At 57.9% G+C, this 56,751-nt stretch carries 57 protein-coding genes and 1 riboswitch (1 of these 58 only partly in view); of the genes, 31 read left to right on the top strand and 26 right to left on the bottom strand.

Going from position 1 to position 56,751, the window contains the following annotated elements; translation table 11 throughout:
• From DXY33_RS04800 to lysA, 6 genes are all read right to left on the bottom strand, one after another.
• On the bottom strand, positions 1-540 hold the 5' portion of the coding sequence (locus DXY33_RS04800) for a rhodanese-related sulfurtransferase (protein WP_115131975.1). 459 nt of this gene lie to the left of the window's left edge; the window shows 540 of its 999 coding nt (coding positions 1-540); its start codon is at positions 538-540; its stop codon lies beyond the left edge, outside the window.
• Between the two features lie 66 nt (positions 541-606).
• Positions 607-777: a hypothetical protein gene (locus DXY33_RS12230; protein WP_170950941.1), complete on the bottom strand. Its 171-nt coding sequence runs from the start codon at positions 775-777 to the stop codon at positions 607-609.
• Between the two features lie 274 nt (positions 778-1,051).
• Positions 1,052-2,047: a biotin synthase BioB gene (bioB, locus tag DXY33_RS04795; RefSeq protein ID WP_115131974.1), complete on the bottom strand. Its 996-nt coding sequence runs from the start codon at positions 2,045-2,047 to the stop codon at positions 1,052-1,054.
• Positions 2,044-2,826, bottom strand: a complete 783-nt coding sequence (locus DXY33_RS04790; protein WP_115131973.1) for an isoprenyl transferase — start codon at positions 2,824-2,826, stop codon at positions 2,044-2,046. Before DXY33_RS04790 ends, bioB begins: the two co-directional genes overlap by 4 nt.
• Positions 2,823-3,653, bottom strand: a complete 831-nt coding sequence (cdaA, locus tag DXY33_RS04785) for a diadenylate cyclase CdaA (RefSeq protein ID WP_115131972.1) — start codon at positions 3,651-3,653, stop codon at positions 2,823-2,825. The genes DXY33_RS04790 and cdaA overlap by 4 nt, the downstream gene beginning before the upstream one ends.
• A 22-nt stretch (positions 3,654-3,675) precedes the next feature.
• The gene (gene lysA / locus DXY33_RS04780; protein WP_115131971.1) at positions 3,676-5,055 is read right to left on the bottom strand and encodes a diaminopimelate decarboxylase; all 1,380 of its coding nucleotides are present in this window, start codon (positions 5,053-5,055) and stop codon (positions 3,676-3,678) included.
• 3 nt (positions 5,056-5,058) lie between these two features.
• Here lysA and rimI point away from each other — a divergent pair, with 3 nt between their 5' ends.
• The 5 genes from rimI (at position 5,059) to DXY33_RS04755 (ending at position 10,867) form a co-directional block, all read left to right on the top strand.
• The gene (gene rimI / locus DXY33_RS04775; RefSeq protein ID WP_115132229.1) at positions 5,059-5,574 is read left to right on the top strand and encodes a ribosomal protein S18-alanine N-acetyltransferase; all 516 of its coding nucleotides are present in this window, start codon (positions 5,059-5,061) and stop codon (positions 5,572-5,574) included.
• Between the two features lie 176 nt (positions 5,575-5,750).
• Positions 5,751-8,291 carry an ATP-dependent Clp protease ATP-binding subunit gene (locus tag DXY33_RS04770; protein ID WP_115131970.1) on the top strand — a complete coding sequence of 847 codons (2,541 nt, stop codon included), beginning with the start codon at positions 5,751-5,753 and terminating at the stop codon, positions 8,289-8,291.
• A complete protein-coding gene (locus tag DXY33_RS04765; RefSeq protein ID WP_115131969.1) occupies positions 8,291-9,391 on the top strand; it encodes an iron-containing alcohol dehydrogenase family protein in 1,101 nt (366 codons plus the stop codon). The genes DXY33_RS04770 and DXY33_RS04765 overlap by 1 nt, the downstream gene beginning before the upstream one ends.
• Entirely contained in the window at positions 9,388-10,254 is an 867-nt protein-coding gene (locus DXY33_RS04760; protein WP_115131968.1) for an alpha/beta fold hydrolase, read from the top strand. Before DXY33_RS04765 ends, DXY33_RS04760 begins: the two co-directional genes overlap by 4 nt.
• Positions 10,247-10,867 carry a DUF2993 domain-containing protein gene (locus DXY33_RS04755; RefSeq protein ID WP_115131967.1) on the top strand — a complete coding sequence of 207 codons (621 nt, stop codon included), beginning with the start codon at positions 10,247-10,249 and terminating at the stop codon, positions 10,865-10,867. Before DXY33_RS04760 ends, DXY33_RS04755 begins: the two co-directional genes overlap by 8 nt.
• A 6-nt stretch (positions 10,868-10,873) precedes the next feature.
• Here the strand turns inward: DXY33_RS04755 and DXY33_RS04750 are convergent, their stop codons facing one another.
• Entirely contained in the window at positions 10,874-11,740 is an 867-nt protein-coding gene (locus tag DXY33_RS04750; protein ID WP_115131966.1) for a phosphatidate cytidylyltransferase, read from the bottom strand.
• A gap of 84 nt (positions 11,741-11,824) precedes the next feature.
• A complete protein-coding gene (locus DXY33_RS04745; protein ID WP_115132228.1) occupies positions 11,825-13,228 on the bottom strand; it encodes an aminotransferase class I/II-fold pyridoxal phosphate-dependent enzyme in 1,404 nt (467 codons plus the stop codon).
• Between the two features lie 50 nt (positions 13,229-13,278).
• Between DXY33_RS04745 and DXY33_RS04740 the strand changes: the two genes are divergently transcribed.
• The 6 genes from DXY33_RS04740 (at position 13,279) to DXY33_RS04715 (ending at position 19,067) form a co-directional block, all read left to right on the top strand.
• Positions 13,279-14,928, top strand: a complete 1,650-nt coding sequence (locus DXY33_RS04740) for an AarF/ABC1/UbiB kinase family protein (protein WP_115131965.1) — start codon at positions 13,279-13,281, stop codon at positions 14,926-14,928.
• A gap of 71 nt (positions 14,929-14,999) precedes the next feature.
• Positions 15,000-15,419, top strand: coding sequence for a hypothetical protein (locus DXY33_RS04735; protein ID WP_006850033.1), 420 nt, complete (start codon positions 15,000-15,002; stop codon positions 15,417-15,419).
• A gap of 121 nt (positions 15,420-15,540) precedes the next feature.
• Complete coding sequence (locus DXY33_RS04730) at positions 15,541-16,269, top strand: response regulator transcription factor (RefSeq protein WP_115132227.1); 729 nt, start codon at positions 15,541-15,543, stop codon at positions 16,267-16,269.
• Between the two features lie 7 nt (positions 16,270-16,276).
• Positions 16,277-17,407 (top strand): cell wall metabolism sensor histidine kinase WalK, encoded by a 1,131-nt coding sequence (locus tag DXY33_RS04725; RefSeq protein WP_115131964.1) that lies wholly within the window; start codon positions 16,277-16,279, stop codon positions 17,405-17,407.
• Positions 17,404-18,156: a pseudouridine synthase gene (locus tag DXY33_RS04720; RefSeq protein WP_115131963.1), complete on the top strand. Its 753-nt coding sequence runs from the start codon at positions 17,404-17,406 to the stop codon at positions 18,154-18,156. Before DXY33_RS04725 ends, DXY33_RS04720 begins: the two co-directional genes overlap by 4 nt.
• Positions 18,132-19,067, top strand: coding sequence for a helix-turn-helix domain-containing protein (locus tag DXY33_RS04715; RefSeq protein ID WP_244275864.1), 936 nt, complete (start codon positions 18,132-18,134; stop codon positions 19,065-19,067). Before DXY33_RS04720 ends, DXY33_RS04715 begins: the two co-directional genes overlap by 25 nt.
• On the opposite strand, the gene malQ is transcribed toward DXY33_RS04715, so the two are convergent.
• Positions 19,001-20,569: a 4-alpha-glucanotransferase gene (gene malQ, locus DXY33_RS04710; protein WP_115131961.1), complete on the bottom strand. Its 1,569-nt coding sequence runs from the start codon at positions 20,567-20,569 to the stop codon at positions 19,001-19,003. The two genes, DXY33_RS04715 and malQ, sit on opposite strands and share 67 nt — an antisense overlap.
• A 32-nt stretch (positions 20,570-20,601) precedes the next feature.
• Positions 20,602-21,630, bottom strand: a complete 1,029-nt coding sequence (locus DXY33_RS04705; protein WP_115131960.1) for an NAD(P)-dependent oxidoreductase — start codon at positions 21,628-21,630, stop codon at positions 20,602-20,604.
• A 79-nt stretch (positions 21,631-21,709) separates the two neighbouring features.
• Between DXY33_RS04705 and DXY33_RS04700 the strand changes: the two genes are divergently transcribed.
• Positions 21,710-22,642: an LCP family protein gene (locus DXY33_RS04700; RefSeq protein ID WP_115131959.1), complete on the top strand. Its 933-nt coding sequence runs from the start codon at positions 21,710-21,712 to the stop codon at positions 22,640-22,642.
• Here DXY33_RS04700 and DXY33_RS04695 read toward each other — a convergent pair.
• Complete coding sequence (locus DXY33_RS04695) at positions 22,639-23,139, bottom strand: hypothetical protein (protein WP_115131958.1); 501 nt, start codon at positions 23,137-23,139, stop codon at positions 22,639-22,641. The genes DXY33_RS04700 and DXY33_RS04695 overlap by 4 nt on opposite strands.
• Positions 23,140-23,195: 56 nt before the next feature.
• Here DXY33_RS04695 and DXY33_RS04690 point away from each other — a divergent pair, with 56 nt between their 5' ends.
• The 5 genes from DXY33_RS04690 (at position 23,196) to DXY33_RS12225 (ending at position 26,275) form a co-directional block, all read left to right on the top strand.
• Complete coding sequence (locus DXY33_RS04690; protein WP_115131957.1) at positions 23,196-24,191, top strand: ribose-phosphate pyrophosphokinase; 996 nt, start codon at positions 23,196-23,198, stop codon at positions 24,189-24,191.
• A 147-nt stretch (positions 24,192-24,338) separates the two neighbouring features.
• Positions 24,339-25,442, top strand: a complete 1,104-nt coding sequence (locus tag DXY33_RS04685; protein WP_371634657.1) for a glycoside hydrolase family 10 protein — start codon at positions 24,339-24,341, stop codon at positions 25,440-25,442.
• Between the two features lie 38 nt (positions 25,443-25,480).
• The gene (locus DXY33_RS04680; RefSeq protein ID WP_115131955.1) at positions 25,481-25,672 is read left to right on the top strand and encodes a hypothetical protein; all 192 of its coding nucleotides are present in this window, start codon (positions 25,481-25,483) and stop codon (positions 25,670-25,672) included.
• Between the two features lie 188 nt (positions 25,673-25,860).
• On the top strand, positions 25,861-26,094 hold the full coding sequence (locus DXY33_RS04675) for a hypothetical protein (RefSeq protein WP_115131954.1): 234 nt from the start codon (positions 25,861-25,863) through the stop codon (positions 26,092-26,094).
• A 16-nt stretch (positions 26,095-26,110) separates the two neighbouring features.
• Positions 26,111-26,275, top strand: coding sequence for a hypothetical protein (locus DXY33_RS12225; protein WP_170950947.1), 165 nt, complete (start codon positions 26,111-26,113; stop codon positions 26,273-26,275).
• 14 nt (positions 26,276-26,289) lie between these two features.
• Here DXY33_RS12225 and DXY33_RS04670 read toward each other — a convergent pair whose 3' ends face one another.
• Entirely contained in the window at positions 26,290-27,084 is a 795-nt protein-coding gene (locus DXY33_RS04670; RefSeq protein ID WP_115131953.1) for a metal ABC transporter permease, read from the bottom strand.
• A complete protein-coding gene (locus DXY33_RS04665) occupies positions 27,077-27,766 on the bottom strand; it encodes a metal ABC transporter ATP-binding protein (RefSeq protein ID WP_115131952.1) in 690 nt (229 codons plus the stop codon). Before DXY33_RS04665 ends, DXY33_RS04670 begins: the two co-directional genes overlap by 8 nt.
• Positions 27,767-27,871: 105 nt before the next feature.
• On the opposite strand from DXY33_RS04665, the gene DXY33_RS04660 reads away from it, so the two are divergent.
• Together DXY33_RS04660 and DXY33_RS04655 are read left to right on the top strand one after the other, a co-directional pair.
• Complete coding sequence (locus DXY33_RS04660; protein ID WP_115132226.1) at positions 27,872-28,789, top strand: metal ABC transporter substrate-binding protein; 918 nt, start codon at positions 27,872-27,874, stop codon at positions 28,787-28,789.
• Positions 28,790-28,830: 41 nt separating this feature from the next.
• A complete protein-coding gene (locus DXY33_RS04655; protein ID WP_115131951.1) occupies positions 28,831-29,781 on the top strand; it encodes a hypothetical protein in 951 nt (316 codons plus the stop codon).
• Between the two features lie 82 nt (positions 29,782-29,863).
• Here DXY33_RS04655 and DXY33_RS04650 read toward each other — a convergent pair whose 3' ends face one another.
• From DXY33_RS04650 to DXY33_RS04640, 3 genes are read right to left on the bottom strand one after another with little or no spacing between them, the layout of a single operon-like run.
• Entirely contained in the window at positions 29,864-31,186 is a 1,323-nt protein-coding gene (locus tag DXY33_RS04650) for a hypothetical protein (RefSeq protein WP_115131950.1), read from the bottom strand.
• Positions 31,183-31,836: a TIGR03943 family protein gene (locus DXY33_RS04645; protein WP_115132225.1), complete on the bottom strand. Its 654-nt coding sequence runs from the start codon at positions 31,834-31,836 to the stop codon at positions 31,183-31,185. Before DXY33_RS04645 ends, DXY33_RS04650 begins: the two co-directional genes overlap by 4 nt.
• A gap of 13 nt (positions 31,837-31,849) precedes the next feature.
• A complete protein-coding gene (locus DXY33_RS04640; protein WP_115131949.1) occupies positions 31,850-32,806 on the bottom strand; it encodes a permease in 957 nt (318 codons plus the stop codon).
• 120 nt (positions 32,807-32,926) lie between these two features.
• Here DXY33_RS04640 and DXY33_RS04635 point away from each other — a divergent pair, with 120 nt between their 5' ends.
• The 8 genes from DXY33_RS04635 (at position 32,927) to DXY33_RS04600 (ending at position 41,159) form a co-directional block, all read left to right on the top strand.
• Complete coding sequence (locus DXY33_RS04635; protein WP_115131948.1) at positions 32,927-36,586, top strand: hydantoinase B/oxoprolinase family protein; 3,660 nt, start codon at positions 32,927-32,929, stop codon at positions 36,584-36,586.
• A gap of 24 nt (positions 36,587-36,610) precedes the next feature.
• Complete coding sequence (locus DXY33_RS04630; protein ID WP_244275863.1) at positions 36,611-36,895, top strand: hypothetical protein; 285 nt, start codon at positions 36,611-36,613, stop codon at positions 36,893-36,895.
• Between the two features lie 106 nt (positions 36,896-37,001).
• Complete coding sequence (locus DXY33_RS04625; protein WP_114987989.1) at positions 37,002-37,307, top strand: hypothetical protein; 306 nt, start codon at positions 37,002-37,004, stop codon at positions 37,305-37,307.
• An 81-nt stretch (positions 37,308-37,388) separates the two neighbouring features.
• On the top strand, positions 37,389-38,093 hold the full coding sequence (locus DXY33_RS04620; RefSeq protein WP_115131946.1) for a 16S rRNA (uracil(1498)-N(3))-methyltransferase: 705 nt from the start codon (positions 37,389-37,391) through the stop codon (positions 38,091-38,093).
• Between the two features lie 34 nt (positions 38,094-38,127).
• Positions 38,128-38,436, top strand: coding sequence for a hypothetical protein (locus DXY33_RS04615; RefSeq protein WP_114987787.1), 309 nt, complete (start codon positions 38,128-38,130; stop codon positions 38,434-38,436).
• Positions 38,433-38,684, top strand: a complete 252-nt coding sequence (locus DXY33_RS04610; protein WP_115131945.1) for a hypothetical protein — start codon at positions 38,433-38,435, stop codon at positions 38,682-38,684. The genes DXY33_RS04615 and DXY33_RS04610 overlap by 4 nt, the downstream gene beginning before the upstream one ends.
• 27 nt (positions 38,685-38,711) lie before the next feature.
• Positions 38,712-38,861, top strand: a riboswitch (cobalamin riboswitch).
• A gap of 7 nt (positions 38,862-38,868) precedes the next feature.
• Positions 38,869-39,501, top strand: a complete 633-nt coding sequence (locus DXY33_RS04605; RefSeq protein ID WP_115131944.1) for a HupE/UreJ family protein — start codon at positions 38,869-38,871, stop codon at positions 39,499-39,501.
• A gap of 71 nt (positions 39,502-39,572) precedes the next feature.
• Positions 39,573-41,159, top strand: coding sequence for an iron uptake porin (locus DXY33_RS04600; protein ID WP_115131943.1), 1,587 nt, complete (start codon positions 39,573-39,575; stop codon positions 41,157-41,159).
• Between the two features lie 186 nt (positions 41,160-41,345).
• Here DXY33_RS04600 and DXY33_RS04595 read toward each other — a convergent pair whose 3' ends face one another.
• The 4 genes from DXY33_RS04595 to rpmG form a co-directional block, all read right to left on the bottom strand.
• A complete protein-coding gene (locus DXY33_RS04595) occupies positions 41,346-42,383 on the bottom strand; it encodes a chlorophyll a/b binding light-harvesting protein (RefSeq protein ID WP_115131942.1) in 1,038 nt (345 codons plus the stop codon).
• A gap of 572 nt (positions 42,384-42,955) precedes the next feature.
• A complete protein-coding gene (locus DXY33_RS04590) occupies positions 42,956-43,654 on the bottom strand; it encodes a histidine phosphatase family protein (protein WP_115131941.1) in 699 nt (232 codons plus the stop codon).
• A gap of 20 nt (positions 43,655-43,674) precedes the next feature.
• Complete coding sequence (locus tag DXY33_RS11975; RefSeq protein ID WP_136975422.1) at positions 43,675-43,887, bottom strand: hypothetical protein; 213 nt, start codon at positions 43,885-43,887, stop codon at positions 43,675-43,677.
• Between the two features lie 1,169 nt (positions 43,888-45,056).
• Positions 45,057-45,257: a 50S ribosomal protein L33 gene (gene rpmG, locus DXY33_RS04580; protein WP_115131939.1), complete on the bottom strand. Its 201-nt coding sequence runs from the start codon at positions 45,255-45,257 to the stop codon at positions 45,057-45,059.
• A 2,602-nt stretch (positions 45,258-47,859) separates the two neighbouring features.
• Between rpmG and DXY33_RS04570 the strand changes: the two genes are divergently transcribed.
• Positions 47,860-48,408: a Crp/Fnr family transcriptional regulator gene (locus DXY33_RS04570; protein WP_114987779.1), complete on the top strand. Its 549-nt coding sequence runs from the start codon at positions 47,860-47,862 to the stop codon at positions 48,406-48,408.
• A gap of 869 nt (positions 48,409-49,277) precedes the next feature.
• Positions 49,278-49,787: a flavodoxin FldA gene (gene fldA, locus DXY33_RS04565; RefSeq protein WP_115132224.1), complete on the top strand. Its 510-nt coding sequence runs from the start codon at positions 49,278-49,280 to the stop codon at positions 49,785-49,787.
• 46 nt (positions 49,788-49,833) lie between these two features.
• Here fldA and DXY33_RS04560 read toward each other — a convergent pair whose 3' ends face one another.
• The 5 genes from DXY33_RS04560 to DXY33_RS04535 form a co-directional block, all read right to left on the bottom strand.
• Positions 49,834-50,784, bottom strand: coding sequence for an NAD(P)/FAD-dependent oxidoreductase (locus DXY33_RS04560; RefSeq protein ID WP_170950945.1), 951 nt, complete (start codon positions 50,782-50,784; stop codon positions 49,834-49,836).
• 5 nt (positions 50,785-50,789) lie between these two features.
• Positions 50,790-51,557, bottom strand: coding sequence for an alpha/beta fold hydrolase (locus DXY33_RS04555; RefSeq protein ID WP_115131936.1), 768 nt, complete (start codon positions 51,555-51,557; stop codon positions 50,790-50,792).
• A 331-nt stretch (positions 51,558-51,888) separates the two neighbouring features.
• Positions 51,889-52,182: a 2Fe-2S iron-sulfur cluster-binding protein gene (locus tag DXY33_RS04545; RefSeq protein WP_170950944.1), complete on the bottom strand. Its 294-nt coding sequence runs from the start codon at positions 52,180-52,182 to the stop codon at positions 51,889-51,891.
• Positions 52,183-52,638: 456 nt separating this feature from the next.
• Positions 52,639-53,223: a ferritin gene (locus DXY33_RS04540; protein ID WP_115131933.1), complete on the bottom strand. Its 585-nt coding sequence runs from the start codon at positions 53,221-53,223 to the stop codon at positions 52,639-52,641.
• Positions 53,224-53,367: 144 nt separating this feature from the next.
• The gene (locus DXY33_RS04535) at positions 53,368-54,372 is read right to left on the bottom strand and encodes an extracellular solute-binding protein (protein WP_115131932.1); all 1,005 of its coding nucleotides are present in this window, start codon (positions 54,370-54,372) and stop codon (positions 53,368-53,370) included.
• Positions 54,373-54,487: 115 nt separating this feature from the next.
• On the opposite strand from DXY33_RS04535, the gene DXY33_RS04530 reads away from it, so the two are divergent.
• Positions 54,488-55,156 carry a Fe2+-dependent dioxygenase gene (locus DXY33_RS04530; RefSeq protein WP_115131931.1) on the top strand — a complete coding sequence of 223 codons (669 nt, stop codon included), beginning with the start codon at positions 54,488-54,490 and terminating at the stop codon, positions 55,154-55,156.
• Between the two features lie 80 nt (positions 55,157-55,236).
• Positions 55,237-55,461, top strand: a complete 225-nt coding sequence (locus DXY33_RS04525) for a hypothetical protein (RefSeq protein ID WP_115131930.1) — start codon at positions 55,237-55,239, stop codon at positions 55,459-55,461.
• Positions 55,462-55,552: 91 nt separating this feature from the next.
• On the opposite strand, the gene DXY33_RS04520 is transcribed toward DXY33_RS04525, so the two are convergent.
• The coding region (locus tag DXY33_RS04520; RefSeq protein ID WP_115131929.1) for an iron uptake porin at positions 55,553-56,751 on the bottom strand (1,199 nt) is incomplete at its 5' end.

Raw genomic sequence — 56,751 nt, 5'->3', positions numbered from 1 at the left:
TGCCCATTGCGGGAAGTCGCGGAAGCTCTCGGTGCTGGGGTCGATGGCCCCCTCGAAGCTGCCGATCGCCGTTTCGTAGCTGTTGCGTGTGTCGATCACCAGGGTGTCGGGATCATCCACCAGGGCATTCCAGTGTTCGGGTTCCACATAGGTGCCCACGTTGGCGCTGGGATCCACGCTGGCCACGCCGATGGTCACGATCTCCTTTTTGCGGCGGGCCTTGAAACGGCGGAACACCGGTTTTTCGGCCCAGCTGCGCTTCACCTCGAGCCGTGCGTAGTGGTCCTCGCCCAGATCCAACGAGGCGCGTAGGTGATCCAGCAGCGCATCAACTCCGTGCTGTGGTCCGCTGATCGTGCCGTTCACCCCTTCATGGGCCACCAACACAGATCCGAGCACGCTGCCTTCGTGAGCCAGGCTCGGCAAACGGGTCAGCAATGCCTCCCGACGCTCGTCATCCAGCGGCGTGAAGGCATAGAACGCCGCCACCAGGAGTCGGCTGTCCTTGGCCAGCACAGGCTCCAGGTTGCTTGGATCCACGCTGTTACGGGTTCAAGAGTCCTCCAGCCTGCATCAGGCCGGGGCGTGCCACCTCGTTGTTAGTTGTCAGGCTTTCCTGCTGATCCGCACCGAAGCCGGCTTCAAGGGACAGGCCAGGGCATGGAAGGGCTTGTGGCCTCCTTCAAAGATCAGGCTTCCCATCGGTTGAGCGTTGGCGCTGTCGATCTTCATGGCTGAGCCACAGACCAGCACGGTGTAGCTCAACCGGGATGTCACCCACAATGAGTGTTTTGTGCAGTGTTTCCGGTTGGTGACAGTCGGGATGGTTCGCGCAGAACCTGTCCGGCCCGATCTCAATAGCGGTGATGGTGGTGACGCTGCTTGTCGTCCTTGATCGCTTCCAGGATCACCGAGAGAACAAACAGACCGAGCAGCGAGGGGATGACGATGGGATCAATCACGGCGCCTCATCGAAGGGCTGTTTCCGGTCTAGCCCTGCGCCCCCTCAGCCTGTATGCCAGTGGGCTGATCGTTACATGGGTGCAGCTGATCAGCGGGGCGAGCAGCTGGCTGGAGCCGCCGCGCCCTCTTGCCAGTTGGCGGTCACCCCCGCATCGGCGAGCAGTTGGCGGTCGGCCTCCACGTCCGGGTTGCCGGTGGTGAGCAGAACATCGCCGTAGAAGATCGAATCGGCCCCCGCCTGCAGGCAGAGGATCTGCGCTTCCCGGCTCATCGATTCACGGCCGGCGCTCAACCGCACCCGGGCATGGGGCATCAGGATCCTTGCGGTCGCCACCATCCGCACCAGCTCCAGCGGTTCGAAGGGAGCCTGCTCTTCCAAGGGGGTGCCTTCCACCGCCACCAGGCCGTTCACCGGAACGCTTTCGGGATGGGGGTTCATGCTGGCCAGCACCTGCAGCATGGAGGCGCGGTCCCGCAGGGTCTCACCCATGCCGATGATGCCGCCGCAGCAGAGGGTGACGCCGGCCTTGCGCACCCGTTGCAGGGTTTCCAACCGATCCTGATAGGTGCGGGTGGAAATGATCCTGTCGTAGTGCTCGGGGCTGGTGTCGAGGTTGTGGTTGTAGGCCGTGAGGCCGGCTTGGGCCAAGCGTTCCGCCTGCTGGTCGGTGAGCATCCCCGCGGTCACGCAGGCTTCCATCCCCATGCCGCGCACCCCCCGCACCATGTCGAGCATCGCCTCAAAGGGAGCGCCATCGCGGATCTCGCGCCAGGCCCAGCCCATGCAGAAACGATCAGCACCGGCTTCCTTGGCGGCCCGGGCCCGCTGAAGCACCGGCTCCACCTGCATCTGGGCTTCAAAGGCCGTCACGTCACTGCTGTTGTGGATCGACTGAGAGCAGTAGGCACAGTCTTCTTCGCAGCCCCCCGTTTTCACGCTCAGCAATGAGGCCAGCTGCACCCGGTAGCCCGGGTTGGCTTCTCGATGCACGGTTTGGGCCTGCCAGAGCAGCTCCATCAAGGGAAGTTCCAGCAGGGTTTGGATCTCCTCGGTGGTCCAGTCGTGGCGGATGCTGAGGGTCATGGGCGGATCGGATCAAGACCGCCGAAGCGGCGGTGGCGACGTTGGAAATCGAGCAGGGCGGCTTTCAGTGCATCGGAATTGAAGTCAGGCCAGAGCACATCGGTGACGTGAATCTCGGCGTAGGCCAGTTGCCAGAGCAGGAAATTGCTGATCCGGTGTTCGCCGCTGGTGCGGATCAACAGATCGGGATCCTGTTCGCCAGCCGTGAACAGTTCGGCGGCGATGCTGTTCTCGTCGATGCTGTCGGGGTCCAGCTCCCCGGCAGCAGCGCGTTGGGCCAGCCGCTGAGCGGCTTGCACCAGCTCCCGTCGACCGCCGTAGTTGGTGCAGACGTTGAAGTGAATGCCGTTGTTGCCAGCCGTCCGGGCCGTGGCATCGGCAATCAGCTCCTGCAGTTTCTGGGGCAGGGCCTTCAGATCGCCGAGAAAGCGAATCCGCACCTGTTCGGCCTCGAGCGCCTGCAGTTCGGACTGCAGCACCCGTTCGAACAGGGTCATGAGGAAGTTCACTTCCTCCCCTGGGCGCGACCAGTTCTCCGTGGAGAAGGCGTAGGCCGTGAGGGCTTGGATCCCCCAGTCACTGCACAGTCGCAGGGTGGCTTTCAGCGCTTCAACCCCAGCCCGATGCCCCATCACGCGGGGCAAACCGCGGGATTTCGCCCAGCGACCATTGCCATCCATGATCAGGGCCACGTGCTGCGGGAGCCGACCCGGGTCGAGGTCCGCAGGCAGAAGCGAACGATCGGCCGTGTCAGTGCTGGTGGCCGGAGGGCGGCTCAAGACAGCGATTCGGACGGAGCGCTACCCACCGTACGCCGTGCTGGAGGCATCGATTCTGCGGTGCTGAACAGCTCCCTGAGCAGTTCCTGGAGGCGTGAACTGGTGATCGGTCGTTCCAGCTTGCCCTGGTTCGCCAGAGACAGCGTGCCGGTTTCTTCCGACACAACGATGCAGATGCAGCGATCGAAGCGCTCGGTGATCCCGAGGGCCGCCAGATGGCGGGTGCCGAAACGGCTCACGCTGTCCCTCGACAGGGGAAGAATCACCCCCGCCGACTCGATGCGATTGCCCCGCACCAGCACGGCACCGTCGTGGAGGGGGGTGTCGGCGGCGAACAGGTTGAGCATCAGCTCTCGACTCAGCACAGCACCAATGGGGATGCCGGGATTGAGAAAGTCCTCAGGCCTCAGGTCGCTGCCCAGGTCCACCACAATCAGGGCCCCACGCCGCAACTGCGACAGCCGGCCTGCTGCCTCGGTGATCTGGCTGACGGTGCCTGCCGAAGCGCTGAACTCTTTCTGGGGATTGCCCAGCAACACGGCCAGCCGGCCGGTCCCCAGCAGTTCCATCAGGCGCCGCAGCTCCCCTTGCCAAAGGATGGCCAGGGAGAGCGAACAGGCCATGACGAGCGCGTCCACCAGCTTTGTGGTGAGGGGCAGGTTGGCGAAGCGCTGGACGAACCAGGCCATCGCCACCAGAAACAACCATCCCCGGAGCAGCCACAGGGTGCGCTGCTCGTTGACGCGGGAAAAAAGCAGAAAGCCGATGGAAGAGGCAAAGAGAACGTCGAGCACAAGGCGCGGATCCACCACCGCCAACACGTTCACTCCGCCCTTCTCATCACTGCTGTCAACGTAACGCGTTGAATCGTTCTGGCAAAACGTCGTAGCGCAGCAGGTCATCCGGCTGCTCCCGCTTCTGCACCAGTTCAGCTGCCCCGTCGTGCACCAGAACGGCAGCGGGCCTCGGGATCCGGTTGTAGTTCGAACTCATCGAGGCGTTGTAGGCACCGGTGGCAAACACGGTGACGATGTCACCGCTCTCGGTGGTGGGCAGGGGCAGGTCCTTCAGCAGCACATCGCCGGATTCGCAGTGCTTGCCCACCAGGTTCACGCTTTCGTCTGGCTTGGCCAGGGGGCGATCGGCCAGGCAGCAGGTGTAGAGCGACTGGTAGGTGATCGGGCGAGGGTTGTCGCTCATGCCACCGTCGATGGCCACGTAGGTGCGCACGTTCGGGATCGTTTTGCGCGAGCCCACCGAGTACAGGGTGACGCCGGCGGTCGCCACCAGGGAACGGCCCGGTTCGCACATCAACCGCGGCAGCTCGAGGCCCCGTTCCTGGCAAGCGGTGGTGACGGCTTCGGCCACCACCTGGATCCACTGCTCAATGCTCGGGGGGTCGTCCGACTCCACGTAGCGGATGCCCAGGCCGCCGCCCACGTTTAGGTCGCTAACGGGATGGCCCAGGTCACGGGCCAGTTTCAGCTTGTCGGCCATCACCGCCGCCAGATCCCGGTGGGGCTCGAGTTCAAAAATCTGGGATCCGATGTGGGCGTGCAGCCCGGTGAGTTGGGCCCAGGGCTGTCCCACCAGGCTGCGCAGCACGGGTTCCACCTGGTCGGGATCGAAGCCGAACTTGCTGTCCAAGTGACCGGTGCGGATGTATTCGTGCGTGTGGCACTCGATGCCTGGGGTGAAGCGCAGCATCAGGCGAGCCGGTTCGGCTCCAGCGGGCACTAGTTCGGCGAGGCGATCGAGATCGTGCTGGTTGTCCACAACGATCGCTACCTTGTTGGCGTACGCGAGCAGCAGCTCCTCGTCGGATTTGTTGTTGCCGTGCAGCACCATCCGCTCTCCGGGCATTCCCCCACGCAGTGCGGTCAGCAGTTCACCGGCTGACACCGCATCCAGACCGAGCCCCTCGGAGGCCGCCAGGCTGCTCATCACCAGAGAGCTGTTGGCTTTGGAGGCGTAGATCGGCAGGGATGGCCCGGCGTAATGCTTCTCCAGGGCCTGGCGGTAGGCCCGGCACGTGGCCCGAACGGTGGCTTCGTCCAGCACATACAACGGTGTGCCGTAACGCTCTGCCAGATCGCTGAGACGACACCCGCCCACAACAAGACGGTCGGTGTCGTCGAGTTCTGTGGTGATTGGGGTCAGGTTTCGATTGGGGCTCTCCGCATCCCGATTGGCCTCGAAGGGCCGTTGACTGGTGATGGTTTGGGTCACGGAGTGGCGGCGTCGAAGGGCAATCTAGGAATCGACCCTGCAGGGGGCGGACCGACTGCGCAGATCCTGCGTCTTGACCCGTCCTGGCAGCAAGCCTGTCTGGAACTGGATCAACGGGCGCTCAACGGCCTCTGGACCGCAGAGCAATGGCGGCGTGAGCTGGACGACCCCCGGCGCCTCTGCATCGGTCTTGTGCAGGCCGATGCCCTATTGGGGGTGGCCTGCGGCTGGATGGTGGCCGATGAACTGCACATCACGGCGGTGGCTGTGGATCCCGACAGGCGCCGCAGCGGCCATGGAGATGTGCTTTTGAAAGCACTGTTGCAACGGGCACGACAGCACGGTGCCGTGCACGCCACCCTCGAGGTGGCCAGCGACAACGTTGCCGCTCTGGCGCTTTACGCCAAAGCCGGTTTCCGCACCGCAGGCACCCGTTCCGGGTACTACTCCGATGGTCGCGACGCCCTCATTCAGTGGTGTCGCATCCCATCAGCGCCGTCGCCCACGTCGGCGACTTGAAGTTGTTCGGTTTCCCGTCCCTGGGAGACAAAAAAAGCGGTGAATCTTGTGGGATTCATTGTTATTTTTTGTGCGCTTCAGACCAGTCTCAGACTGGAGAGTGACCGAACAAACCGAACACTCGCAGCAGTCCCTCAACCCTGATAGCTTAGTCACATCACTGCATTGGCCCAGCGATGTTTGAACGCTTCACCGAGAAGGCCATCAAGGTGATCATGCTGGCCCAGGAAGAGGCCCGCAGACTTGGTCACAACTTCGTTGGTACCGAACAGATCCTCCTCGGCCTGATTGGCGAGGGAACGGGGGTTGCCGCCAAGGTGCTCAAGTCCATGGGGGTCAACCTCAAGGATGCCCGGGTTGAAGTTGAGAAAATCATCGGCCGTGGATCCGGCTTTGTCGCTGTTGAGATCCCCTTCACGCCCCGCGCCAAGCGCGTCCTGGAGCTATCTCTGGAAGAGGCCCGTCAGCTCGGTCACAACTACATCGGCACAGAGCACCTGCTGCTCGGTCTGATCCGTGAGGGTGAAGGTGTTGCTGCCCGTGTGCTGGAGAACCTTGGCGTCGACCTGGCCAAGGTGCGCACCCAGGTGATCCGCATGCTCGGTGAAACCGCTGAAGTCTCCGCCGGCGGCGGTGGCGGCGGTGCCAAGGGATCCACCAAAACCCCCACCCTCGACGAGTTCGGCAACAACCTCACCCAGCTCGCCACCGAAGCCAAGCTCGACCCGGTGGTGGGTCGTCACAACGAAATCGATCGCGTCATCCAGATCCTGGGTCGCCGCACCAAGAACAATCCCGTTCTGATCGGCGAGCCCGGTGTCGGTAAGACCGCCATCGCTGAAGGTCTGGCCCAGCGCATTCAGCAGGGAGACATCCCCGACATCCTTGAAGACAAGCGTGTCCTGACTCTGGATATCGGTCTGCTGGTGGCCGGCACCAAGTACCGAGGTGAGTTCGAAGAGCGCCTCAAGAAGATCATGGAGGAGATCAAGGCGGCCGGAAACGTGATCCTCGTGATCGACGAGGTGCACACCCTGATCGGTGCCGGTGCTGCTGAGGGGGCGATCGACGCTGCCAACATCCTCAAGCCGGCCCTCGCCCGAGGTGAGCTGCAGTGCATCGGTGCCACCACCCTCGACGAGTACCGCAAGCACATCGAACGGGACGCCGCCCTGGAGCGCCGTTTCCAGCCGGTGAATGTGGGCGAGCCGTCCATCGACGACACCATCGAAATCCTGCGTGGCCTGCGCGAGCGTTACGAGCAGCACCACCGCCTCAAGATCACCGACGATGCCCTTGTGGCAGCTGCAACCCTCGGAGATCGCTACATCTCGGATCGCTTCCTGCCCGACAAGGCCATCGACCTGATCGATGAAGCCGGTTCCCGCGTGCGTCTGCTCAATTCGAAGCTGCCCCCCGCGGCCAAGGAAGTGGACAAGGAACTGCGTTCCGTCCAGAAGGAAAAGGAAGATGCCGTTCGCGATCAGGACTTCACCAAGGCCGGTGAACTGCGCGAGAAGGAAGTGGAACTGCGGGAGCAGATCCGTTCTCTGCTTCAGGCCAACAAGGACGAGGTCAAGGCTGACGCAACCTCCGAATCCGGCGAACCAGTTGCAACTGAAGCGCCTGCTTCAGACAGCTCACCGATGGTGAACGAGGAGGACATCGCCCAGATCGTCGCCTCCTGGACCGGTGTTCCGGTGCAGAAGCTCACCGAAAGCGAGTCGGTCAAGCTGCTCAACATGGAGGAAACCCTCCACAAGCGCCTGATCGGTCAGGACGAAGCCGTCAAGGCGGTGTCCAAGGCCATCCGCCGTGCTCGGGTCGGTTTGAAGAACCCCAACCGCCCGATCGCCAGCTTCATTTTCTCCGGCCCCACCGGTGTGGGTAAAACCGAGCTAACCAAAGCTCTGGCCACCTACTTCTTCGGCAGCGAAGAGGCGATGATCCGCCTCGACATGTCGGAATTCATGGAGCGCCACACGGTCAGCAAGCTGATCGGCTCGCCTCCGGGCTATGTGGGCTTCAACGAAGGCGGTCAGCTCACCGAGGCGGTGCGTCGCCGGCCTTACACCGTGGTGCTCTTCGACGAAATCGAAAAGGCGCACCCCGATGTGTTCAACCTGCTGCTGCAGCTTCTGGAAGACGGCCGTCTGACCGATTCCAAGGGCCGCACGGTCGACTTCAAGAACACCCTGATCATCATGACCTCGAACATTGGTTCGAAGGTGATCGAGAAGGGTGGCGGCGGCCTCGGCTTCGAGTTCTCCGGTGAAAGCGCTGAGGAGTCTCAGTACACCCGGATCCGTTCCCTGGTGAATGAGGAGCTCAAGCAGTACTTCCGGCCTGAATTCCTCAACCGTCTCGACGAAATCATCGTCTTCCGCCAGCTCAACCGCGACGAGGTCAAGGAGATCGCCGAGATCATGCTCAAGGAGGTCTTTGGCCGCATGGGCGAGAAGGGCATCACCCTCACCGTGTCCGATGCCTTCAAGGAGCGCCTGGTGGAGGAGGGCTACAACCCTGCCTATGGCGCACGTCCGCTGCGTCGCGCTGTCATGCGTCTTCTCGAGGATTCCCTCGCCGAAGAGGTGCTGTCTGGTCGGATCAAGGACGGCGACCACGCCGAAGTTGATGTCGATGAGAACAAGAAGGTGGTGGTCCGTCACAAAGGTCAGGTGGACACGGCACCGCAACTCGCCGGTGCCAGCGTCTGATGGTTCGATCCATCTCGTCCCACTCCATTGCCCCCGCCAGCGTCTTGCGGGGGGATGGAGCCTGGGATGAGGCCTTGCCTCAGATCAAATCTCTCTGTTCACGTCCGCTGGTGCTGGGTCGCAGTGACTCCACTGCCGATCAGCGACAGCGTTTGGTGTCGGATCTCTTGGCTCATGGGCTCCAACCTCTTCAGGCTCAGCTTCAGTTTGACTGCTGTGAGCAGGATCTCAAGAGGGTGGCTGCTGTAGCCCAGGGCAGTGACGCCGTTCTGGCTGCCGGGGGCGGAAAAGTGCTGGACGCCGGCAAGTTGCTGGCCCATCGCCTTTCCCTGCCCTGCATCACCGTTCCACTCAGCGCCTCCACCTGCGCCGGTTGGACGGCTCTGTCCAACATCTATTCCCCACAGGGTGCTTTCGAAGGGGATGTGGCCCTTGATCGCTGTCCTGATCTTCTTGTCTTCGATCACGGCCTGGTGCGCCAGGCCCCACCCCGCACGCTGGCCAGTGGTGTCGCTGATGCCCTGGCCAAGTGGTACGAAGCCTCGGTGAGCAGCCGCGACAGCAGCGATGGTCTGGTGCAGCAGGCCGTGCAGATGGCACGGGTGCTGCGCGATCAATTGCTGATCGACAGCCTTACGGCGCTGAAGGATCCAGACAGTGAAGCCTGGGTGCGAACCGCCGAAGCCTGTGCTCTCACTGCTGGCGTGATGGGGGGACTGGGCGGTGCCCGTTGCCGCACTGTTGCTGCCCATGCCGTTCACAACGGCCTCACCCAGCTGAAGGCCTGTCACCACGTTCTGCACGGCGAGAAGGTGGGCTTCGGAATTCTTGTGCAGCTTCGCCTGGAGGAACGTCTGGGCGGCAACCGGCTGGCAGGCCAGGCCCACCGCCAGCTGTTGCCGTTGCTGCGGCAGCTTGGTCTGCCCGTCAGCCTTGATGATCTGGGTCTGGCGCAGGCCAGCCTCAGTGAGTTGCAGGAGGTGTGTCGCTTCGCCTGCCGCGAGGGTTCCGATCTGCATCATTTGCCCTTCGCTGTTACGCCTGGTGCTTTGCTGGAGGCCCTTGTGGGCGCTGCCGAACTCAGCCCCAGCAGCCTTTGAAGACGCTTCTGAATCAATTGCGGCCGGCTCTGCTTGACCCGCAGGCCGAGTCCCTGGCCGCTGAGGTGCAGTGGTGGATGTTGCCGGGTCTGGGTGTGGATGATCCGTTCCCGGTGGCGGTGCTCGGCCAGGGCGCTCCGTTGTTGCTGCTGCATGGTTTCGACAGCAGTTTTCTCGAATACCGTCGCCTGGCTCCCCTCCTGGCCGATCGCTTTCAACTGTTCATCCCCGACCTGTTCGGTTTTGGTTTTTCGCCGCGTCCCCGGGGCCTGACCTACGGGCCAGAAGCTGTGTTGCGGCATCTCGATGCCCTGATCGAGCGGCTTCCCACAGACGCTCCCCTGAGCCTGATCGGGGCCTCCATGGGAGGGGCCGTGGCCGTGGAGCTGGCCCGGCGTCATCCCGAGCGTGTGGCTTCTCTGCTGCTGCTGGCTCCTGCCGGTCTCACGGGGCGTCCGATGCCTGTTCCGCCCCTGTTGGATCGTTTTGGTGCCTGGTTCCTGGGGCGTCCTGGCGTGCGGCGTGGTCTTTGTCGCCAGGCTTTCGCTGATCCCGATGCGGATGTGGGTGCTCCGGAAGAGCAAATCGCCTCGTTGCACCTGCAATGCCCCGGCTGGGCGGAGGCCTTGGCGGCCTTCGCACGCAGTGGTGGTTTCGCCGGATGTGGGGATCCCTTGCCCTCCCAATCACTGCAAGTGATCTGGGGTGACAACGATCGGATTCTGCGTGCTTCGCAGAAGCAGGCGCTTCAGGCTTTGCTGGATCAGCCGGTGGAGACCTTACCCTCCTGCGGCCATCTCCCCCATATCGATCAGCCCCGAAAGGTGGCTGAGCGGTGTCAGGCGCTGTTGAACCATGGCTGATCCTGTTCTCAATGTGCTGGCTGGGGCCCTGCGCCTCTGGATTCGCAGCCAGTGCGACAGCATCGGCAGCCTCGAACTGGCCCTGAACGGCTCCAGCTGGTCGTTGCTGCGGGGGCGTCTGGATGGTGTGACCCTCACGGCGAGGGATGCCTGTTTCCAGGGGCTGCCCTTGCAGCATGTTGAGTTGCGCAGCGGTCCGATTGCGGTGGACATGAAGCTGCTCAGTCCCGGTCAGATGCTGGCCCTGAAGCAGCCGTTCCAGGTGGCGGGCGAGGTGAGTTTCAACGGCCGTCAGCTCAACAGCGCGTTGCTGGCCGAACCCTGGCGCTGGCTCGGGGACTGGATGGCTGAACAGCTGATGGGGCTCAGCCCGTTGGGGGCGCTGCGCATTGACGTGGATCTGCTGGAGTTGCAGGTGCCCGTCGCGGCCCATCAAGACCCCGTTCGCCGTCGCTTCCGCCTTCATGGGGAGCAGGGAACACTGTGCTTCCGGCCGGAGACCGCCGATGAACCGCGCATCTTGCTGCCGATGGACCCCGCCATTCGAATCGAGCAGGTGCAGCTGGCGGGTGGCCAGCTGGCCCTCAAAGGCCAGGCCAGCGTCACCCCATAGCGCTGCTTATGGGGCCAACAGTGGTTGGCATAAAGCGATCGCGTAAAAAACCACCGCTGGGGTGAACAGATAGCTGTCGATCCGGTCCAGGATCCCGCCATGGCCGGGCAGCACGTCACCGGAGTCCTTCACGCCTGCATCGCGTTTCATCATCGATTCCGTCAGGTCTCCCACCAGGGCGAACAGAGCGATCAGCGCCCCCAGCAGCAGGCCCGGCAGGCCATGCAGCGCCCAGCCCATCAGCTGGCCGCAGATCAGGCCAATCAGCATGGCCGAGATGAATCCCCCGATCGCCCCCTCGATGGTTTTCCCTGGGGAGATCGGTGAGAGGGGCCGTCGCCCGTAACGCCGTCCCACGGCCCAGGAGCCGATGTCGGTGGCCACGATCATCAGGCAGGCCGACAGGGTGATCTCCAGACCGTTCTCCAAACCGCGCAGACTCAGCCAGTGGCTGGGCAAAAACCCGAGGTAGAACAGCCCGAAAATCGATGCCGCAATGTCGGCGATGGAACCCGTTATCGGTTGCAGCAGCAGCCAACCGCAGATGGCAGCTCCAGAGAGGGGCAGAACAGCGTGGGCCACATCCGCCGGCAGCCCGCCCTGGATCGCCCACTGGGTGGTGAACAGCAGCAGTTGGCAGGCCACCAGGGTGGTTTTGGTGGCGGGGCGAATTCCCTTGAATTGCGCCATCCGGAAGAACTCCAGCAGGCCAAGGTGCACCATTCCCCCCAGCGCGGCGGTGAACCACCAGCCCCCCAGGCTCACGACAAGCAGGCCAAAGCCACCCACACCGAGGCCACTGATCAACCGCTTGCGCAGGGCTGCTCGGGCCGCTGGTGCTTGGCTCTGATCGAGGACAACCTCACGGATCACGCTGATTGGAGGCGTCCTGGATTCACAGTATCAATCGCTGTTGGTCGTGATCTCGAGGCTTGAGGCCACCTCTGCCGTCCCAGCTCAGCCCCCGCTCACCACAGACAGTGCGTCGGGGATCTGGTCTCCCCAGAACAGTTGCTGGCGTTCAAGCCAGCGCTGCCGCTGGCGATCGAGGCGTTCGCCGGGAATCAGCAGGGGGATGCCCGGTGGGTAAGGGCACAGCAATTCAGCCGCGATGCATCCCTCCGCATCCTTCAACGCCACCTCTTGATGCTCCGCCGTCCAGGCCTGGGTCGGAGACTGGGCTGGGGAGGTGACCAGCGGAAGCGGTGGGGCTTCGAAGGCTGGCAAGGGAGTGCGATCGGGGAAGCTCCGCAGCAGGTTCTGCCAATGGTGTCGCATCTGCCGTCCCAGCCCTCGCTGGCGTGCCAGCCCCAGGCAGAGGGTGAGGCTGGCTGGCTCCGGCAATTCGCCCACCAAACCGCGGGGGAGGAACCAATCGTCGGCATCCAGGCCGGTGATGCCCGCCTGCCCCGTGTGCAGGATCAGGCGCAGCGGATCCTGGTTGCTCAGCAGAGGCACGCCGCTGTGGCGCAGGCCATCGGCGAGCGCTTCAGCCTCCTGCAGCCGCTGCAGCAATTGCCGGCGTCCCTTGCGCCGTTGCCAGTGTTGAAGAGCTTCTTCGCAGGAGGCCAGCAGCAGCGCACTGGGGCTGGTGGTTTGCAGCAGGCCCAGGCTGCGTTCCACCCGCACGGGATCCAGATGCTCCCCCTGCAGCCAGAGCACCGCCGTTTGTGCCAGTGCTGCAGCCGACTTCTGCAGGGAATGCACCACCAGATCAGCGCCGCAGTGCAGGGCGCTGGGGGGGAGGGGATGCTCCACCCCAGCGGCGAAATGACAGCCGTGAGCTTCATCCACTAGCACGCAACAGCCCTGTTGCTGCAGCCGCTGAATCACCGCCGTTGGGTCATTGGCATAGCCCTGGTAGGTGGGATGCACCAGAACCGCAGCACGGATGGGGGCTCCATCGCGGGGCAGGGCCTGAAGCACCCGTTCGATCCAGGCCGAATCCGCCGGTGCCGGCTGCCCCCGGTCGCTTTGAAAAGGGAGATCAAACAGCACCGGCCGCAGGTCCCCAAGAACGCAGGCCTGAATCAGGCTGCGATGCACGTTGCGGGGCAGCAGCACCCGCTCTCCGGGCCGGACCATGGCCAGCAGTGCGGCCTGCAGCAACCCCGTGGCCCCGTTCACCCCGTACCAGCAGCGCGCCACCCCCATCGCTGCCGCGGCGGAGCGTTGGCTGTCCGCGATGGCTCCGTCCGACTCCAGCGGACCGCCAAGGGCTGGCAGTTCCGGCAGGTCCCAGACGCCGGCGCGGCGACGCAGCAAGTATCGCAGTCCATCCGGAAGGGCAGCCCCCCGTCCGTGGGCCGGCAGAAACAGGGGCTGAGCGAGGCGACGGGTGAGCTGGGGCAGAAGCGCCATCAAATCCCCTTGATCTCCTTAAAGTCTCCCTCTGTACTCAGCGCGATGCGATGCGTTACGACCCCGGGCGGGATCTCGGCTGGCTGCTGCTGCGTCCCTGGGTTGCCATCCCGCGCCTTGTTCAGGTGCTGTGGTCGCTGGCGGGGCTGGTGCTGGTGCTGCTGCTGCGTGGAGGCAGCGATGACCCTGCCGTTCAGCAGGGGCTTGCGCGTCGCATTCTCAACACCCTGACGGGTCTGGGGCCCTGCTTCATCAAGCTGGGACAGGCCCTCTCCACCAGGCCGGATCTGGTGCGTCGGGACTGGCTGGAGGAACTGACGCGCCTGCAGGACGATCTGCCGGCCTTTCCCCATGCCACCGCTCTGGCTTGCATCCGCGAGGAACTCGGTGCGCCGGCCGAGGAATTGTTTGAGGAGTTTCCCGACACGCCGATCGCCGCCGCTAGCCTGGGCCAGGTGTACAAGGCCCGTCTGCAGGGCCAGCACTGGGTTGCGGTGAAGGTGCAGCGGCCCAATCTCACCTTCATTCTGCGGCGGGATCTGGTGTTGATCCGGGCTTTGGGGGTGATGACGGCGCCGCTGCTGCCGCTCAACCTCGGTTTCGGGCTGGGCGGAATCATTGATGAGTTCGGCCGCAGCCTGTTCGAGGAGATCGATTACGGCCTGGAAGCGGCCAATGCCGAGCGGTTTTCGGCGCTCTTTGCAGATAACGATGCGGTCTACATCCCGAAGGTGGAGCGGATGCTCAGCTCCACTCGGGTGCTGACCACCACGTGGATCGATGGCGCCAAGATGCGCGACAGCGAGGAGCTGCGTTCCCAGCGTCTTGACCCAACGGCGTTGATCCGCACCGGCGTGATCTGCGGCCTGCAGCAACTCCTGGAGTTCGGCTATTTCCATGCCGACCCCCACCCCGGCAACCTCTTCGCCCTGCCGGGTCGCACCGGCGATCTCGGCCATGTGGGGTACGTCGATTTCGGGATGATGGATTCCATCAGCGACAGCGACCGGCTCACCCTCACCGGTGCTGTGGTGCACCTGATCAACCGTGACTTCTCCGGTTTGGCCAAGGACTTCCAATCCCTCGGGTTTCTCAGCCCCACGGCCGATCTCACGCCGATCATTCCTGCCCTTGAAGAGGTGCTCGGAGGCAGCCTCGGCGACTCGGTTGGATCGTTCAACTTCAAGGCGATCACCGACCGTTTTTCGGAGCTGATGTTCGATTACCCCTTCCGGGTTCCGGCGCGCTTCGCCTTGATCATCCGGGCCGTCGTCAGTCAGGAAGGCCTTGCCTTGCGGCTGGATCCGAACTTCCGAATCATTGCTGTGGCCTATCCGTACGTGGCCCGTCGACTGTTGGCGGGTGACACCAGCGAGATGCGCGAGAAGCTGCTGGAGGTGATCTTTGATGAATCAGGTCGCCTGCGCCTGGACCGGCTGGAAAGCTTGCTGGATGTGGTGGGTCAGGACGCTCCCGCTCCTGGGAAGGAATTGATCCCTGTGGCTGGGGCAGGTCTGCGGCTGCTGCTCAGTCGAGATGGTGCCGATCTGCGCAAACGTCTGCTGATGACGCTGATCCGTGACGATCGTCTGCACACCGACGACGTGCGTGCCTTGGTCGGCCTGCTCGGTCGCACCTTCGGCCCAGGGCGTCTGGCCGGCGGCCTGTTGCAACGTCTCAACCCGCTGGCGGCAGCGTGATCCTGAGATCACGATTTCAGCGAGATTGTGGGACCCACCGCTAAGGTCTCAGCTCTTTGAGATCGGCGTCGATGCCTGAGGAGATCAGCGCCCAGGAGCTTGAGCAGCTGCTCCAGATGATGACCCTGCCCCAGCCCCCCTACCTCCTGGCAGGCATCGGTTTGTTGATGGGTGTGCTCTGCGGCCTCACCTTCGGCCGTCAGGTGCAGAACAAGCTGGATGGCTGGAAGCAGGACCGACTCCCCCTGATGCCCCTGGGGACTGCGGAGATCAACCTCAGCTACGCCGGCACCCTCATCGGGGTGACATTGTTCATCGGCTGCTGCCTTCAGATCTTCGGGTTTGCCTCAGGTGCTGCCCTGCTGGTGGCTCTGTTGCTCTCGCTGCTGACCGGTGGTGCCTTGTTCTCTCAGCTGGAGCGCCTGATGCAGCAGGTGGAAGCGGGCAAGTTCAAAGCGGTTGATTTCGACAACTTCGACGAATTCTTCTAAGCCTTTTCTTCTGAGCGTTGTTTCGCTGGGTCTGTTCCTCTGGGATCTGGGCCCTTAAGCGAAGCCGCTGTTCTGCTTTGTCGGGTTCCGTCCTCGGTCAGGATGAATGCGCTCCCGCCTCATGGACGTGACAACCCTGTCTGCGGCTGTCTCCACCCGTCGTCTCCTCGTGGTGGAAGACGACGACAGCATCCGGGAAACGGTCGGAGAAGCCCTGCGCGCGGAAGGTTTCGAGGTGCAAACCTGCGCTGATGGCGCCTCAGCCCTCAATCTGATCACCGCTGAAACTTCAGATCCGGTGGATCTGATCGTGCTCGATCTGATGCTTCCGGGTTTGGGCGGGCTTGACCTCTGCCGCGAGCTCCGTCGCATCAACAACACCACCCCGATCCTGGTGATCAGCGCCCGTGACAGTGAGACAGATCGGGTGCTGGGGCTTGAGGTGGGCGCCGACGATTACCTGGTCAAACCCTTTGGGCTGCGCGAGCTTGTGGCCCGCTGCCGGGCCTTGCTGCGGCGTTCCAGTCAATCGGAGACGTCGGCCTCCCAACCGCATTCCTTCACTCACGCCAACCTGTGCCTGTATCCCAGTGAATGCAGGGTCACCCGGGATGGCACGGATCTGACCCTCTCCCCCAAGGAATACAAGATCCTCGAGCTGTTCATTCAGAACCCCAAGCGCGTCTGGAGTCGCGATCAGCTGCTGGAGAAAATCTGGGGTGTCGACTTCATCGGTGACACCAAAACCGTGGACGTTCACATCCGCTGGCTGCGGGAAAAGGTTGAGCAGGAGCCCTCATCGCCTCAGTTGATCCGAACGGTTCGCGGCTTCGGGTATCGCTTCGGCTGAGGGCGCTGTGGTGATCTCCGCCGCACTCGGCTTTGCAGCTGGCATCGGGATCACGCTTCTGCTGCAGCGTCGTCGCCGCGTTCTGGCGTCCAAGCGAACGTCCAAGGAGCGCTCCATCGTCTTGAACGCTCCCCAGCTGCTGGCCTGGATTGATGCAGCCACCCAGGGCTGGCTGATCCTGGCCCCAGATCACTCCATCGCCTACATCAACGACCGGGCTGAACGGCTTCTTCACATCCCCTCCAATCGCCTGGTTCGTGGCATGAAGCTCCGGGATGTCCTCGACATTCCTGCCTTAGAGGAGTTGATCTTCAGCAGCCGCTATCAGCTGCGTTCCCAGCGTTGTGAATGGGATCAACAGGGGACCCCGCTGGAGGCGGTTGTGCTGCCGGGCAGTGACGAATGCTGGCTGGTGCTGATCCAGAGTCGTCAGTCCCTCGAAGCCCAGCAACAGCAGCAGGAACGCTGGGTGAGTGATGTGGCCCATGAGCTCAAGACTCCCCTCACCGCCCTGATGCTGGTGAGCGATCGGCTGGAACTGGCCGTCAAGGAAGACGACACGGCTCTGGTGCAACGGCTGCAGAAGGAACTACGGCGTCTTCAGCTGCTGGTGGAAGACCTGCTGGAGCTGTCGCGGTTGGAGAACAGCCTGCCTCAGGACGACAGCGAGCATGTGCCCCTCACCCTTGAGGATCTGGTGGACAGTGCCTGGGGATCCATTGGCCCGATCGCGGAGGAACGGCGGGTGACGCTGCAGCTGGACCGCAGCGAATCCGGCCCCCTGCGTGGTGATCAGCGCCGGTTACACCGTGCGGTGCTCAACCTTCTCGACAATGCCCTGCGCTACTCCCCTGATGAGAGCAGCATCGACGTGTCCGTCCGCCAGAGCGGCGGCTGGTGGTTGCTCAGCATTCGTGACCATGGCCCTGGCTTGAGTGAGGCCGATCTCACGCGCATGTTTCAACGCTTCTACCGGGGGGATCCCTCCCGCACCCGCTCCAACCGCAGCGGCAGTGGCCTGGGACTGGCGATCGTGCAGCAGATCGCCGTCAACCATGGCGGTCGCATCGAAGCCCGCAACCATCCCGCCGGTGGAGCCTGCATGGATCTGCTCCTGCCCCGGGAACCCCTGCAATGACGCGCCAGCGCCTGCAGAAACTGATCGCTGCTGCCGGCCTCTGCTCCAGACGCCGGGCTGAGGAATGGCTGCAAGCCGGCCGCGTGACGGTGGATGGTCAGCTCGCCCGCGTTGGCGACCAGGCCGATCCGCAGCAGCAGACGATTCATGTGGATGGTCAGCCGTTGCCGTCCCGTGGTGTGGCGCGGGTGCTGCTGATCAACAAGCCAGTGGGGGTGATCTGCAGCTGCGATGACCCGCAGGGTCGCCGCACGGTGCTGGACCTGCTGCCCCCGGAGCATCGGGCTGGTCTTCACCCCGTTGGCCGTCTGGATGCCGACAGCCATGGCGCGCTTCTGCTCACCGATCTGGGTGAGCTCACCTTGAAACTCACCCACCCGCGTTACAGCCACGCCAAGACCTACCGGGTGTGGGTGAAGGGTGTGCCGCCGGAGCCGGTCCTCGATCGCTGGCGTCGGGGTCTGCCTTTGGATGGTCGCTTGACCCGCCCCGCTCGGGTGCGCCGGTTGCGGGCCTGGGGTGACCGCTCGCTTCTGGAGATTGAGCTGCGGGAAGGGCGCAACCGACAGATCCGCCGAATGGCGGAAGCCCTGGGCCATCCGGTGCTGGACCTGCAGCGCACGGCCATTGCCGGGTTGCCGCTCGGTGATCTGGCCGAGGGGTGCTGGATCTGGTTGAGCGAGGGAGAATGGAAGCCCTTGCTCGAGCGGGCTGACCCGATGGAGTGGCCCTACAGCCCATGCGACTGAAGCGTCCAGGACTTTGGTGGCGACGTCCGCGCAAGGGTTCCAGCCCTGATGCCGGCACGGTGGAGGCCCAAGAGCGGCAACGCCAGGATCTGGGGCTGCTGCTGAGGCGGCGCCGAGAGGAACTGGGCCTCTCGCTGCGTGATCTGGCCAATGAGACCCGAATCACCACCCCCGTGATCGAGGCTCTGGAGCGGGGCTGGCGTGATCGCCTGCCCGAGCGGGCCTATCTCGCCTCGATGCTTCCTCAGATCGAGCGTCGCCTGGCCCTGCCCGGGGGATGCCTCGACCCCCTGCTTCCCCCGCCGGTGTTGCTCCGCCGCGGACCTGCCAAAGCGGGCCTGGGTCGCTTCACCCTGGGCAACATCGATGTGTTCACCACCTGGCAGGGAACGGTCGTTTATGCGGCGGTGATCGCCTTCAGCCTGCTGGCCATCAACCGTCAGCAACAGGACCTGGCCCTGCGCAACAGCCTCAGCCTCGAGCCGGTGCGTGCTGATGTGGAGGCGATCAGCCGTGGTCCGAACCCGGTGGGTTCAGACGAAGGCATCGCGGCCCTGCGCCCCCTGGAACAGGTTCAGAAACGCACGCCTCAGCAGTGGCTTGATCTGGTGCGGGATGCCTTGCCGCAGTCCCAGGGGGTGCTGGAGGTTGTTGTGGCTGAGCCAAGAGAGCTGCATCTCTCCAGCGGTGGGGGAGATCGGGTTCAATTCGCAACGAGCGCCGGCACGCTGACCCTGCAGTTGATGGCCCCGGTCGAGGTGCGCCTGGACCCCCCGGCTGGTGCTGAGGATCAGGTGCTCTGGAATGGAGAGCCTCTGCCTGTGGATCAAGAGCGGCCGGGGATCTACCGGGTCAACAAATTGCCGGCTCCGGAGAGCGACCTCCCCCAGACCGATCCTCTGCTCCCGTAGCCGTTCAGGGCATTCCCCAGCGCGGCATCAAAGCTGCCCAGCCTCCAGCTCCAGTTGCCTTCGCAGGTGCCGGGGGTGTTGAACCTGGCCCGGTCGTCGAGGTGCATCAGGTCCTGCAGTGGGGCGATCACCAGGCCTGCGGTTGTGGCAAAGGCCATGTCGAGCAGATGCCAGGCCGGAGCACTGATCTCACCATTCACGCGCGTGGCGATGCGGCCCCGGCTGTCGGCATCCAGCCCGTTCCACCAGCCCAGCGTTGTGGGGTTGTCGTGGGTGCCGGTGTAGACGACCCAGCGATGCCCATCGGTGTTTTCCGGCAGATACGGGTTGTCGGATGCGCCGTCGAATGCGAACTGCAGCACTTTCATTCCCGGCAACCGGAAGGCATCGCGGAGTTGTTCCACATCCGGTGTGATCACGCCGAGATCCTCGGCAATCAAGGGGAGAGAGCCACCGGCATCCCTGCGCAGCTTGCGCAGCAGGGCATAACCCGGTGAGGGCTGCCACTGTCCGTTCTCTGCGGTGCTGTCCCCTCCGGGGATGGCCCAGAAGGCCGCAAGGGCCCGGAAGTGATCCAGGCGCAGCAGATCCACCATCTCCCGCTGGCGCGCAATTCTTTGCCGCCACCAGCGGAAGCGCGTGATCCGATGCTGTCCCCAGCGGTACACCGGTGAGCCCCACAGCTGTCCGGTTGCCGAGAAGTAATCGGGCGGAACACCGCTCTGGGTGGTGAGCTGGCCGTTCTCCTTGACGGTGAAGAGCGGACGGTTGCTCCAGACATCGGCGCTGTCACTGCTCACATAGAAGGGCAGATCGCCAAACAGCTGGATGCCCAGGTTGGTCGCCTGGCGGCGGATCGCCTGCCACTGCCGGTCGAGCTGCCATTGGATCAGCTGTTCCCGCAGCAACGCGTCATGGTGTTGCTCCGCCCAGGCCTTGAGGGCTTTGTTGTCATGCCGGGCCAGGGGCAGCGGCCACTCCCACCAAGCGGTGTTGTGTTGGTCGTGCAGAACCTGGAAACGGGCATGGTCTTGCAGCCAGCTGCGCTGTTGTTGCGCCCAGCGCTTGAAGGCGTCATGTCGCACCTGATCCTGCTCAGGCCAGGCGGCAAGCAGGGCATCCCCCAGGGCAGTGGCCCGTTGCTGGGCCAGGTTGAACTCCACACGCTCTGCACCCTCCAGCGGTGAATCAGCCCCTGGAGCGGCCCTGAGTGCTTCTTCGCCGATGAACCCCTCGTTGGCCAGGTCCTGGCCGTCGAGGAACCAGGGGTTCAGGGCATTGCAGGAGGGAGAGCTGTAGGGCGAGCCGGTGGGATCCGGCGGTGCCAGGGGCAGCATCTGCCAGACGCCGATGCCATGGTCGGCCAGCAGCTGGAGCCAACGGCGGCAGGGCTCACCAAAGCTTCCGCAGACGGGGCTGCCAGGCAGGGCGGTGGGATGCAGCAGCACCCCGGTGCTGCGCCCCCTTCCGGCCTTGGCCGGGTCAACGGTCGACTGATCCATGGGGGGGCCTTGGTCACCCAAGGATGGCGGCTTCAGAACAGCGCCGCATCCCCCAGGTCCTGCCCGGCCATGCCTTCCCGGGCCACGCGCTCAAAGAACTGCTCCAGCGTGTCGGTTCCATAGGACGGCGTGGCATCCGCGTCGTAGCACTGCTTCTGCTCATCCCAGACGAGCATCGATTCGCTGGCGTAGTAGCGGCCGATCCGACCAAATTCCGCCGTGTCGTTGATGCCTGGGAACACGCGAGCCAGGGCGTCCAGCACGGCGATCGGTGCATCCATCAGGGCAATCGGCACCGATAGCATCCGTTCGGGTTTGTTCAGAGCGCGGAAGAGCATCTCTCCCTGCTCCCGGGCGCTCAGCGCGGGACCCGGCCCCCCAATCGGCAGCACCTGGTTGCGTTTGGACTCGTCATGGATGCAGTCCGCCATGAACCGGGCCAGATCGGCTTCGCTGATCGGCTTGCAGCTGGCCAGGGTTCCGCCTCCGAACATCACGTAGGGGCCGCCCTTGCGGCAGCTTTCCACCTGTCCGCCCAGGCTTTTGAAAAAGGCGGTGGGGCGAACGATGGAGTGGCTCATCTCCCCATCCGCCTGCAACACGGCTTCGAAGGCCAGCTTCGCCTTCTGAAATTCCAGCAGCGGCTTCTGCACACAGATGGCCGAGAGCAGCACGTAGTGGGCCACCCCGGCCGCCCGTCCCTGCTCATACGTGTTGAGGGTGGCTGCGTGGTCAATCGCCCAGGAATCCTTGCGGCCGCCGGTGCGGGACGCCAGACAACTCACCACCACATCCGTGGGTTGATCGAAGGCCTCGGCGGCGATTGAGGCTGGATCGGTGACATCCCCGAAGCGCACCTCAGCTCCCGGGAAATCCGCGATCACCTCGTCCCTGCTCTGACGACCACCGATGCCGCTGCGCTCGCGGGCGAAGGCGATCACCTGGTAGCCCCGGTCCACCAGTTCCTTCACCACAAAGCGGCCGATGTAGCCCGTGGCTCCGAACACCACCACGCGCACCTGTTCGGGTGGTCGGCTGCGGTAGTCGTGGCGGAGGGACATCGATGACGGCTTCACGGGGCCCAGGCTAGGAACTGGAGATCTGGGCGAAACTAAGCGCCATTGCGGCTCGTCCAGCGAAATGAACTGGTTGTCGCCATCCCGAGTTCGCGGTGCGCTGTGTGTCGGTGCTGCCGTGCTGGGGATTGGTGTGACCGGGTGGTTGATGGCGACCCTCTGGCCAAAACCCGATCGCGTTGCCGCGGGCGCTCCGCTGAGTGCGGATCAACCTGAAACTCTGGCCCCCTTCCCGGAGGTCCCGGTGACGGTGTTGGTGATCGGTGTTGATGCGGATCGGCTGGGTGCCGCCTCCAATCAGGCCGCGCCCAAGGGGCCCTCCAATGCCGATGCACTGCTGTTGCTTCGCATTGCCGCCCAGGAGCCGCTTCAGGTGCTCCAGATCCCCACGGAGCTCGGAGTTCAGCTCCCTGGCGAAGAGAATCCGGGCCCCTTGGCTCAGTTGTGGCGACGGGGTGGCGTCAGTCTTCTCGGCGATGCAATCCGCGACATTGTTGGTCTTCAGCAGGGTGATCCCAAGCGCTATGTGGTGATGCCCCGTGCGGCCCTACGCCGCCTGGTGGATGGTCTGGGCGAGGTGGAGGTGGTGTTGAGCGACTCCTATAAACGCCAGGACAAGACGCAGGACTACACCGTCATGCTCCAGGCCGGACGACAGCGTCTCAACGGTGCTCAGGCGGAACAGCTGGTGCGCCATCTGCCCGATTCCAAGGCTGTCTCCCAGCGTCGCCAGCGCCAAAACATCCTTGTTGAGGGTCTGATCGAACAGGTCAAGGCTCCCAGTGGAATCGAAGTGATCCCTGGTTTGGTGAGCCAACTGAACACTGAGGTGGAGACCAACCTCAGTCGTTCGGAGCAGCTGAGCCTGGCCGCGGCGATCATCGCCAGCCCTGAACCCGCACGGATCAGCCGGCTGCCCCTGGCCGAGCGGGCCGGTGAACAGACCTTGCGCCAGATCGACGCCGGCGCCAGCCTTCCCCTTTGGCCCCAGCGTTAAGCGGGGCTGCGGAGTTGCAGCCTCAGGGCGAGGGCGTCGACGTATTCGCTCTGTTTCGGATGCTGTTCATCGGGGATCCAGCCCAGCCAGCTGAGGCCGTCCCGGCGTCGCGCTGGGCCGTTCCAGGGGCCCTGGAGCTGCACCAGGCCCAGCAGGGGCACCTGCAGTTCCCGGCAGAGAGCGGCGTAGGCCGCGGCTGCGCCAGAGATTGAACCGTCCTGTTTAGCAGTTGTCAGCAGGAGCACCGGCTGACGCCAGTCGGCCAGGGCCTGCAGCCAGCTGGCATCACCCTGCGGGGTCGGCCGGGCTGCGTCGCCGCTGAGCCGCACCAGCCCTGTTGCCGCCGGGTTGGTCTGCAGAACCTCAGCCGGTGATGCACCACTGGCCACCGTGGTGAGAGGGCATCGGCAAGCCCGTGCCAGGGCTTCACAGGCCTGACGCATTTTGAGTTCAGGCAGGGGGCCCGCACCCACCAACAGTGGGAAACCTGTGGACATGGGGGCACTGCTCACCTCTACCATCGGATTACAGCAGAATTCGTTCCGCGGGCGCCGTGACAAGTTTCCTGACAGCAGCCCGTGCCGAACAGGAGCAGATGACCCCGGACAGTCGCCGTCTGCGCCTGTTCAGCGGCACCTCGAACCCTGCTCTGGCCAAGGAGATTTCCGCGTATCTCGGGGTGCCTGATGGTCCCCGCGTCTGCAAGCGTTTTGCCGACGGTGAGCTCTACGTGCAGATACAGGAGTCCATCCGTGGCTGCGACGTGTTCCTGATCCAGCCCACCTGCGCACCGGTGAACGATCACCTGATGGAGCTGCTGATCATGGTGGATGCCTGCAGACGGGCTTCTGCACGGCAGATCACCGCTGTGGTGCCCTACTACGGCTACGCCCGTGCCGACCGCAAGACCGCTGGTCGTGAATCGATCACCGCCAAGCTCACGGCCAACCTGTTGGTGAAGTCGGGAGTTGACCGCGTGCTGGCAATGGACCTGCACTCTGCCCAGATTCAGGGCTATTTCGATATTCCCTGCGATCACATCTACGGTTCTCCCGTGCTGGTGGACTACCTCTCCACCCAGGATCTGGGAGATGTTGTGGTGGTGTCTCCTGACGTTGGGGGCGTGGCCCGGGCCCGGGCTTTCGCCAAGCAGATGAACGATGCCCCGCTGGCAATCATCGACAAGCGCCGCACCGGCCACAACATGGCCGAAAGCCTCACGGTGATTGGTGATGTGGAGGGGCGGACAGCGATCCTGATCGACGACATGATCGACACCGGCGGCACGATCTGCGCCGGTGCACGCTTGCTGCGGGAGCAAGGGGCCAAGCGGGTGCTGGCCTGCGCCACCCACGCCGTCTTCTCTCCCCCCGCCAGCGAACGCCTGTCCGTTGAGGGTTTGTTTGAGCAGGTGGTGGTGACCAACAGCATCCCGATCCCGCAGGACCGGGTCTTCCCTCAGCTGAAGGTGCTCTCCGTGGCCAACATGCTTGGGGAAGCGATCTGGCGCATCCATGAAGAGAGCTCTGTGAGCTCGATGTTCCGCTGATCGTTGGCCGCGGGCCCATGGACTGTTGAACGAGCGGGCTTGGTTCGGCTTGATCACGGTTGATCCGCGCCATCCTTGAGGCCCGGTGCTTCAACGGCGTTGGCTCAGCGGTCGAAGCCTCTGTTTGGTGTTGCTCTGGCCAGCCTGATGGCGGGGCTTCCCGCACCTCTGATGGCTGAGTCCCGATTGGACCGGTTGCTCCGAAACCGCAGCACGATGGGGGTGTGGCTGACCAATAGCCCCAGCAAGCTCTATTACGACCGCACGCGCATCAGCGCTGCGATGCAACAGCTGCAGGATGCGGGCTTCAATCGTGTGGTGCCGAACGTCTGGAGCCGAGGCACCACGTTTCATCGCAGCCGCTTCGCTCCAGTGGAGCCGCCGCTGCAGAAGGCTGGGGTCGGTCTTGATCCCATCTGCACCCTGGCAGCGGAAGGTCGGCGCCGTGGCATCAAGGTGATGCCCTGGTTTGAGTACGGCCTGATGGAGCCGGCCGATTCATCCGTTGTGCGCAACAACCCCAGCTGGGTGTTGGCCAAAGCCAATGGCCAGCGTTGGATGGCGATGCATGGCAACCATCGGATGGCTTGGCTCAATCCTGTCCATCCGGAGGTTCGTGCCCGCTTCATTGGATTGGTGGTGGAAACCCTGAAGCGCTGTCCGATGGATGGCCTGCAACTCGATGATCACTTCGCCTGGCCGGTTCAGTTCGGTTATGACCCCACCACCGTGGCGTTGTATCGGCAGGAGACGGGACTGGCACCTCCTCGGGATCACAGCAATCGGCAGTGGATGAAATGGCGGCGCAATCAACTCACCTCTCTCTTGCGTGAGTTGCGGCAACGTCTCAAGCAGGAGCGCCTTTCCACCCGAATCAGCCTGTCTCCAGGTCCCTTTCGTTCGGCCTACAACCTCTGGCTGCAGGACTGGGAGCTCTGGGCTATGGGCGGGCTGATTGAAGAGTTGGTGGTGCAGAACTATGCCTATTCGGTTCGTGGATTCGCCAAAGACCTGGATCAGCCGGCGCTGCGCAAAGCCCGCAGCTGGGGCATCCCTTCGCAGATTGGTGTGTTGGCGGGATTTGGCAAACGCACCAACTCGATGGCCGTTCTGGAACAAAAAGTCCGCCTGGCCCGCCAACGTGGTCATGGCGTGATTTTCTTCTACTGGGAAGGCTTATGGGGCAAACATGTGGCGGAGCGGTATCGAGATCCTCGCCGCGCAGCATTCACCAGGCTTGGCTCTGATTGACCAACAGACCTGGCTCGACACGATCGTTATTGAGTTGCATGAAACAGTTCACCGAAACCAGTTCCGACCCCTATGACCGTCACCATTACCGCGTCTGGTTGTGTGATGGGTCGTTCAAGGATGTCGAGAGCTACGACGATGCACAACGCGTTTGGTATTCCAGCAAGACACGGCCAACAACAATTGAGGTGATGCAACCGAAGGGGCAAAGACGTGCCAAAGGCTTTTAGATAGTTTGTTCTACGTGCTGTTCATTGATCGGCTTAGGATTAATTCAGACAGATGCATTTGGCTTTCTTCTCCGGAAGGGTCGCGTTGAGATAACCGTCTCGCTAAAATTCTGGATCATTCAATATGTGAGGTTTTGAGGAATAGCCCTCCAATGATGAATAGGCAGGAAAGTTAGGGGTTTTGAGCCATGAATCAGTTTGAGCTCAACCAGATTCGTTCCAAGCTGCGGCGGCTTGAACTCGATGATCAGTTCATCGAGCGGTACATCGATAAGTTGATCAGGAACAAAGAACCGTTTGTGACGGCATCGAAGGCCATTGATCGTTGGGAGAAGAAAGATTCAGGCCAATTTGTGCTTCAAGCCCTCGCCTGTGGCTTGATTGCAGCCCTGGCTGGTGGTTGGTTCGCCGTTGTGCAGTAGCGGGTTGGATGGAGCCATGAGCGATGCAAGCTTGATCGCCCTGTTCAGCGTGGGGATGGCCTCAACGCTGACTGTGTTGTTCCTGGCCTTTCGGCGCACCTTCCGCCTGGAGCAGGAACGCACATTGATGCGGAGAATGCGTCGCCGCCTTGATCGGATGTTCCTGAATCAAAAGCCATAAAGAAGGCTTCCTTATCACTGTTGCTCTGCAGTGTTGACCCTGTAGGTGAATAGAAGTGCCAAGCACAGCGTTCCGATCAGTGGGCCCGGTGGCAGGTCAACAGCAATCGCCAGCATCATTCCGCCACCACATAGAAGCAGCCCCGTGCTCGCGCTGCGCAGCATGAGTTCCTTCAGGCTTCGGCTGCGCTCCACGTGCATCATCACCGGAGCGCACAGTAGGCCAATCACCAGAATCACGCCCACGGCAGTGATGGCGCTGATCACCACCAGGGCGGTGATCAGGCTGCAGATCAGCCGGATCAAGAGCACCGGTCGTTTGGCGATGGCTGCTCCCTCAGGGTCGATGCCAACGAACACCAGGTCGCGGTAGCCCCACACCAACATCGCTAATAAAGCTCCGGCTGCAAAAGCTGTTCGCAGCAGATCTGTTGTGTTGGCGGCAAGCAGGTCTCCGAACAGAATCGTTTCCAGGTCCACTCGGGCATCCAGCAGCGGAACCAACAGCACGCCCAGGGCCGTGAAGCCGGCCAGCACGGTGTTCATGGCGCCCTCTTCCCTGCCCTTGAAGCGCCGGTTCAGGCGTTCAGCTACCAGGGCGCCCAGCAGTCCACTGATCAGGCCGCCGATGCTCGGCTCGATGCCGATGGCCAGGGCGATCACCAAGCCGGGCAGAACGGAATGGGCCATCAGGTTGGCCAGCAACACCCGGCGTTGGGTGATCAGCAACGCTCCCGTGGCCGGGCAGATGGCTCCGATCAACAGCGAGATCGTGAGTGGCAGAAGCCACCAGATGTCGGGCTCAGCCACAGCAGGAACTCCCCATCATGCAAGTCAGATCGCTCAGTTTTTCTCGGACCGTGTCGGGTGATCCGTTGGCCAGGATCTGGCCGTCCATCACCACCACCTGGTCGTAGCTGTCGAGAGCACTGCCCCAATCGTGGCTGCTCACCAGCAGCGTCTGGCCGGCTTCCGCCTGCTCCCGCATCACCTTGAGCAGGTGCTCGCGTGTTGGTGGATCAATGGCGCTGCAGGGTTCGTCCAGCAGCAGGATCTCGGTCTGCTGCATCAACGCTCTGGCTAGCAGGACGCGTTGTTGCTGGCCGCCGGAGAGCTGGTTGAGGCGTTGGGATCCCATGGCTCCCATGCCGACCCGCTCCAGCAACTGATCGCAGTGGTCCGCTGCTGTGGTCTTGCCCTTTCTGGGCGCCCCCAGCCGCACCATGTCGCGGGCGGTGATCGGAAACGACCAGTCAATGGCGGCCCGCTGGGGCATTAGGCCAATTGGCTTATTGGAGTTGACCGTTCCCTGGCTGGGTTTCAGTCGCCCCTCCAGCAGGTGCAACAGCGTCGACTTGCCGGCTCCGTTGGGACCAACCAGTGCTGTCAGAGTTCCCGCTTGAAGTTGCAGGTTGACTCGGTCGACGGTGTTGCGCTCCCCGTAGCTGAAGCTCAGTTCGGTTGTGCTCAGCACAGACAGCGATTCGTTCATCAGCCTCTTGGCGGCCTGGCTTGGGCCTCTTGTTGTTTTGCACACCCCATGGTGGCAATGCGTCATGCGATCGACAGAATGATAATCATTCTCACAAGGTCGCCCATGCGTCCTTCCTTGGCTCAATCAGTAGGGGTCTGTTTTGCCCTGGCTATTGGCGCTTCCGTTGTTCCGGCCCATGCGGGTCAGCCTGTTGTTGTTGCCGTCGACGGCACGCTGTGCGATCTCACTAAGACTTTGGCTGCAGATGCCGCCTCGGTGACTTGTCTGATCCCTCCGGGTGGTGATCCACACTCCTATCGCTTAAAGCCTAGTGATCGTGCAGTGATCGCCAAGAGCGATCTCATTTTCCATATCGGTTTTGGGCTTACGCCTTCTGCCACAAAACTCAATTCACCAGGAATGGTTGTGGCTGCGGGTGAAATTGCTCTGCCGTCGTATCGCGGCAGCGACCCCCACGTTTGGCATGATCCAGTCAATTCTGCTGGAATGATTCGTGTTATTTCCAATTCTCTGGCACCTCTTTTGGGGGACAGTGATCGTTCGGCTTTGCACCAACGAACAGCTAAGGCTGTAGCTGTATTCAAGGCCCTTCAGGCATGGCAAGCAAAGCAGTTTGGTTCTTTGCCGCCGGCCCAGAGAGTTATGGTCACCGACCACAAGACGTACAGCCATCTCGCCGAGCGCTTTGGGCTTGTTGAGATTGCGATGTTGGACAGCCACACAACAGGTGGAGTTTTGCGACCCTCCAGTCTCAAAAAAATTACTGAGGAGGTGAAGTCTTCTGGCGCAAAAACAATCTTTTCTCCTACTGCATACCCGAATAAAACGCTAAAGCGCATCAGTAAGAGAACTGGTTTGCCTATTTCGAAAACTCCGCTCTACGGAGAAGGTATTGCTGCAGGTCGTAATGCTGTTTCAACTGCGACCATCAATGCTTGCACGATTGTTAATGGTCAGGGAGGCACCTGTGATGTCACAGGTGCTAACACTATAAATGCTGAATGGTCTTCTATTCGTTGACCAAATCTCTGCTCAACTTCTTCTTCCACTCTTCCTAATCCATGTTCCGTTCTCGTCTTCTTCTCTTGGCTCTATTTTTGAGTCCTTTTGCTTCCATGGCTCCAGCCCATGCACATGGTTCACATGGAGGCGGTGCAGAATTGGAGGCTGGTGAATTTGATTTCACTCCCCTTTTGACCGTAGAGGGTCATGCTGGATTAGACGATAATCTTGAAATTCCAGAAAAGCACTATGCCGCTGACTTTTTAATTGGTGGCGAATTTGCTTGGGGTCTTGGTAATAATAAGCAGTTTTCTCTAAGTGCTTTTGTGGGACCTGCTTTGGTTAGAGGCGGAGCAGAGCACTTCTACGGTGAAATCCACATTGAAGATCATAGTGAGGAAGAGCATGAGCATGAAGCTCATCCAACTCGCTCAAGAGTTGATTTCAAGGCTTATTTGGAGGCTAATTACAAGCACTCAGATAGACTTAACATACAGGCTTATTGGAGCCCATATTTAGTCACAAGTGACGAACTCGAATTCCATGCTGATGAGAATGAGTGGGAAAAATTTGAGTCTAAGGGTATTAAGAATGAGCTGGGCGCAAAGGTCAAATATGCTTTTGGTGATGGTGACGTCGACTTCGGCCTGGGAGATTCTGTTTCTGATCTGATCGATGGCGCATACGTATCAGTTGATCACCGCCAAGGTTGGGGTGTGGATGGAGTTTTCATTGGAAATTACACTGATCCTCGCCTCGGAGTTGGTTTTAATTATGGAGAGACATCTTTCCAGGTCGAAGCTGGTCCTCGTTATTACACCCCTGGAAGCTATGCCAGCGATCTTGATTCCCGTACTGACTTCGCGGGCGAGATAATGATCTCTCAACCAGTCAATGATGACGTTGAATTTTTTGCACATTGGAAAGTAGTTTATTCTTGGGACAAGACTGAAGGTTGGGGTCGCGGTTATCAACATCATGTTGGAACCGGTATTGCATACAAGCTGTAATTCAAAGCTATTGAGTTATGCCTCGCCAATTTATTGGCGAGGTTTTTTGTTGTTCATTTTTTGAAGAGGTTGAAACTGTTGCTCATCCTGCATTGAGCCACTGGGCTTCGCCGATAGGTGTGTTTATCACCTTGATGAGCTTCAAGCTGTCGCCATCGATCAGTCCGGCACGGGCATGGGTTTGCTTCGCTCGCGTCAGCGTCATCAGCAATTGATTCGTCACCGGGTTCCATTGGATGGGGCTGCCCGCCTTGAGCGTCCATAGCTCCAGGGCCCTGCGTTTTGTCACCTCTCCCTCGTCGTTGATCAGCACCAGTTCGTGATTGCTCTGTTGCTGCTCCCAACGCCCCAGCACAGCCCAGATCCGTTTGCCGCGGTTATCGCAGGCCACCCCCAGCACCGCCTGATCACCGAGGTGCATTTGCTTCGGCGCTTGCCCTGGAACCACCAGCTCAATCGAGCGCCTGTAATCCGGCCAGTGCCGGATCAACACGGCCCGTCCTGAGGCACCGCAGAAGGCCCCCAGCTCCCGACTCCCCGGCAGCATCTGGGGCTTTTGCTCGGTTGCTTGCAAGGGGCGGAGGCTCAGGCCGTTTCTGATGGGCATCACCACGCCCCCTCCCGCCGGCAGCAACTGCATCGGCCCGGAGGGTTTCAGTGCCAGAGCCTTGCGTTTGCCATCGGCCTGCAGCAAAAGGGCTTGGTCACTGCCCGGCTGGAACCCACCGCTCTGCACCAGTAGATCACCATTGAGATTGCTGCTGAGATGTGCGAAGAGCACCTCCCCTTCTAATAGGGCTTTCGTGCGGCTCAGTAATGGTGGCCCTAAGGCTGCCAGACGGTTGGCGGTGCTGCGGGGTGCCAGTTGGTCCCACCACACCTGTTCGGTGCCGTTCTGATCACGTCCCACCAGGGCGATACCCCGACCATTCCCCAGGGGGACGACGCTGGGGATGGCAGGCCAGACCCGACTGATCGGCATCCACTCTCCCGATCGCGTCTGCAGTTGAACCTGCTCACCTCCCTGGACAGGCCGTGTTGCTATCAGCCAGGGTCTCGGGTCCCACCACCATTGCTGTTCCCCTAATGGCAGCCCGCGTTGGTCGTCTCCTGCGATCGATAGCTCGAGCGGAGCCGTAAGCACGACATCCGTATCGATCACCATCCGCAGTGCTGTCGTCTCCCCCAGCCACTGATGGGGCACAGCTGGAGAGATTCTGCTGGCTTCGCTGACCTGGGGCCGATTCATCGGGCGACTGAACTGCAGATCCAGTGCCGCTATGCCGCTTTGCACCTGCTGGGGCACCAGGCGCAGCAGCCGCGGGGGCTGTCGCAACAGCAGCTGTTGCTGCGCCAGAACAGCGGCGCAGGCCATCAGCATCAGCAGCAAGGGCCGGCGCGTCATGGTTCCAAGGGCCGTTCGGGTCTGGCAATCGGCGTGATGTTTTGGGGAATCACGACGGGTATGAGCCGTTCGTTCCGGGTTTGCACGCTCATCGTTCCCTGGATGGCCAACCACTGGTTGGTTTTGGGGCTGAAAGACTCCGGCCACTCCACGGCTAGGCCAGCGGGTGTGGCGTCGGCCAGGCAACAGCGCACCGTGAGCCGGGCGATCAGCGGTGGGCCCTGGGGCTGCCTCCAGACAAAACCGCTGATGCGAACAGGATTACCTGCCACAAGGTCGGGATCGGGTTGGCTGCGCAGCAAGCGCACCCATTCCGTGAGGCTGCGTTGTTCGGGGGGCAGAACAAAGGCCAACTCCGGTGGATCGGGCAGGCCCTGGGGGCGGTTGCTGGCCAGATCGCTGAAGGAGGGGCTCGGCGGAAGGACCAGCACCAGCGCAGCGATCACGCCGCTGAGCAGCCAGGGCCAGCGCCAGCGTTCGTTTTGCTTCTCTTTTTTCAGCAGAAGGGCCAGGCCCAGCATCAGCAAGACCAGGCCGGTGACCCCCACCAGGCCATGGAAGACACCGCGAAGCAGCAGATCGAGGCGTCCGCTGTGGAAGCTCCACAACAGCGTCAGGCCCCAGAGCAGCAGCAGGGTTCCGCGCTTCAGCACAACCGGCCCCTCACAGCAGCCATAGGTTGATCCACTGACCGATCAGCAGCACGCCAAGACTGGCACCGATCGCCGTGATCAGGATCGCCCTTGGCCGCATCAGCACGGTGAACAGGCCCGCGAGTTTGAGGTCCACAACGGGGCCCAGCAACAGGAAGGCCAGCAGGGCTCCTGGGGTGATCTGAGCGGCAAAGCCCAGGGCAAGAAAGGCATCCACGCTGGAGCAGACCGACACCACCACCGCCAGCAGCATCAAGGCCAGGATTGATGCCGTCGGCGCGCCCCCCACGGCCAACAGCCAACTGCGCGGCAGCCAGGTCTGTACCAGGGCCGCAATCACGCACCCCAGCACTAGCAGAGCCAGTAGATCGAGAAATTCGCGGCAGCTCTGATCCAGCACCTGCCAGGCCTTGAGGCGCCTGCCGTTCATGGATCGGGGGGGGCTGGGTGATCCGCCGATCACACCACTGCTGCGCTGCAGCAGCCCCAGGTTGCTGAGGGGCTGGCTCATGCGGCGTTCCTCCAGAAGCGCAGTGGCCAGCAGCTGCGTCTCGGGCAGTTGCACCAGCAACAAACTCAGCAGGATCGCCAGCAGAAAGGCCCCCAATGGCCGGGCCACCAGCAGCCAGGGCTGATCGGGAAACGCGGCCCAGGTGCTGGCCAGCACGATGGGATTCAGCACCGGAGCTGCAAACAGAAAGCCGAACGCCGTGCCCATCGGTGCACCGCTGGCCAGCAGACGGCGAGCGACGGGGACGTTGCCGCATTCGCAGGCCGGAAGGGCAAAACCCATCAGGGACCCGATGATCGGTGCCAGCACTGGGTTCTTGGGGAGCCGTTCGATCCAGGCACCCGGTGGCACGGCCCATCGGGCCAGCCCTGCGATGGCAACGCCGAGCAGCAGAAACGGAACGGCTTCCAGCAGTAACCCCTGAAAGATCGCCCAGGCCGTGGCGAGCTTGTCCAAGCGTTTGGGAGGCAGTTGCTTCTCAACGTTCTCAGTTCAGCTCACCCATCGGGGGGGCGTCGACATGGTTTGTTGATCGGCCTACGCGGCAGGCTGGGACGACGTAGGCCAGGGCCTGAGATGGGGTGGTGCTTCTGGATTGATCGCGGTGGCACCTTCACCGATCTGATTGGTCGCGATCCAGAAGGCCAGCTGCACGTGCGCAAGGTGCTCTCGGAGCAGGCCCGTGTTGGAGACCCTGCGGTGTCGGCCATGGAAGCGATGTTGGCGTCGGCTTCACCGCCCGTGGATCTGGGGGACGTCGACGACGTGCGTCTCGGCACCACCGTGGCCACCAATGCGCTGCTGGAGGGGGCTGGTGCTCCCTTGCTGTTGCTCACCAATGCCGGGCTGAGGGATCAGCTTTGGATCGGCGATCAACACCGCGACGATCTGTTCGCGCTTGAGCAGCCCCAGCGCCCCTTCTTGGCGCAAACGGTGCTGGAGCTGACCGGTCGGCTCGATGCCCGGGGTGAGGAGGTGGAGTCCCTGGTGCTGGATCAGCCGCTGCGGCGGCGTCTTGAGGAGCTGCGCCGTTCCGGCCTCGACGTCGCCGTGGTGGCGTTGTTGCATGCCCAGCGCAACCCAGCCCATGAGCAGTGCTGTGCTGCATTGCTGCGGGAACTTGGCTTTCGCACCGTGGTCTGCTCCCACCAGGTGAGTGTGATGCCCCGCCTGGTGCCGCGGGGGCAGACGGCCTTGGTGGAGGGGGCCGTGCATCCGGTGCTGGATGGCTACCTGCAACAGGTGCAGGGGGCGTTGGGTGCCGCCACGCCCCTGCGGGTGATGACCTCCAGCGGAGCGTTGCAGGCTCCAGACAGGCTGCAGGCCAAAGACACCATCCTTTCGGGGCCTGCGGCGGGGATGGTTGGGGCGATCGCCGCGGCGCGGATGGCCGGCTTTGACGGGGTGCCGGTGCTCGGCTTCGACATGGGGGGAACGTCGACGGATGTGTTCTGTGTGGCTTGCGCCGATGCGCAGGCTTTGCGGCAAGTGAAGGAGCAGACCGAGATCGCCGGTTTGCAGTTGCTGGCCCCACGTCTGCCGATTGAAACCGTGGCAGCCGGTGGCGGATCCGTGCTGGAGCTCCATGGGGAGCGGCTGCGGGTGGGGCCCCGCTCCGCCGGAGCGCAACCGGGCCCGGCCTGTTATCGCGCCGGCGGACCGCTCACCATCACCGACGCCAACCTGCTGCTGGGGCGGCTGCAGGTGGATCGCTTCCCGGCGGTGTTCGGCCCGTCCGGGGATCTGCCCCCGGATGGGGAGGTGGTGCGGCATCGCTTCGCCGAGCTCGCGGCAGCGCTGGGACAGACCCCGGAGCGGGTCGCATCCGGGGCGTTGCAACTGGCGGTGGAAACCATGGCCGCTGCGATCCGCCGGGTGTCGCTGCATCGCGGTGAGGACATTCGCGGCGGGGTGTTGGTGGCCTACGGGGGAGCTGGTGGTCAGCACGCCTGTCGGCTGGCGGATGAACTGGGGCTGAACACGGTGCTGTTGCATCCCATGGCCGGCGTGCTCTCCGCCTTTGGCATGGGTCAGGCCCGCCAGCGCTGCCGGCAGCAGGTGCATCTCGGCACTGCCCTCTCTCCCGAGTTGTTGGCGGCCCTGCCGGATCAGGTGGAGCGGCTGATGGCAGAAGCGCAGGAGACCTTGCATCGCCAGGGGGATGGTGCTGATGCCGACTTGGGGGAGCCGGAGGTCTGGGTCAGCCTGGCTCTGCGTTATTCCTCTGCCGAGCAGACCCTGGTGCTCCCTTGGTTCGCTGAGCAAGGCGTTGATGCCGTGATCTCGGCCTTCCAGGCGAGCCATCAGCAACGCTACGGCTACTGCATTGATGCCGATCAGGCCCTGATCGTCGAACAGCTGAATGTTGAGGTCACAGCTCCCCAACAGTTCGACGCCACAGCCACAGCCACAACCGCAGCTACAGCCACAGCTGAGAAGGCCGAACCAATGCCAGAGGTGCAGCCATCGCCGCAGGTGTCGATGCACCTGGAGTCGAGCGGCTGGATGGAGGTGCCGTTGCTGAACCGCAGTGCCCTGCGGCTGAATCAGCGTCTTGCAGGTCCGGCCCTGATTGCCGAAGCCACGGGCTGCACGGTGCTGGAGCCGGGCTGGCAGGCCCGGGTGGCGGAGGGGGGCACGCTGTTGCTGGAACGCTCGCATCCCCTAGACGGATCACCGGAGCGTGCCCAGGCTGGTAACCACGACCCGTTGCAGGCGGAACTGTTTCGTCACCGCTTCATGGCGATCGCCGAACAGATGGGGGAACAGCTGCGGCAGAGCAGTCGCTCCGTGAACATTCGCGAGCGCCTGGATTTCTCCTGTGCGTTGTTTGATGCCACGGGGGCCCTGGTGGCCAATGCCCCCCACATTCCGGTGCACCTCGGATCGATGGGCGACAGCGTCCGCGACCTGCTGGCCCAGGTGGCGATTGGTGATGTCGCACCGCTGCAGCCCGGCGACACGCTGCTCAGCAATGACCCTTTCCACGGCGGCACCCATCTGCCCGACATCACCGCCATCTCGCCGGTGTTCTGCAACGGGGATCAGCCCAGCTTCTTTGTGGCCAGCCGTGGCCATCACGCCGATGTGGGTGGCATCGCTCCCGGATCAATGCCGTCCTTCAGTCGCACCATTGCCGATGAGGGCCTGCTGCTGCGCAACCAGCTGTTCGTGCGCCAGGGCCGGGTTCTTGCCGCTGATCTGAAAGCGGTGTGGAGCGGCATGGCGACGCCGCCCCGCAACCCTCCGGAACTGCTGGCCGACCTGCAGGCGCAGGTGGCGGCCAATCAGGCGGGGATTGTGGCGCTGCAATCCCTCGTGGAGCGGGAGGGGCAGACCCTGGTGCAACGGCAGATGACCCTGCTGCAGCAGGACGCAGCTCGCAGTGTTCAGCGGCTGCTGTTGCGCCTGACGGACGCCCGGCATCAGCTGGCCCTGGATGACGGCTCCTGTCTGGTGGTGCAGGTGAACCTCGACCCGCAACGCCAACGGTTGCGTTTGGATTTCAGCGGAACATCGCCCCAACGGCCGGGCAATTTCAATGCCCCCCTGGCGGTGACACGGGCGGCTGTGCTGTACGTGATTCGTTGTCTCCTCGACAGCGACATCCCCTTGAACGAGGGCTGTTTTGCGCCGCTCGATCTGGTGGTGCCTGAGGGCTGTCTGTTGAATCCCCGGCCCCCCGCCGCTGTGGTGGCCGGCAACGTGGAAGTGTCTCAGGCCCTCTGCAATCTGTTATTTGCGGCCTTCGGCGCCCAGGCGGCCGGCCAGGGAACGATGAACAATGTCAGCTTCGGCAATGGCCGCTGCCAGTACTACGAAACGGTGGCCGGAGGTGGCGGCGCGGGTGAGGGCTTTGCCGGATCGGTGGGGCTGCAGTCGCACATGACCAACTCGAGGCTGACGGACCCCGAGGTGCTCGAGGGCCGTTATCCGGTGCGCTTGGAATCCTTCGCGGTGCGCTCCGGCAGTGGCGGCCAAGGCCGATGGCCAGGAGGCGACGGGTTGGAGCGCACGATCCGTTTCCTCGAGCCGATGAGTGTGTCGCTGATCAGTGGCTCGCGGCAGGTGGCCCCGTTCGGTCTCAATGGAGGAGCCAGTGGTGCCTGTGGCGAGAACCTGCGGCTGGATCGTGAGGGGGTGGCCCATCCCCTGCCCGGTGCCGTGCAGCTGGAGCTCCAGGCGGGCGAGGCCATTCGCATGCTCACCCCAGGGGGAGGCGGCATGGGACGTTGAGGGGGGATGCCTTCTGGTGGTGTGATGCCGATGCGATTACAGGGTTGGTGGTTGAGCGTGCTGCTGGGCTGCAGCCTCAACGGGGCTGTCCATGCCAGAAGCCTCGACCAGCAGATGTTCCAGTTGCAACTGGTGATGGATCAGATCCGTCTGGCCCATTCTGTGGAGGATCGCGTTGGCGTTTGCGTTGAATCCCGCCGAGCCAACAATCTTGTGCTTGATCTTCTTCCGGCTCTGCAATTGAATCGTCCTGGCCTCAATCACGCAGCCTTGCAGGACAGGATCCTGTTGGGATTTGATCAGTGTTGATCGTTTTCTTGTGATTGGCTTTGGGGCTGCTGTTTGAAAACCAGCATGACGACTCATTGTCGATCGGCATCTGCGGATTCAATCTGAATGCAGCAAAGCTGATGGCATGGGTTTGCTTCAAACGATCCAGGGACGGTTGCTTCAGTACGACTCTCCGTCGCGGCAGTTGCAACAGGCCCATTTCGACGCAGCCCGCCGCCTGGCCCAAGCTCAATTTCAGCTGGCTGATGCCGAATTAAGCCAACGTCTCTGGCAGGACGTAGCTGATCGTGATCTTGATGTTGATCGGATCCTGAATCTTCTCTACGGCTGCTGGTTCCAGGATGATCCTGCGGCGCTGCGTGCTGCCGACGCTGAGTTTCAGGCGCGCCGCGAGCGGGAATTGATCCCCGGGGTGTTCGAACACTGCTGAGGATTGTGGGCCTGGGACATTGTTGTGCTGGACTGACGGATCTGTTGGTGACGGCGTGCTGTTGATCCCAGAGATCCAGCCATGAACATCGTTGTTCTCAACCGTTCGGATTGGCTGGATGAACGTAGGGTTCGTCTTGTTGATCGGCGGGCGGATCACATTCGTTCGGTGCTACGGGCTGCGGTGGGCGACAGCATCCGGGTTGGTGAGCTGAATGGCGATCTGGGCCAGGGCCGTATCTGCGCGCTCGATGCAGATGCCGTGGTGCTTGAGGTGGACCTCAACCAGCCACCGCCGCCCCGCCATCGGTTCGACATTGTTCTGGCCTTGCCGAGGCCCAAGGTGCTGCGACGTTTGTTCCGCACCGTGGCCGAATATGGGGTAGCCAATCTTCACCTGATCAACTGCGCCCGGGTTGAAAAGAGCTATTGGCAATCGCCTTTGCTCGCACCAGAGAAGGTGAACGATGCGCTGCTTGGGGGGCTGGAGCGCGCCAGCGACACGGTGGCGCCCCGGGTGCACCAACATCGGCGCTTTCGCCCCTTTGTCGAAGACCAGCTCAAGGATCTCTGTGCCGGACGGCACTGCTGGATGGCCCAGATGGGGGCCTCTCTTCCCTTGCGGGACACCCCACCGGGAGCTGCCGTGGTGATGGTGGGGCCGGAGGGTGGTTTTGTGCCGTTTGAACTGGAGTTGGCCCAGGCGGTGATTGCGCAGCCCGTGCATCTGGGATCGCGCACCTTGAGCGTGGACACGGCCCTCACCACCGCTCTGGCCCTGGGATGATGGTGTTGCGTGTGTTGCTTCAACGGCGACGGCAATGAACGATCTGGCTGGCTTGCAAGCTCTTGTTGAGGACGTCGGGTCCGGCAACGTCATCGATGCCGAACTGCTCGATGGGTGTCCGGTGGAAGCCCACGAACTCGATGAAATGGATGCGTCCCAGGCCGCGCAGGTCGCCGCCCATTGCTTCGGCCTGCTCTTCGATCACAAGGTGGAGCAGCTGGAGGGGATCGAGGCGGATCTCGATGCGGGCCTCTGGACCGGCACCGTTGATGGCTTCGGGTTTCAGATCAGCCGGGATGACGTCGGCGATCTTGTGCTCGATTTCTCGAGTCAGCCGGCGTGACGGTTGATGAGCTGCGCAGCGACCTGACGGCTCGGCTGGGTGAGCAGGTGGAGCAGGTGTTCACCCGGGATGGAGCCCCTGTTGACGACATCACCGAGCTCTATCAGCCCTCTCCGGCAGGTTTTGGCGGCCAGCTGCGACTGAAACGGAGCGGCCGCCGCCTGGCCTGGGAGCTCTGGCTGGAAGACGGTGATCGCTGGAATTTCCACACCACTGACCTTGCCGATGCACCGCCACAGGCCGAATGATTGTTGGTCAGGCGCGACGGCCAAGCGCCGGTAGGGTGGGGTGCTGGTTTCAGCGGGGAACAGCCGCTGAAGGAAACGGGGAAAGAGCAGTGAAAATCTGCCGCTGTCCCGCAGCTGTGAAACGTCGGCTCTCCGCCCACGTCAGTCAGAACGCCCGCCAGATCAAACCGACGAGGATCGACTTTTGAATTCTTTGCAACTTGCCCTGCGCAGGCCGCTGCAGATCGCCGGCCCTTCGCTTCTGGCGGTTCTTCTCCTGGCCAGTCCGGCTTTCGCCCACCACCCCTTTGGCATGGGCGACAGCGCTGCCCTCACCCCCCTGCAGGGATTGCTCAGTGGCGTTGGTCACCCGCTGCTGGGTCCTGACCATCTCCTGTTTCTGCTGGCCATCGCCTTCATCGGCCTGCAACGTCCCCGCGCCTGGGTGATTCCTCTTCTGGCTGCTGGCCTGGGCGGCAGTGTTCTGTCGCAGTTCATCCCCCTGCCGGATGCCGTTGCTCCCTGGGCGGAGGCCATGGTCTCCCTCAGCCTGGTGGTGGAGGGTTTGATGGCTCTTACCGTGACCTCCACCCGTTGGTTGCTGCCGCTGGTGGCCCTGCACGGTTTTCTGCTGGGCAGCACCATCGTTGGTGCGGAACCCACCCCGCTGTTCACCTATTTCCTGGGCCTGCTGATTGGCCAAGGCGCGCTGCTGCTGGTGGTGAGCAACTGGTCCAAGTCTCTGGTTGAGCGCCTCGGCTCCCAGGGGCAACGGCTTGGCGCCGGCATCTGGATGGGTATCGGCATGGCCTTTGCCTGGGTGGCCCTGATCGACTGATCACGAGCACGCCGTTTCACAGCTTCTGACCCCAGGGATCACCTCTGGGGTTTTTTTATCTCTTCCCAGTCATGACGTTTGTCCAGCAACTGCTGGTGGCGCCCGCCGCCCTTGGTCTGATCGCCCCTTTGGCTGTGGTCAACAGCCCAGCCGCCCAAGCCACCGAGCTGAACATCAACGGCGTTTCTGATTACGCGGCTACTGCCAGTGGCAACAGCCTTGAGCAGGTCACCAGCGTCACCCAGTTCGCCGACGTTGTCCCCACCGACTGGGCCTATCAGGCTCTGGCCAACCTGGTTGAGACCTACGGCTGCGTCGCCGGTTACCCCAACGGCAGCTTCCGTGGCAACCGGGCCATGACCCGCTACGAAGCGGCTGCCCTGCTGAACGCCTGCCTCGACCGGATTACTGAAGTGACCGATGAGCTGCGTCGCCTGCTCAAGGAATTCGAAACCGAGCTGGCCATCCTCAAGGGTCGCGTAGACGGCCTCGAGGCCCGCGTGGGCGAACTGGAAGCCACCCAGTTCTCCACCACCACCAAACTCAAAGGACAAGCCTCCTGGGTGTTCGGAGCCAGTCGCTTCAAGGGATCCGCATCCCGGCTGCGTTCGGACAGCAATTCCGAGTTCGGCGGAACGGTATTCAATTACGACCTTCAGCTGGGGTTGGCGACCTCCTTCACCGGCAAGGATCAATTGACCACGGTGTTGCGTGGCGGCAACTTCGACGGTGACGGCAACGTCTTCGGCAGTGGTGGGCCGTCGGGTCTGGCCACCCTGGAAACTGCGTTTCAGGAGGGTGATCGACCCAATCTGGTGGCGATCGACAAATTCTTCTATTCCTTCCCGTTGGGGGATGAGGTCACCATCACCACCGGCCCGATTGTTGGCCAGGAAGACATGCTCGCGATCTGGCCGAGCGTTTATCCCAGTGATCCGATTCTCGATGTGCTCACGGTGAATGGAGCTCCGGGGGCCTACAACAAAAACAAAGGTGCGGGCGTGGGCATCAGCTGGGCAGCGGAAAGCGGAGCCCGCGCGTCGGCCAACTATGTGGCGGCCAATGGTGCATCAAGCGACACCCGTTCCGGTGGCTTCGCCACCGACGAGGCGGGAGGCACCGGCACCTTGCAGCTGGGTTGGGAGGGTGACAACTGGGGCGTTGCTGCCCTGTATTCCAAGGTTCAGAACGGTCAAGACCTGATCGTCTACGCCACGCCCTTCGTCAAGGATCGCTTCAGTGATCGGGGCGTGACTCACGCCTATGCACTGGGTGGTTTCTGGCAGCCACTGGAGAGCGGCTGGCTTCCATCGCTGTCGCTCGGTTGGGGCATCAATCAGTCCGACACCCAGCGCGAAGGCCAGGTGAGGACCAGTCAGTCCTGGAGGGCTGGGCTGCAGTGGAACGATGTGTTGATGGCGGGGAACAACGCCGGAATGGCTGTCGGCCAGCCCGTGTTTGCGACCGATCTGCGAGGTGGCGACACCCCTGCTGATGGTCAGTTCATCTGGGAGTGGTGGTATCAGTTCCAAGTGACCGACAACATCAGCCTCACCCCGGCGCTGTTCTATCTGTCGCGACCGATGGGTGGGTTCACACCGAATGGTTCAACCTTCCAGCAACTGGGCGGGCTGATCAAAACGACATTTGTGTTCTGAGCCGAGGGTTCTTGCGCTTGATTTGAGGTCAACCGAGGCTGACTCCTGCCATCAGTTTGTTGATCTGCGCCCTTGCCGTCTTTTTTGTATTGGGGCTGATGTAGATGATATTGACCTGAATGACGAAACAAATAAAGAAACCCCCATCTTAATGAGATGAGGGGTAAATCAGAAAAGGCAGATCAATCAGGCACTGACCTTGGAATTTCCCATGTTGTCAAGCGCTTCAGAAACGCGCTTGAAGTTAAAGCCCATACCGCGTAAGGCATGCCAAAAATGTCCTTGCAGGAAAAAGAATGCAAGGTAGAAGTGCGTATTGGCCAGCCAAGCTCGGGCTGAGTGGGCACCACCCTCAAGAGCAGTTGTGTCGCTGAAGTAGGGAGAGAAGGCGAAGTTCAATTTCAATGGATCGCCATACAATTCAACGGGGTAAATTGTTGTGTTTTGAGCACACCAAATGGCGGTCACAAATCCCATCAGAGCTACACCAGCAAGCGAGTAAGACAGGATCGATTCGCCGTTGTAGATCAAGACCTTTTTGAAGGGTCCGAAAGGGCTGGAGATGATATGCCAAACACCACCAATCGTGAGAACGAAGGCCAAAACAGCATGGCCACCCATCACGTCTTCAAGACTACTGATGGAGAGAAAATTAGCCTGATAACCCCACACCATGCCGAGGTCAATATTTGGTTCAACCTGTCGAACAGCTCCGATGGCGCTGTCGTAAATTCCATGGTGCTTTGCCCATTCAACGAAGGCAATGGCTCCGAGGCCGAGAAAAATCAGGTGATGCCCCAGGATGAACGTGAGCTTTTTGCTATCACTCCATTCAAAGTGAAACTTTTGGGCGCGGCCTTCAGCCTCTGAAAGGTCCTTGGGTGCTCGAAGTGTATGCCAGATTCCAGCTGCTCCAAGAACAGCAGACGAAACCAGATGGAATGCTGCGATCGCGATGAGGGGTTGTTGGTCAACGATTACAGAGCTTTCCCCTACGCCGAAGCCAAGGCCGGCGAGATGTGGAATCAAAATCAGCCCTTGTTCTCCCATTGGCAGTGTTCCGTCATAACGGGCCAACTCAAACAAGGTGAATGCACCTGCCCAAAACATGATTAAACCTGCATGGGCAGCGTGGGCTGCAATGAAAGAACCGCTGCGCTTCGCGACTCCTGCATTTCCAGCCCACCAGTCATAACTGACTGATGAACTTCCGTAAGACTGCATTTTCAAAAAGATGCGGCATAAAAAACATAATGAGTGCTGTCTGTCGAATAAATCTGCTTTTACATAGCTTTGCAGGCGTAAGTCATATTTAACCGGTCAAAGAGTCATTTGATCTAAGAATTTTTTGTTTAATTGCTTGGGTAACTGATTTGGATTATTTGATGCTTTGGATTGAATGCTATGAGCTGCTAAATAAAAAATTTTGGCTCTGGCAAGGGGCTAATTTGATGTCTGATTTTAGCCATTTGAGCGCAGAACTCGTATCAAATATACCCGCCTAAAGAATGCGGTGCTCTCTAGATTATGTACGAGTTTGCATGATTTGCAGGTTTGGCAGTACCTGCTTTAGACACACATCTCTTGTTGTTTAAAGATCTACGCTCAAAAAAAATCTACCTCCCGAAATTCCTAACGAGAGATAGATCACTTTGATTTTTGTCGAAACCCGTCCGAGGTCGACAATTCAATTATCCTGCTATGTATTCCCTTGAGTGTTCGAAACTTATCAAGCGAATGTTAGATCCTGAACATCTTTCAAGTCAGATGATCAAGGATCAGAGTGGCTGTCTTTCTCAGAGTGTTGCCCACTCAGAAGGCAACACACTACCGATGATCTTGAAGCTTTTTCCCCCATCGGGCTGGAGGATAAATGCGATTCCTTGCGGTTCAGGATAAATTCCTGTTGCGGCTTCAAAAGGATCATCATGTCCGATAATGATTGTGTTGGTTCCTGGCAGAGGTGGGCGTGTTAATAAAGGCATGGCATTCTTTTTCATCAGTGCAATGTGATCCTCGGTGTAATCTTTATAAGGTAAAAAATTTAATCGGGAGTCTTTTATGGTCCATTCCCCAAATGCGAGGTTTGCTGTTTTCCATGACCTGCAATACTCACTAACAATAATTTCACCGATTGGGATTCCTTTTGAAGCAAAGGCCACGCCAATTTCGTGGGATTCTTTGATTCCCTGAGTGCTCAGCTTCCTCTGAGAACTGCAATCATCGAGGCTCATCAGAGGATCAGCTTGGTCTGCGTAATCCCTCTCCGTCGTTGCATGACGAAAATAAATGACATAGCCTCCATTCTTGATGGAATCCAGCAACGTTGATCTCTCACTACTCGGTTCTGAAGTTAGACCAATGGTTTCTGTTTTAGTTTTTTGGTCCGCTGGGTTTTCAGCCTGACCACCATTGGAGGAGGCACCACTTTCTCCATTCAGACCGCATGCACTCAAAAGTAATGCAGTTAACAATGGAATAAGAATATGTGACATGAGATTGATGTTTGCAATGCTTATTTTACTTTCAGTGAATCTAGATTTTTGTCGATAATTTTTTCTTCTTTGGGGGTTGAAGTCATTGCTTTGGTTGCTACTTTTTTTGGTTTGAGTTTGCTCGCATCCAGTCGTTTTTCGCCAAATGCTTTGTAGAGAAGAAGAACCAAGCCGCTTGTTAGTGGAATTGATGTGATTCCACCTACAGAAATTTCGAATCCTGATAAGGACATGGGAAAACTAAAATAATCTCAAAAATAAACGTTATATTTATGTTCCTGTGATCCCGCCCGCCTTAAAACACGTTGACGCTCAATGACATTTTGAACTGTGGTCCGATGGGCTTCTGCAATTGCATCAACAAGGCCTATCGGCCATTCCGTTCCGCAGCGCATTTGTGCTTCTAATACCGATGAATCAAGTTTTGAAAACCGGGATGATTTTTGAGACATTGTGTTGATGGTGAGAAGTAGAAAACATCAACGCCAGTTATTGATGGGCAAAGATAAGACCAATCAATTGTTCTGGTTTGGTTGAAGCGACACTCTGGCTCTTGAACCTGGAGGGAGGAAGAGCCAGATGACACCCAATGAAACTGATATCATCAGATTCATTGTTTGAACAGCTCAGGTTGGAGTGAACTGCCCAATCTGATTTTCGCGTTGTGAATAGGTCCATGTCTTTCACATGCCTCAGTACCACGTTTTAATTGATGCACTCTCGTGTAAGTGATGCTAGTTTAAAAAGCCCGAAGTTTTCATTTATAGGTAGTAGGTCGATCTATAAAAATTGTGCCACATTAATTGCCTGATATAAGTGTATTTTCTGGATATTATTTTTCAGCCTATCGATTGCTGCGATTCTGAATATGTCAACAGTATCTGTCGACTGCAGGGATGATGTTAATTGATGCTTGCTATTCTTCACTTATTTGTAGACTTGCTCTTTTGCTTTAAGTGTTTGATTCTCGAGCCGCTCTTTCACCAATTGTCTAAAATCACAATAATCTATGTCTTCCGTATTTTTGTCGCGCATGATTTCCTGCGCTTCTCTCATTAAATACTCATAAGTGGCCGTGTCAGTCGTTCTGTTAGCGAGGTCAATGATGTGTGCGAAGGCTTCAATGTTAGTCAAGAATAGATCGCTGCTTTGCGTAAACTAGCTGCTGATGAATCAGGCTGTGTCCTAAATTCTACTGATCGATGTTTGTATTGATTGATTAGTGTTGATCAGTGATGACTCAGTGGTGCGTTTGATGCGTTGGTCTATATGCGGTTCTCGCTGTTGGTTTTTTGCCCAAAATGAATTGCTGAAGGCATGCACTCGCCCATGCTTTGATAACCAATTTTTATTTGAGACGAGCTTACTTGGTGTGTGCCGTTTTGCAAGTATTATATTTTTTCTATTTTATTTCGCGATGAAGAGTCATCCTGTTGAGTTGTGGACAGAATTTCATCAGTTCGAGCCTTTCAGGATTGTTTCTTCGGTTTTTAGTTGTTGTATAGCGAGAGACTCCAGGACTGCGTTTTTCAGCAGCAGTTGCTGTTCTGCATTCGGTGCATTCGAGTGTGACAATGATGCGAACGCCTTTGCTTTTGGCCATAATAATTCAGTGCATTTCTGGGAGTAAGCAACTGGACTGACTCCCCTGGTTGAGTAGAGGAGCCAGTTGTAACCCCAGCGCGATGACCCGGATCAGCCATCGGATGAAGGTGCTTCGCGAGAACCTTCAAATACATATTGGCTGGTTTTTCTCAGAGTGCGAGTACAAACTATCTAATCTCATCTTTCAAATGAATCGATAACTGGTTTTTTTCTCCTCTGTGCCTTTGGTCTCTCCCCCTGTCTACTCATTGGGGAGGAGTCAGTGGTGTGACCAGCTTGAATTGGGCCTGAATAAAACCCTTCAACCAGATGTTGCGCGTGGATTTCTTTGACTAGCTTCAATCCATTTCATTTGCACGCCAGATGATCTCAGTGGGCTCGTCAAATTTTTGCAATGCAAATTACGCTGATCTGACTCCCCGCATCGTCAGAAGGGAGTCAGTGGTGTTATCAGCGCCCAATGGTGATTGCCCCCACCATTGGTTGGAGGTTTCCTGCGGCGGAACATCCATGATTACTATGAATGGGTATAAGGATGTTGCTGCTCCAGATGATGCTGACTGATGAATCAAATGAGCCTTTGGAAGGTTAATGGGGTAAAATGTTGAATTGACTCCCTCCCTTCAAAAGCAAAGTCATTCAGTATCCCGCTGTTTAGGCGGTGGCAAGACTGTTCTGTCTCCCCCGGTTGAGAAGACGAGTCAGCTGACACCTAGCGTCCAATGCACAATGCACAACACATCATTAGATGGTGGTTCCGAGGCCCCGCAACAAGCATGGCTTTGCGGATGGATGCTGTTCCGTTGTAATGAGGCAATGACAATAGCCAAATGATCGTTGCCTACGTATCGACGTGTTGAAGTGAACAGTAAGTCAACGCTGAACTGGCTTCCCACTGAAGAAGAGAAGCCAGTTACTCTCCAGCGCCCCAATGACTGTGGATAGGCCATTGGATGGAAAGCCCTAACGGCAGAACTTCCATAAACATCATTACCCCTGCCGTAGTTTGAGCATTAATCAGATGATGTAAAGGCAGTTATCAAATGAGTCTTATCAATTTTGCCAAAGTCTCCTATTAATGTGTGGCTCAGCCTTGGCTCTGAGGGTTAGTTCCGAAGATGATGTGACTTAACACCAGTACTAGGCCAACGATTGGCAGTACGAAAGGAATCATGGATCAGGATGTACCATTCACCATATGATGAATACCGCATGAGTGGGTTGCCGAGGCAAATATCACTTTGCGATGTTCAGATGCCAGTAACGCTTAACTGACTCCCCCCTTCAGAAGAGGCTTCAGTTCCTGAACAGCGCCCAATGGTCATGCAGGGGCCATTGGATGGGTTTGAGACTCCAAAGTCACATTCGCACTGTCGATGCTACTGCTTGTTCTTAAGAGGCGATGCCAGTGATCACATGAGCCGCGCCAACGTCTATAGCTGTTCACCTAAATACTGGGCCAGCTGTGTATTGAGGTTGAGCTGGAGGTGCTGGAGCTTTAATCCGCTTGTCTACCCGCAATGGTGAGAACAGCAGAAGGTTTCCGGCAACCAGTCCTGCTGTGACAACAATCGCTGCGACCACTTCCAGCAACTCTGAGATTTTGTTTTGCGAGTTCAAGTCACCCATCAAACGCTGAACTGACTCCCCGCTCGCCAGAGAGGGAGTCAGGTCGCTCCAGCGCCCAATGGCAAAGGTAAAAGCCATTGGATGGAGGTTTGGGGACTCCTTAGACACAATCACCCCTGTTGGGAATAAGACGCGATACAGATGAGTCGGTGGCAATGGCTAAATGAGTCACCCGAATGTTGTCGCAAGCCAAATCCCTGATCGAGCCCCCCGCTTGTGAAGAGCATTCAGACCCTTAACAAGCGCCCAATGGTCAATGGAGGAACCGCTTAATGGGGGACTCGAGGTTCCATGAAAAATGATTTTACCTGTGATTGGCTGATCGCTGTGTTGATGAGGAGATGGTGGCGACCCTCCGAGAGGTGGCAAGGTAGCGGTTGGAGACCCCACCCACCCCGCTTTTTTCAGGGCAATCCAGTAGTGGGTATGGGTTGGTTCGTTGATGGGATTGACAAGTGTGCTGTTCATACACCTGATGACTCTCGAATAGCCAAGTGATGGCTCTCCTTCGTGGACCCCAGCAGCATCAGCCGTTCCTTGACTTGCTTTTATTTGTACCGTCCAAGTGGTGATCTTTTTCCCATTGCAGCAGCCGGGGGAGGCTGATCACCACAAAAGCTGCGTTCCTTGCGTTTTGACAAGGAAATACAGCGCAAACGCTCAATAAGAACGCCTCAGCGTTGTAAGCGATCCATTGGTCACTCAGTGAGCGAGGTGTACTGGGCCATATCCACATCGAGCCGATGCTTCGAATTCAGGGCGATGCTCAGCTGCTCCGCTCACTTCTTCTGAGTACGGATGGAGTTGGCCTGCAGCGTATTGAGAAAGAATCTCAATTTGAGGGCCTTATTGAGAATGACTTGCAATATCGACAAGAAGTCTGTACTGTTGCGAGTAATTCTCAATCGCGATAGTTCGTGACGACGTCTGCCTACCGTTTCTTGCCGGATGATCCGGCGGCACCTTTGTCGATGCCAAGGCTTCAGACCGTTCTGCTGGACCCTGCCGGTCGAGACCAGGCCACCGTTCTGGAAGTGTTGGAGGGTGTCTGCCGGGTGTATTGCCCTTGTGAGGAAACCGAGGGAATGACCTTGGCGTTTTTGCAGTCAGGCGACAGGCTTCGCACCGATCGCATGTGCAGTGACGGGGCTTGTGTCGAGGCACTTACGGCCCTGAAGTTTCGTCGTGACTCCGTCTCCGCGGACGAATTCGGAATCGACGCAGTCAATGAGTGGACCTTGCAGCTCCTAAGAGTCCGTCATCTGGGTCAGGCGGAACAGCGGCTTCACGCTCTTCTGGCGCTCTTGGTTAACCGGCTTGGACTTCGTTGCAGCGATGCTTATCAGCTTCCCTTCCGTCTAACCCATGATCGTTTTGGTGAGTTGATCGGTGCTACCCGGGTGACCACAACCCGCCTTCTATCGAAATGGCGTCAAGCCGACATGATCGCCATGTCTTCTGGTGATGTCACCATGCGCATTGCACCTGACCTCATCAACTCTTCACCACTCCAATTTTGAAGATCGTGAATTCCTTTGGTGTTCTTGGCGATCTCTGCAGAGAGGCTGAATGGATGCGGCAGCGACTTCAATGTGCGAGTCGTTCAATACAGCATTGTCAGCATCCCAAGCTAAAAAATCGGCTCGTTGCGGAAATATCTTTTTACCGTGCGAGATGTTTGGCTATGAAAGACTCTTTAGCTGTGATTAGTCATTCTCTTGATTCTCAATCCACGCAGAAATGTTTGTTAGAAGAATTACTGTCTCGCTGCTTGTTAACAGCTCAACTCACATATCGCCTTTCTTGAACTGATTTTACGTTTTTTGTCTGGATTGACATTTACCTGTTTAATTATTTATTGCTTTGATTTATTTTAAAAGTTTTGCTCCTATAGCCATTTACTTGCCTTCTTAGTTTTATTAGCTTATTGCGCTTAGCTTTTAATATAAATCGAGTGAAATTCTCTTGATTGATTTTGTCAAGACGTCACTCTTTATTCTTATTTGCTCTTATTGAGTATCGCTTAAGATCGAGTCAAAAGAATCATTTGACTGGCCGCCGTTCAAAGAATTAATTAAAGTTTGGCATTGATCTTTAGAGTTTGTCATGCTTGTTGGATCAGCCATACTCGAAGAATTCATTGACCACATTGAACAGGATGACTTGGTTCGTCTCCGTTGGCTCAAACGTATCCGTGAGACAGGATTTGATCAAGCATTATCGGAGTATCGTGAGTCTTTGAATCGTCTTAGACAGTCTTAGATAAGAATTTGTCTGGCAGAACGAGGTGGATGAGGTGTCTGGACGTAACTGATTTCACCTGCAGTTGAAACAAGCGTTAATTCGGGAGAGCGATGATTTGCGATTATTGATTGGTGATTTCTTTTGCATGACTTTCACTATTTTCTTTGCCACATCTACTGGTAAAACTGAGGATGTGGCTGATCGACTCAAAGAGCTTCTTCCTGGAACAGAAGCGAAGGATGTTGACAACATCGACTCAATTGATGAGCTGGTTGCAGCTGAGTCGTTAATTTGTTGTGTTCCAACCTGGAATACAGGCGCTGATGAAGCACGGTCAGGAACAGCCTGGGATGATCTGGTTCAGGAAATTCCTGACAAGGATTTTGCCGGTAAATCAGTCGCAATCGTAGGTCTTGGTGACTCCTCCGGTTATTCGGATTTTTTCTGTGATGCCATGGAGGAACTGTATACGGCTTTTCTTCAATCTGGTGCCAAGTTGATTGGTAAGGTTTCCACAGAAGGGTATACCTATGAGGACTCAAAGAGCATTATTGATGGTAAGTTCTGCGGACTTGCAATCGATGAAGACAATGAGTCGGAATTGACAGATCAACGTTTGCAGGCCTGGGTTCAGCAAATAAACGCTGAGGCCTGAATGTAATTGATTACTGAACTGTAGGCGCCCGAGAGGGCGCTTTTTTTTATCGATGCACCCAATCCACCCGTACGTCCTTCCGTTTATTCAAATACTTGTCAATTGCCATCGCTGCAATGCAACCATCAGAGCAAGCAACAACAGCCTGTTTAAAGGGTGTATTGCGGATATCTCCGATTGCCCAGACTCCTTCGAGATTTGTCATCATGTCGCTATTTACTCGAACTCCACCATTTGGGTTGACCGGTACCTGCTCTTGTAGATAGTCGGTGATTGGCAGAGAACCTGTGGAGTAGACGAAAGCACCTTGAACTTGGATCATCTGCTCTTCACGACCTCCAGATGATTGAACTTTGACAGCACTTACTCCCTGGTCATCTCCTTGTATGGAGGTGAGCCTAGTGCGCTTCCAGTGCTTTACATTTTTAGAATTGAGGAGGATTTCTACTGCTGGAGTATTTGCGTTTGGTTTATTATTGGTAATCCAATGTACTGTTGATGCAAATTTTGTAAGTACAAGTGCCTCATCAATTGCTTCATGATTTGAACCATAGACAGCCACTTCTTGGTTTTTATAAAAAGCTCCGTCACAAGTTGCACAATAACTAACCCCTTTACCAAGAAATTCGTTCTCACCGGGAAGTGTTGATGCTCTTCCCATTGCACCTGTTGCAAGAACCAATGTTTTGCCTACAAATGTTCCCTCTGGTGTATATACAGTCTTCTCTGAATCAGTCATGCTGATTCCATAAACTTGAGCCTGCTTGTATTCTGCTCCATAGTTAATTGCTTGATTTCTCATTGTTTTTAACAACTGCTCACCTGATGTGTCCCCTTCCACACCCGGATAGTTTGCAATTTTGTGAGTGATAGCAAGTGCACCAACAGCTGGATTTTTGTCCAGGATAATTGTCGATAGATTTGACCTTGCTGTATACAATGCACAAGAACAACCTGCTGGTCCTCCACCAATGATGATGACGTCGAAGGTATTCATTTGATTCATGAGTTGGTTTTACTAATACTCAGATTTTTACAGCTATTAGGGACTTGGTTCTGATGTTGCTCAGGTACCATCCTGACAAATGATTCGATCATTTTTGCAGTTTGACTCCACTCTGTAAATGGGAAGAAATGGCGTCCGTTAGAAATTATTTGGTAGCAGTCTCCAGGTTTTAGGCAGTGTCTCCATCTGATATCACTCTGTTCATCAACAACAAAGTCTTTTTCACCATTAATCACCAGTATTGGAACCTCAGCTTTGTTTAGATTCGTGATTGGTTGGCTATTGACAATAGATCCATACACTAAATCATTATCCAAGCATTTTGCTAACAGCCTCGCCATAATATTGACAACTGTTTCAGTTTTTCTATCGACCAATAGTCGGCTTAGATGGCTTAAAATATGAAATCTTGAGCAGGGTAATTGGCCCCGCATACTTTGATAATGACTAGTCCATTGATTTGTCGAGTGAGTATCTACTGATAGCACAGAAACTGATGATATGTTATTGGGATATTTTTCAGCAAATAAATATGCAATAGTACCGCTTATTCCGTGGCCTACAAGATGAACTGGATGTGGAGAGTTTTCTATCGTGTGCCTCATTAGGCTGTGGACGACTTCAACATCACATGATTCATCAAGATCATGTTCAAACGACCATCTTTTGACTTCAAAATGGTGACCCAAGCTCTGCGCTGTTCGCTTGAAAAGGCAATACAGTGATGGCTGGAGATCAATCCAAAGTATTTGACTGGTGCTCATCTGATTTTATTTTTCTTATTTTCTGATGCTTTTGATTATTTTTTCTCCCAGAGTATGCCACTGCCTGTATTCTTTATCACATCCAGGCTGATCAAGCTTTTACCTTTGATCCAGAAGAAAGCACAACCTTTCCGTGCCTTACTTGTTCTTTGATCCTTTTAATCAATTTTTTTTCGATTGGATCGGCCTTTGATTCGTAACTCAGCATGTTCTGATAGGTTCTGTCGCTTATTTTGTTGAAACAGGCCGCATTTAGATACTGATCAACCAAACTAATCTCGCTTTCCCTCAGTACTTTCATTTTGAGATGATCCTATCGTTCCTTCCATTGTCACCAAAGCTCTTCTTCGCAATCAGTTTTTACGATCAAATCTGATGTTGCATAAGCTACGCACAGAAGTGAATATCCGTCTTGCATTTGTTCATCATCTAGAAAACTTTGATCAGATTGATCAACTGTTCCTTCGATGATCTTCCCTACACAAGTGCTGCATGCTCCAGCTCTGCATGAATAACTCATATCAATCCCAGACTGCTCTGCTGCTTCTAGAACGTATTCATCGTCAGGACATTCGAAGTGTTTGACTCCATCAGGCATCCTTAATTCGACCTTGAATGAGGTCATCACTCCAATTAAAATTATACAATAACTTCAATTAGTCTCCTCTGCTCGTATATGTATCTCGCTTTAGCATCATTGGCTACGTTCTAGATTGATGTTAGCTATACAGCAGTCTTGCTTATATGATGTTGGCAGGCAACATTCAATTGTTGTTTAATTGATTCGCATGCTCTAATTTATATCATCTCTCAAATAAAGGGCTTATGTCATGAATTCAAGCACCACATCAAGAGTTTCACACTATTTAGGGTCTCCTAATGGTTGGCGTAAAAAACGACTGAAGATTGCAATGGCATTAAGAAGCCAAGGCTGGTCGCATCGGCTTATTTCTGAATACCTGGAAGTATCGCCTAAATCGTTAATGCGTGATATAAAATGTTTCGTAATCGATCCACAAGGGCTAAATACGTGACATCAGAAAGTTGATGTGTGTTAATCAACTTTCTGGTCGTGAGTCAATTATCCCTGAAGAGATGCAGGTTTGTTATTTCCTTGGTCTAGCTCGTTGTCGATGAGCAATAAAGCCGCTGCTTGATTATCAGCAAACTTCACCCGTCCAAGAAGGTGCGCAAATTCGTGTTCTGATTGGGTTTGCATTTCCACCATCGGGTCGAGAAACACCGTGGTACGCGTATCGCTCACTCTCTCTGCCATTGAATACAGCTGTTGCAATGAAGCTGTGACGTCAACCTCCATTTGAAATACGGTTGCCATCACATCTGCAGGGCATGCCCAGTTCTGCAAGGGAGCATCAACCCCTTGAAGCGCAACGCTTTGACCTCGAGCAATGATGTATTCCGCGAATTTGGCAGCATGTTCATGCTCGCTGTTGGATTCGTCTCGGAAGAATCGGGAAAATCCCCTCAACTCCCGCTCAGCAAACCAGATTGCTGCAGCGAAATAGGAGGCATGTGCCTGCCTTTCCATGTTGAGGTGGGCTTGGATCGCGCTTAGAAGATCAGAGTCAATTGCTTCTGCTATTGCACGACCTGATGGGCCGCAGGCGATAGATGACGCGGAGATCGAATTGGTTGTGCTCAGCATTTTTTACTTATCAATGTCCAAATGATACGCACAGGCAAGTCGAATTGCTCGCATGGTGTGTTATTTGCACCAAGTTAAATGAGAGTCATTATCAAGAGCAAATGAAATCTTGAATCTATTCTGTGAATTGTTTAGCTCTTCAGATCAACGCCAGCCAGCATCCGCCATCACTTTTATTGCGGTTTTCTGCGTTGCACCTAAAGCACTAATAGAAACATTGTCTGGGGTGAATTCTCCAAAGGCTTTTAGTTCCTTTGATGTACCAAGGCTCTTCAGTGGATATTCGAATGTTGGACCTGCAATGAGTCGACTACCTTTTAGTGACGAAATGAATTCAATAAATTGAATCGCCTCTTTTTTATTTTTTGCTGACTTAGCAACCCCTGCGGCACTAATATTCACATGGGCTGGGTTGGGCATAACCAGATTGATATTTGATGTCACTTTTTGATCGTTTTTTCCGCTCGCCCCTGCCTGCATTCGTGCTAGATAATAATGATTGACAAGTCCTACCCCACATTTGCCTTGTCCAACTGCACGAATCAGTGATACATCACCACCGAAATACGGCTGGCTTACATTCTCGACCATCCCTTCAACCCAAGCTGAAGCAGCAGTTTGACCATTCACTATGATTTGGTCGGCTACAAGTGACTGGTTGTAGACGTTTTTCCTTTTGCGCAGACAGAGTTTTCCTTTGAGAACTGGATTCGCAAGATCGGAATAGGTCTTAATCGTATTTGGATCAACGATATCAGGATTTACAATGATCGATCTTACGCGCCTCGTGAAACCAAACCATCGATTTGATGGATCCCGATACCGTGATGGAACATTCGACTGGATTTTCTTTGAAGACACTGGCTGCAGAAGACCAGCTTCGGCAGCATTGTTAATTCTCGCTGCATCAACCAACAGAATCACATCGGCCTTTGAATTTTCTCCCTCTCGTTTTAGACGTTCAACTAGCGATATTCCTGTGGCCTCAATAAGTCTTACTTTGATTCCAGTTTCTTCACTGAATTGTTTGTAGGCATAACGATCAGTGTTGTAATGCCGGCCTGAGTACACCCTTACTTCCTTTGCTTCCACTGAAGGCAGGACAGCAATTGTTGCGACCATACCCAGCGCTGCAAAGAACCTACGCATGCTTCAAGATATAATTACTCTTATATTACTTCAGGGGTTCCAGTCGTCATCTGTTTTTGACGTTCCACTCTGTAGCATTTGGTTCAGGCTTTTTGTTCTTGAAATTCCCTGATCGATGGACTTCCTGACGCATTCTCTTTTGCCTCTTCCTGAAGTTCGTGACTTTCAGCAACGCCTCTGTGCTCCCGACCTACCCTGGCGGGATGGCCGATTGACTGCAGGTGATCAGGCTGCACTGGTGAAGACTAATCAGCAGCTCGATCCAAATGCTGAGCTTACTATTGCGATTTGTAACCGCATTACTACAGCATTAACGAGTGATCCCTTGGTCAAAAGTTTTTCACTTGTTCGCAAGGTTCACAGTTTGTTGGTTTCTAGGTCCAATGTCGGAGATTCTTATGGATGGCATGTTGATAATCCTTTTTCCCGCCATGGTCGCCGTGATTTGTCTTTCACCTGCTTTCTGAGCGATGAAGACACCTACGAGGGTGGATCTTTATTGATCCAAGCCGGCGGTGAGGATACGAAGGAGTTTCGATTGCCACCTGGGCATATTGTTCTCTATCCTTCTTCCACTCTTCATTGTGTTAAAACCGTTGTGAGAGGTGTTCGTTATGTATGTGTCGGTTGGATAGAAAGCTATGTCAAGGCGCCTGACGACCGCTCAATTTTATTCAATATCGATGCTGGCGCTCGTGGTTTACTGGCTCGCCATGGTCGATCGGATGAACTTGACCTGATCTTTCAAAGCTATACGAACGCCGTCCGACGCTTGTCGTACTGATTTGTAGCTTTTGATCTGGTCGTCGCTGGTATTTTGTGGCTGTATCTTCATTACAATTGCATTAGTTGAGCTTCATCCAAATGCCAAAGCCTTCTGCTATCTCAGTTTTCGTTGCTGCCACGTCGCTTCTTGTTGCATCTGCACCAGCTCTGCACGCCCAAGATGCGGGTGGCCTTAAGGAATGGACCACAGATCAAGGCGTTGATGAGGAAAGTGTTTTGGATTCTGACGCCGCTGCCTTGAAGAAAAAGGCAGAGCAAGAAGATATTTGTGTTCCTATTGGGGAAGGCGAGAACTGTTGGTAACTGTTGCTTTTTCAATTTTTGGGGGCAATCCCCCCTGTTCCTTCAAAAAAAAAGCGCCCCTTGGGGCGCTTTTGTTTTGACCTGTAGTTGATCAGAACTTGAAGGTGGTTTTAACCAATGCGCCAAGTGTGTCAGATCCATCCACTGATGCATTCCCATCAGCATCCTGAACCCAGAACACTGCGGGAGTTACCGTGACGTTGTCACTGACTTGGTAATCGTAATAAGCCTCGAAAGCGAAGTTCTCGTCATCAGGGCTGCTGTCACCTTTCATTGATGTTGCGTAGCTTGAGTATGAACCGAAGCCCACCCCAAGCTTGTTGCCGTCAACGAAAGCATTCTTCCAGTTTAGGCCGACCATCCAGCCGAAACTTTCCTCAACTTGACCATCGGCTTTTGCGTCATTGAAGCCGAAGTCAATACCTGCACTGATTGTCGGTACGATGCCGGTTTCCTCAGGTGTCCAATAGCCACGAACACCAAAGGCATTCAGAGCGGCATCATCCTTGTTAACGGCAGGAGTTGAGTAACCTTCCGCAGGATCAGATCCACCACTGCCCTGTTTGTGAGCATAGAGGCCGGAGATGTACCACTTCCTGTTTCCATAACCAATTTGGCTTAGGAATAGGCCGTCGGTATCCTCACCGAACATACCTTTCTTGGAGTTGGAATCAGCACCCTCGTTGCCGTCAGCAACGTAGCTTGCAGCTGCATTCCATGCTGCTTCGCCGGGAGCAACATTTTGGCGCCATTGGATACCTGCACCCTGTCCGGTACTTGCACCCATAAGAATTCCATAACCCCCAAGCTTCATTGCTTTGAGGATGGGCTTGTAGCGAGTTGGTGTTTCCACCATGTAGTAGTTCTCTACAAGCGCACCTACCGTGACTTTGAACTCTTCACCAACTGGGAAGGTGTACCAAAGTTTGTCGATCTTCAGCGCATTGGTACCTGATTTGGCATCAGAAAGATAGGTGTTGTCGTTTGTCCAAACATTGGACATGTTCCCCGTTCTAATACGGGTGTACAACAGATCCTTACCTGTAAAGGTTGTGTTCAGGTTGAGGGTGTAGCGGTACGACATGGTTGTCGCATCGTCTTCGCATGCACCAGCTTTTGCAGCGTTGCACTCGTCGCGATCGTCGTAGCTGACGGCACCAACGAAGAAATCAGCTTGTCCTTTCAGCTTGGTGGTTGTGGAGAACTGGGTTGCTTCGAGATCGCCAACGCGAGCCTCGAGGCCGTCAACGCGACCCTTGAGGATGGCCAGCTCGGTTTCGAACTCAGCCA

The organism is Synechococcus sp. N26, from assembly GCF_900473975.1.
GTDB lineage: Bacteria > Cyanobacteriota > Cyanobacteriia > PCC-6307 > Cyanobiaceae > Parasynechococcus.
This window is presented reverse-complemented; position numbering and strand designations above follow the sequence as displayed.

Bases quoted from the DNA above. Each gene is read 5' to 3' on its own strand.
- DXY33_RS04730 (WP_115132227.1), top strand. From the start codon at position 15,541: ATGGACGTGACAACCCTGTCTGCGGCTGTCTCCACCCGTCGTCTCCTC.
- DXY33_RS04635 (WP_115131948.1), top strand. From the start codon at position 32,927: ATGGGGTGGTGCTTCTGGATTGATCGCGGTGGCACCTTCACCGATCTG.
- rpmG (WP_115131939.1), bottom strand. From the start codon at position 45,257: ATGGCCAAAAGCAAAGGCGTTCGCATCATTGTCACACTCGAATGCACC.
- DXY33_RS04735 (WP_006850033.1), top strand. From the start codon at position 15,000: ATGCCTGAGGAGATCAGCGCCCAGGAGCTTGAGCAGCTGCTCCAGATG.
- DXY33_RS04595 (WP_115131942.1), bottom strand. From the start codon at position 42,383: ATGCAGTCTTACGGAAGTTCATCAGTCAGTTATGACTGGTGGGCTGGA.
- DXY33_RS04600 (WP_115131943.1), top strand. From the start codon at position 39,573: ATGACGTTTGTCCAGCAACTGCTGGTGGCGCCCGCCGCCCTTGGTCTG.
- bioB (WP_115131974.1), bottom strand. From the start codon at position 2,047: ATGACCCTCAGCATCCGCCACGACTGGACCACCGAGGAGATCCAAACC.
- DXY33_RS04545 (WP_170950944.1), bottom strand. From the start codon at position 52,182: ATGACCTCATTCAAGGTCGAATTAAGGATGCCTGATGGAGTCAAACAC.
- DXY33_RS04650 (WP_115131950.1), bottom strand. From the start codon at position 31,186: ATGACGCGCCGGCCCTTGCTGCTGATGCTGATGGCCTGCGCCGCTGTT.
- DXY33_RS04590 (WP_115131941.1), bottom strand. From the start codon at position 43,654: ATGTCACATATTCTTATTCCATTGTTAACTGCATTACTTTTGAGTGCA.
- DXY33_RS04525 (WP_115131930.1), top strand. From the start codon at position 55,237: ATGCCAAAGCCTTCTGCTATCTCAGTTTTCGTTGCTGCCACGTCGCTT.
- DXY33_RS04695 (WP_115131958.1), bottom strand. From the start codon at position 23,139: ATGTCCACAGGTTTCCCACTGTTGGTGGGTGCGGGCCCCCTGCCTGAA.
- DXY33_RS12225 (WP_170950947.1), top strand. From the start codon at position 26,111: ATGAGCGATGCAAGCTTGATCGCCCTGTTCAGCGTGGGGATGGCCTCA.
- DXY33_RS04720 (WP_115131963.1), top strand. From the start codon at position 17,404: ATGACGCGCCAGCGCCTGCAGAAACTGATCGCTGCTGCCGGCCTCTGC.
- DXY33_RS04620 (WP_115131946.1), top strand. From the start codon at position 37,389: ATGAACATCGTTGTTCTCAACCGTTCGGATTGGCTGGATGAACGTAGG.
- DXY33_RS04685 (WP_371634657.1), top strand. From the start codon at position 24,339: ATGGCGGGGCTTCCCGCACCTCTGATGGCTGAGTCCCGATTGGACCGG.
- DXY33_RS04765 (WP_115131969.1), top strand. From the start codon at position 8,291: ATGGTTCGATCCATCTCGTCCCACTCCATTGCCCCCGCCAGCGTCTTG.
- DXY33_RS04665 (WP_115131952.1), bottom strand. From the start codon at position 27,766: ATGAACGAATCGCTGTCTGTGCTGAGCACAACCGAACTGAGCTTCAGC.
- DXY33_RS11975 (WP_136975422.1), bottom strand. From the start codon at position 43,887: ATGTCCTTATCAGGATTCGAAATTTCTGTAGGTGGAATCACATCAATT.
- DXY33_RS04570 (WP_114987779.1), top strand. From the start codon at position 47,860: ATGCCAAGGCTTCAGACCGTTCTGCTGGACCCTGCCGGTCGAGACCAG.
- DXY33_RS04560 (WP_170950945.1), bottom strand. From the start codon at position 50,784: ATGAATACCTTCGACGTCATCATCATTGGTGGAGGACCAGCAGGTTGT.
- DXY33_RS04700 (WP_115131959.1), top strand. From the start codon at position 21,710: ATGAACTGGTTGTCGCCATCCCGAGTTCGCGGTGCGCTGTGTGTCGGT.
- fldA (WP_115132224.1), top strand. From the start codon at position 49,278: ATGACTTTCACTATTTTCTTTGCCACATCTACTGGTAAAACTGAGGAT.
- DXY33_RS04615 (WP_114987787.1), top strand. From the start codon at position 38,128: ATGAACGATCTGGCTGGCTTGCAAGCTCTTGTTGAGGACGTCGGGTCC.
- DXY33_RS04535 (WP_115131932.1), bottom strand. From the start codon at position 54,372: ATGCGTAGGTTCTTTGCAGCGCTGGGTATGGTCGCAACAATTGCTGTC.
- DXY33_RS04655 (WP_115131951.1), top strand. From the start codon at position 28,831: ATGTTCCGTTCTCGTCTTCTTCTCTTGGCTCTATTTTTGAGTCCTTTT.
- DXY33_RS04530 (WP_115131931.1), top strand. From the start codon at position 54,488: ATGGACTTCCTGACGCATTCTCTTTTGCCTCTTCCTGAAGTTCGTGAC.
- malQ (WP_115131961.1), bottom strand. From the start codon at position 20,569: ATGGATCAGTCGACCGTTGACCCGGCCAAGGCCGGAAGGGGGCGCAGC.
- DXY33_RS04745 (WP_115132228.1), bottom strand. From the start codon at position 13,228: ATGGCGCTTCTGCCCCAGCTCACCCGTCGCCTCGCTCAGCCCCTGTTT.
- DXY33_RS04770 (WP_115131970.1), top strand. From the start codon at position 5,751: ATGTTTGAACGCTTCACCGAGAAGGCCATCAAGGTGATCATGCTGGCC.
- DXY33_RS04660 (WP_115132226.1), top strand. From the start codon at position 27,872: ATGCGTCCTTCCTTGGCTCAATCAGTAGGGGTCTGTTTTGCCCTGGCT.
- DXY33_RS04555 (WP_115131936.1), bottom strand. From the start codon at position 51,557: ATGAGCACCAGTCAAATACTTTGGATTGATCTCCAGCCATCACTGTAT.
- DXY33_RS04675 (WP_115131954.1), top strand. From the start codon at position 25,861: ATGAATCAGTTTGAGCTCAACCAGATTCGTTCCAAGCTGCGGCGGCTT.
- DXY33_RS04705 (WP_115131960.1), bottom strand. From the start codon at position 21,630: ATGTCCCTCCGCCACGACTACCGCAGCCGACCACCCGAACAGGTGCGC.
- DXY33_RS04625 (WP_114987989.1), top strand. From the start codon at position 37,002: ATGGGTTTGCTTCAAACGATCCAGGGACGGTTGCTTCAGTACGACTCT.
- DXY33_RS04680 (WP_115131955.1), top strand. From the start codon at position 25,481: ATGAAACAGTTCACCGAAACCAGTTCCGACCCCTATGACCGTCACCAT.
- DXY33_RS04540 (WP_115131933.1), bottom strand. From the start codon at position 53,223: ATGCTGAGCACAACCAATTCGATCTCCGCGTCATCTATCGCCTGCGGC.
- DXY33_RS04740 (WP_115131965.1), top strand. From the start codon at position 13,279: ATGCGTTACGACCCCGGGCGGGATCTCGGCTGGCTGCTGCTGCGTCCC.
- DXY33_RS04630 (WP_244275863.1), top strand. From the start codon at position 36,611: ATGCCGATGCGATTACAGGGTTGGTGGTTGAGCGTGCTGCTGGGCTGC.
- DXY33_RS04755 (WP_115131967.1), top strand. From the start codon at position 10,247: ATGGCTGATCCTGTTCTCAATGTGCTGGCTGGGGCCCTGCGCCTCTGG.